Source organism: Spirillospora sp. NPDC000708, from assembly GCF_040299565.1.
In the GTDB taxonomy this organism is placed as follows: domain Bacteria; phylum Actinomycetota; class Actinomycetes; order Streptosporangiales; family Streptosporangiaceae; genus Spirillospora.
In genome coordinates, this window is record NZ_JBEPCJ010000063.1 from 1 (window position 1) to 53,878 (window position 53,878).

General features: G+C 73.2%; 58 protein-coding genes. 31 read left to right on the forward strand and 27 right to left on the reverse strand.

All coding sequences use genetic code 11. The features are described 5' to 3' along the window. The first annotated feature begins 108 nt into the window (after positions 1–108). Both ABT299_RS34715 and ABT299_RS34720 read left to right on the forward strand, forming a co-directional pair. Positions 109–351 (forward strand): hypothetical protein, encoded by a 243-nt coding sequence (locus tag ABT299_RS34715; RefSeq protein ID WP_500253307.1) that lies wholly within the window; start codon positions 109–111, stop codon positions 349–351. Positions 352–1,613: 1,262 nt separating this feature from the next. Beyond that, positions 1,614–2,669, forward strand: coding sequence for a TIGR03118 family protein (locus tag ABT299_RS34720; protein ID WP_500253308.1), 1,056 nt, complete (start codon positions 1,614–1,616; stop codon positions 2,667–2,669). Positions 2,670–3,320: 651 nt separating this feature from the next. Here ABT299_RS34720 and ABT299_RS34725 read toward each other — a convergent pair. Continuing rightward, on the reverse strand, positions 3,321–3,665 hold the full coding sequence (locus tag ABT299_RS34725) for a hypothetical protein (RefSeq protein ID WP_387029368.1): 345 nt from the start codon (positions 3,663–3,665) through the stop codon (positions 3,321–3,323). A gap of 162 nt (positions 3,666–3,827) precedes the next feature. Between ABT299_RS34725 and ABT299_RS34730 the strand changes: the two genes are divergently transcribed. Further along, positions 3,828–4,091: a CPCC family cysteine-rich protein gene (locus ABT299_RS34730; RefSeq protein ID WP_500253346.1), complete on the forward strand. Its 264-nt coding sequence runs from the start codon at positions 3,828–3,830 to the stop codon at positions 4,089–4,091. 234 nt (positions 4,092–4,325) lie between these two features. Here ABT299_RS34730 and ABT299_RS34735 read toward each other — a convergent pair whose 3' ends face one another. Beyond that, positions 4,326–4,559: a hypothetical protein gene (locus ABT299_RS34735; RefSeq protein ID WP_387029369.1), complete on the reverse strand. Its 234-nt coding sequence runs from the start codon at positions 4,557–4,559 to the stop codon at positions 4,326–4,328. A gap of 194 nt (positions 4,560–4,753) precedes the next feature. Between ABT299_RS34735 and ABT299_RS34740 the strand changes: the two genes are divergently transcribed. The 5 genes from ABT299_RS34740 (at position 4,754) to ABT299_RS34760 (ending at position 8,156) form a co-directional block, all read left to right on the forward strand. Further along, positions 4,754–5,254 (forward strand): protein-tyrosine phosphatase family protein, encoded by a 501-nt coding sequence (locus ABT299_RS34740; protein ID WP_206700109.1) that lies wholly within the window; start codon positions 4,754–4,756, stop codon positions 5,252–5,254. A gap of 69 nt (positions 5,255–5,323) precedes the next feature. Next, positions 5,324–6,439, forward strand: a complete 1,116-nt coding sequence (locus tag ABT299_RS34745) for a WD40/YVTN/BNR-like repeat-containing protein (protein WP_387029372.1) — start codon at positions 5,324–5,326, stop codon at positions 6,437–6,439. Beyond that, positions 6,436–6,723, forward strand: coding sequence for a ubiquitin family protein (locus ABT299_RS34750; RefSeq protein WP_190860883.1), 288 nt, complete (start codon positions 6,436–6,438; stop codon positions 6,721–6,723). The genes ABT299_RS34745 and ABT299_RS34750 overlap by 4 nt, the downstream gene beginning before the upstream one ends. Before the next feature lie 147 nt (positions 6,724–6,870). After that, positions 6,871–7,251 (forward strand): BlaI/MecI/CopY family transcriptional regulator, encoded by a 381-nt coding sequence (locus tag ABT299_RS34755; RefSeq protein WP_190860882.1) that lies wholly within the window; start codon positions 6,871–6,873, stop codon positions 7,249–7,251. Next, on the forward strand, positions 7,248–8,156 hold the full coding sequence (locus ABT299_RS34760; protein WP_190860880.1) for a M56 family metallopeptidase: 909 nt from the start codon (positions 7,248–7,250) through the stop codon (positions 8,154–8,156). Before ABT299_RS34755 ends, ABT299_RS34760 begins: the two co-directional genes overlap by 4 nt. Before the next feature lie 31 nt (positions 8,157–8,187). On the opposite strand, the gene ABT299_RS34765 is transcribed toward ABT299_RS34760, so the two are convergent. From ABT299_RS34765 to ABT299_RS34775, 3 genes are all read right to left on the reverse strand, one after another. Further along, a complete protein-coding gene (locus ABT299_RS34765) occupies positions 8,188–8,655 on the reverse strand; it encodes a TIGR03618 family F420-dependent PPOX class oxidoreductase (RefSeq protein ID WP_500253309.1) in 468 nt (155 codons plus the stop codon). A gap of 11 nt (positions 8,656–8,666) precedes the next feature. After that, positions 8,667–10,112 carry an MFS transporter gene (locus ABT299_RS34770; protein WP_387029378.1) on the reverse strand — a complete coding sequence of 482 codons (1,446 nt, stop codon included), beginning with the start codon at positions 10,110–10,112 and terminating at the stop codon, positions 8,667–8,669. Positions 10,113–10,186: 74 nt separating this feature from the next. After that, a complete protein-coding gene (locus tag ABT299_RS34775) occupies positions 10,187–10,675 on the reverse strand; it encodes a MarR family winged helix-turn-helix transcriptional regulator (protein WP_433147069.1) in 489 nt (162 codons plus the stop codon). Between the two features lie 217 nt (positions 10,676–10,892). On the opposite strand from ABT299_RS34775, the gene trpS reads away from it, so the two are divergent. Next, complete coding sequence (gene trpS / locus ABT299_RS34780) at positions 10,893–11,996, forward strand: tryptophan--tRNA ligase (protein ID WP_500253310.1); 1,104 nt, start codon at positions 10,893–10,895, stop codon at positions 11,994–11,996. A 19-nt stretch (positions 11,997–12,015) separates the two neighbouring features. Here trpS and ABT299_RS34785 read toward each other — a convergent pair whose 3' ends face one another. The 4 genes from ABT299_RS34785 to ABT299_RS34800 all read right to left on the reverse strand — a co-directional run bounded on the left by ABT299_RS34785 (position 12,016) and on the right by ABT299_RS34800 (position 14,541). Next, positions 12,016–12,645 carry a TetR/AcrR family transcriptional regulator gene (locus ABT299_RS34785; RefSeq protein WP_500253311.1) on the reverse strand — a complete coding sequence of 210 codons (630 nt, stop codon included), beginning with the start codon at positions 12,643–12,645 and terminating at the stop codon, positions 12,016–12,018. After that, on the reverse strand, positions 12,645–12,770 hold the full coding sequence (locus ABT299_RS34790; RefSeq protein WP_500253312.1) for a hypothetical protein: 126 nt from the start codon (positions 12,768–12,770) through the stop codon (positions 12,645–12,647). Before ABT299_RS34790 ends, ABT299_RS34785 begins: the two co-directional genes overlap by 1 nt. Next, complete coding sequence (locus tag ABT299_RS34795) at positions 12,767–13,576, reverse strand: class I SAM-dependent methyltransferase (protein ID WP_500253313.1); 810 nt, start codon at positions 13,574–13,576, stop codon at positions 12,767–12,769. The genes ABT299_RS34790 and ABT299_RS34795 overlap by 4 nt, the downstream gene beginning before the upstream one ends. A gap of 89 nt (positions 13,577–13,665) precedes the next feature. Beyond that, positions 13,666–14,541, reverse strand: a complete 876-nt coding sequence (locus ABT299_RS34800) for a LysR family transcriptional regulator (RefSeq protein WP_500253314.1) — start codon at positions 14,539–14,541, stop codon at positions 13,666–13,668. 75 nt (positions 14,542–14,616) lie between these two features. Here ABT299_RS34800 and ABT299_RS34805 point away from each other — a divergent pair, with 75 nt between their 5' ends. Continuing rightward, positions 14,617–15,345, forward strand: a complete 729-nt coding sequence (locus ABT299_RS34805) for a CTP synthase C-terminal region-related (seleno)protein (protein WP_500253315.1) — start codon at positions 14,617–14,619, stop codon at positions 15,343–15,345. Positions 15,346–15,403: 58 nt separating this feature from the next. Here ABT299_RS34805 and ABT299_RS34810 read toward each other — a convergent pair whose 3' ends face one another. Next, complete coding sequence (locus tag ABT299_RS34810; RefSeq protein ID WP_500253316.1) at positions 15,404–16,864, reverse strand: MFS transporter; 1,461 nt, start codon at positions 16,862–16,864, stop codon at positions 15,404–15,406. A 103-nt stretch (positions 16,865–16,967) separates the two neighbouring features. On the opposite strand from ABT299_RS34810, the gene ABT299_RS34815 reads away from it, so the two are divergent. After that, positions 16,968–19,883, forward strand: a complete 2,916-nt coding sequence (locus ABT299_RS34815) for a helix-turn-helix transcriptional regulator (RefSeq protein ID WP_500253317.1) — start codon at positions 16,968–16,970, stop codon at positions 19,881–19,883. 67 nt (positions 19,884–19,950) lie between these two features. Here the strand turns inward: ABT299_RS34815 and ABT299_RS34820 are convergent, their stop codons facing one another. Beyond that, a complete protein-coding gene (locus ABT299_RS34820) occupies positions 19,951–21,150 on the reverse strand; it encodes an FAD-dependent monooxygenase (RefSeq protein ID WP_500253318.1) in 1,200 nt (399 codons plus the stop codon). Positions 21,151–21,234: 84 nt separating this feature from the next. Here ABT299_RS34820 and ABT299_RS34825 point away from each other — a divergent pair, with 84 nt between their 5' ends. Genes ABT299_RS34825 through ABT299_RS34835 form a run of 3 tightly spaced genes read left to right on the forward strand, consistent with a single transcriptional unit; the run spans position 21,235 to position 23,587 of the window. Next, a complete protein-coding gene (locus ABT299_RS34825) occupies positions 21,235–21,810 on the forward strand; it encodes a TetR/AcrR family transcriptional regulator (protein WP_387029397.1) in 576 nt (191 codons plus the stop codon). Positions 21,811–21,843: 33 nt separating this feature from the next. Further along, entirely contained in the window at positions 21,844–22,482 is a 639-nt protein-coding gene (locus tag ABT299_RS34830) for a TetR/AcrR family transcriptional regulator (protein WP_387029399.1), read from the forward strand. Next, positions 22,472–23,587 (forward strand): winged helix DNA-binding domain-containing protein, encoded by a 1,116-nt coding sequence (locus tag ABT299_RS34835; protein WP_500253319.1) that lies wholly within the window; start codon positions 22,472–22,474, stop codon positions 23,585–23,587. Before ABT299_RS34830 ends, ABT299_RS34835 begins: the two co-directional genes overlap by 11 nt. A 63-nt stretch (positions 23,588–23,650) precedes the next feature. Here ABT299_RS34835 and ABT299_RS34840 read toward each other — a convergent pair whose 3' ends face one another. Then, a complete protein-coding gene (locus ABT299_RS34840; RefSeq protein ID WP_190860853.1) occupies positions 23,651–24,139 on the reverse strand; it encodes a MarR family winged helix-turn-helix transcriptional regulator in 489 nt (162 codons plus the stop codon). Positions 24,140–24,237: 98 nt separating this feature from the next. Here ABT299_RS34840 and ABT299_RS34845 point away from each other — a divergent pair, with 98 nt between their 5' ends. After that, positions 24,238–24,999 (forward strand): dioxygenase family protein, encoded by a 762-nt coding sequence (locus tag ABT299_RS34845; protein WP_387029402.1) that lies wholly within the window; start codon positions 24,238–24,240, stop codon positions 24,997–24,999. Between the two features lie 124 nt (positions 25,000–25,123). On the opposite strand, the gene ABT299_RS34850 is transcribed toward ABT299_RS34845, so the two are convergent. Continuing rightward, positions 25,124–25,975 (reverse strand): NAD-dependent epimerase/dehydratase family protein, encoded by an 852-nt coding sequence (locus ABT299_RS34850; protein ID WP_500194871.1) that lies wholly within the window; start codon positions 25,973–25,975, stop codon positions 25,124–25,126. A gap of 207 nt (positions 25,976–26,182) precedes the next feature. Between ABT299_RS34850 and ABT299_RS34855 the strand changes: the two genes are divergently transcribed. Then, positions 26,183–26,695: an O-acetyl-ADP-ribose deacetylase gene (locus tag ABT299_RS34855; protein ID WP_500253320.1), complete on the forward strand. Its 513-nt coding sequence runs from the start codon at positions 26,183–26,185 to the stop codon at positions 26,693–26,695. 65 nt (positions 26,696–26,760) lie between these two features. Here the strand turns inward: ABT299_RS34855 and ABT299_RS34860 are convergent, their stop codons facing one another. The 3 genes from ABT299_RS34860 to ABT299_RS34870 form a co-directional block, all read right to left on the reverse strand. Then, entirely contained in the window at positions 26,761–27,228 is a 468-nt protein-coding gene (locus tag ABT299_RS34860) for a universal stress protein (RefSeq protein ID WP_190860845.1), read from the reverse strand. 61 nt (positions 27,229–27,289) lie between these two features. After that, a complete protein-coding gene (locus tag ABT299_RS34865; protein ID WP_500253321.1) occupies positions 27,290–28,078 on the reverse strand; it encodes a TIGR03084 family metal-binding protein in 789 nt (262 codons plus the stop codon). 115 nt (positions 28,079–28,193) lie between these two features. Further along, positions 28,194–29,810 (reverse strand): AMP-binding protein, encoded by a 1,617-nt coding sequence (locus tag ABT299_RS34870; protein ID WP_500253322.1) that lies wholly within the window; start codon positions 29,808–29,810, stop codon positions 28,194–28,196. Between the two features lie 141 nt (positions 29,811–29,951). Between ABT299_RS34870 and ABT299_RS34875 the strand changes: the two genes are divergently transcribed. Beyond that, positions 29,952–30,776 (forward strand): class I SAM-dependent methyltransferase, encoded by an 825-nt coding sequence (locus tag ABT299_RS34875; RefSeq protein ID WP_190860839.1) that lies wholly within the window; start codon positions 29,952–29,954, stop codon positions 30,774–30,776. A gap of 105 nt (positions 30,777–30,881) precedes the next feature. On the opposite strand, the gene ABT299_RS34880 is transcribed toward ABT299_RS34875, so the two are convergent. Continuing rightward, the gene (locus ABT299_RS34880) at positions 30,882–31,643 is read right to left on the reverse strand and encodes an SDR family NAD(P)-dependent oxidoreductase (protein ID WP_190860837.1); all 762 of its coding nucleotides are present in this window, start codon (positions 31,641–31,643) and stop codon (positions 30,882–30,884) included. Positions 31,644–31,777: 134 nt separating this feature from the next. Here ABT299_RS34880 and mshA point away from each other — a divergent pair, with 134 nt between their 5' ends. From mshA to ABT299_RS34895, 3 genes are read left to right on the forward strand one after another with little or no spacing between them, the layout of a single operon-like run. Further along, complete coding sequence (mshA, locus tag ABT299_RS34885; protein WP_500253323.1) at positions 31,778–33,121, forward strand: D-inositol-3-phosphate glycosyltransferase; 1,344 nt, start codon at positions 31,778–31,780, stop codon at positions 33,119–33,121. Between the two features lie 38 nt (positions 33,122–33,159). Next, on the forward strand, positions 33,160–33,654 hold the full coding sequence (locus ABT299_RS34890) for a type III secretion system chaperone family protein (protein ID WP_190860833.1): 495 nt from the start codon (positions 33,160–33,162) through the stop codon (positions 33,652–33,654). A gap of 28 nt (positions 33,655–33,682) precedes the next feature. Beyond that, positions 33,683–34,501 carry a phosphoglyceromutase gene (locus ABT299_RS34895; protein ID WP_500253324.1) on the forward strand — a complete coding sequence of 273 codons (819 nt, stop codon included), beginning with the start codon at positions 33,683–33,685 and terminating at the stop codon, positions 34,499–34,501. Between the two features lie 34 nt (positions 34,502–34,535). On the opposite strand, the gene ABT299_RS34900 is transcribed toward ABT299_RS34895, so the two are convergent. Beyond that, positions 34,536–34,982 (reverse strand): hypothetical protein, encoded by a 447-nt coding sequence (locus ABT299_RS34900; protein WP_500253325.1) that lies wholly within the window; start codon positions 34,980–34,982, stop codon positions 34,536–34,538. A 152-nt stretch (positions 34,983–35,134) separates the two neighbouring features. On the opposite strand from ABT299_RS34900, the gene ABT299_RS34905 reads away from it, so the two are divergent. Then, positions 35,135–35,524: a VOC family protein gene (locus tag ABT299_RS34905; protein WP_387029413.1), complete on the forward strand. Its 390-nt coding sequence runs from the start codon at positions 35,135–35,137 to the stop codon at positions 35,522–35,524. Positions 35,525–35,557: 33 nt separating this feature from the next. Here the strand turns inward: ABT299_RS34905 and ABT299_RS34910 are convergent, their stop codons facing one another. Beyond that, entirely contained in the window at positions 35,558–36,793 is a 1,236-nt protein-coding gene (locus ABT299_RS34910) for an MFS transporter (RefSeq protein WP_500253326.1), read from the reverse strand. A gap of 195 nt (positions 36,794–36,988) precedes the next feature. After that, on the reverse strand, positions 36,989–38,170 hold the full coding sequence (locus tag ABT299_RS34915) for an MFS transporter (protein WP_347256870.1): 1,182 nt from the start codon (positions 38,168–38,170) through the stop codon (positions 36,989–36,991). Positions 38,171–38,250: 80 nt separating this feature from the next. Between ABT299_RS34915 and ABT299_RS34920 the strand changes: the two genes are divergently transcribed. Then, complete coding sequence (locus ABT299_RS34920; protein WP_500253327.1) at positions 38,251–38,682, forward strand: MarR family winged helix-turn-helix transcriptional regulator; 432 nt, start codon at positions 38,251–38,253, stop codon at positions 38,680–38,682. A 74-nt stretch (positions 38,683–38,756) separates the two neighbouring features. Here the strand turns inward: ABT299_RS34920 and ABT299_RS34925 are convergent, their stop codons facing one another. After that, complete coding sequence (locus tag ABT299_RS34925) at positions 38,757–39,635, reverse strand: LysR family transcriptional regulator (protein ID WP_500253328.1); 879 nt, start codon at positions 39,633–39,635, stop codon at positions 38,757–38,759. A gap of 106 nt (positions 39,636–39,741) precedes the next feature. Here ABT299_RS34925 and ABT299_RS34930 point away from each other — a divergent pair, with 106 nt between their 5' ends. Next, positions 39,742–40,143 carry a carboxymuconolactone decarboxylase family protein gene (locus ABT299_RS34930; RefSeq protein WP_387029422.1) on the forward strand — a complete coding sequence of 134 codons (402 nt, stop codon included), beginning with the start codon at positions 39,742–39,744 and terminating at the stop codon, positions 40,141–40,143. Positions 40,144–40,188: 45 nt separating this feature from the next. Here ABT299_RS34930 and ABT299_RS34935 read toward each other — a convergent pair whose 3' ends face one another. Then, complete coding sequence (locus ABT299_RS34935) at positions 40,189–41,184, reverse strand: hypothetical protein (RefSeq protein WP_387029424.1); 996 nt, start codon at positions 41,182–41,184, stop codon at positions 40,189–40,191. A gap of 107 nt (positions 41,185–41,291) precedes the next feature. Between ABT299_RS34935 and ABT299_RS34940 the strand changes: the two genes are divergently transcribed. Continuing rightward, positions 41,292–41,906, forward strand: coding sequence for a TetR/AcrR family transcriptional regulator (locus ABT299_RS34940; protein WP_190860813.1), 615 nt, complete (start codon positions 41,292–41,294; stop codon positions 41,904–41,906). 42 nt (positions 41,907–41,948) lie between these two features. On the opposite strand, the gene phoU is transcribed toward ABT299_RS34940, so the two are convergent. Further along, entirely contained in the window at positions 41,949–42,611 is a 663-nt protein-coding gene (phoU, locus tag ABT299_RS34945) for a phosphate signaling complex protein PhoU (RefSeq protein WP_190860811.1), read from the reverse strand. Positions 42,612–42,791: 180 nt separating this feature from the next. Here phoU and ABT299_RS34950 point away from each other — a divergent pair, with 180 nt between their 5' ends. Further along, on the forward strand, positions 42,792–43,994 hold the full coding sequence (locus ABT299_RS34950) for an ATP-binding protein (RefSeq protein ID WP_190860809.1): 1,203 nt from the start codon (positions 42,792–42,794) through the stop codon (positions 43,992–43,994). A 5-nt stretch (positions 43,995–43,999) separates the two neighbouring features. Then, a complete protein-coding gene (locus ABT299_RS34955; RefSeq protein WP_486303378.1) occupies positions 44,000–44,671 on the forward strand; it encodes a winged helix-turn-helix domain-containing protein in 672 nt (223 codons plus the stop codon). Positions 44,672–44,749: 78 nt separating this feature from the next. On the opposite strand, the gene ABT299_RS34960 is transcribed toward ABT299_RS34955, so the two are convergent. Both ABT299_RS34960 and ABT299_RS34965 read right to left on the reverse strand, forming a co-directional pair. After that, complete coding sequence (locus ABT299_RS34960) at positions 44,750–45,673, reverse strand: copper chaperone PCu(A)C (protein WP_500253329.1); 924 nt, start codon at positions 45,671–45,673, stop codon at positions 44,750–44,752. Positions 45,674–45,798: 125 nt separating this feature from the next. Further along, on the reverse strand, positions 45,799–46,557 hold the full coding sequence (locus ABT299_RS34965) for a hypothetical protein (RefSeq protein ID WP_500253330.1): 759 nt from the start codon (positions 46,555–46,557) through the stop codon (positions 45,799–45,801). 362 nt (positions 46,558–46,919) lie between these two features. Here ABT299_RS34965 and ABT299_RS34970 point away from each other — a divergent pair, with 362 nt between their 5' ends. From ABT299_RS34970 to fahA, 4 genes are all read left to right on the forward strand, one after another. Continuing rightward, positions 46,920–47,402, forward strand: coding sequence for a CarD family transcriptional regulator (locus tag ABT299_RS34970; protein WP_067459337.1), 483 nt, complete (start codon positions 46,920–46,922; stop codon positions 47,400–47,402). A 22-nt stretch (positions 47,403–47,424) separates the two neighbouring features. Next, positions 47,425–47,895, forward strand: coding sequence for a 2-C-methyl-D-erythritol 2,4-cyclodiphosphate synthase (ispF, locus tag ABT299_RS34975; RefSeq protein ID WP_500253331.1), 471 nt, complete (start codon positions 47,425–47,427; stop codon positions 47,893–47,895). Between the two features lie 172 nt (positions 47,896–48,067). After that, positions 48,068–49,546, forward strand: a complete 1,479-nt coding sequence (locus ABT299_RS34980) for a hypothetical protein (protein ID WP_500253332.1) — start codon at positions 48,068–48,070, stop codon at positions 49,544–49,546. A gap of 93 nt (positions 49,547–49,639) precedes the next feature. Beyond that, entirely contained in the window at positions 49,640–50,860 is a 1,221-nt protein-coding gene (fahA, locus tag ABT299_RS34985; RefSeq protein WP_500253333.1) for a fumarylacetoacetase, read from the forward strand. Positions 50,861–51,080: 220 nt separating this feature from the next. Here fahA and ABT299_RS34990 read toward each other — a convergent pair whose 3' ends face one another. Next, positions 51,081–51,377 carry a hypothetical protein gene (locus tag ABT299_RS34990; protein WP_500253334.1) on the reverse strand — a complete coding sequence of 99 codons (297 nt, stop codon included), beginning with the start codon at positions 51,375–51,377 and terminating at the stop codon, positions 51,081–51,083. A gap of 627 nt (positions 51,378–52,004) precedes the next feature. On the opposite strand from ABT299_RS34990, the gene ABT299_RS34995 reads away from it, so the two are divergent. Next, positions 52,005–52,400 (forward strand): hypothetical protein, encoded by a 396-nt coding sequence (locus tag ABT299_RS34995; protein ID WP_500253335.1) that lies wholly within the window; start codon positions 52,005–52,007, stop codon positions 52,398–52,400. Positions 52,401–52,810: 410 nt separating this feature from the next. Here ABT299_RS34995 and ABT299_RS35000 read toward each other — a convergent pair whose 3' ends face one another. Next, positions 52,811–53,512 carry a DUF5919 domain-containing protein gene (locus tag ABT299_RS35000; protein ID WP_500253336.1) on the reverse strand — a complete coding sequence of 234 codons (702 nt, stop codon included), beginning with the start codon at positions 53,510–53,512 and terminating at the stop codon, positions 52,811–52,813. Between the last annotated feature and the right edge of the window lie 366 nt (positions 53,513–53,878).

Consider the following 53,878-nt stretch of genomic DNA (forward strand, 5'->3'; position numbering starts at 1 on the left):
AGGTTCTTCTTGGTCGATGAACCATCTACCGGAGACCTCACTGCGTCCGGCTCACAACACGCCGACACTCACCCCACTTCGAAACACGGCCTAGCGGTGTCCCTCGTCATGACCGACCTCGACGGGACGGAAGGGCTGCTCATGAACTGGGCACAGGGGATCAGCACCTACCCGGTTACGCCCGTTCCGAGTCAGATCGCTCAAGTGCACCAAGGCTGGACGGCACCGATGACGGTCTCGCCCAGAGCCCGCAGACATCTGGGCGTAGATGGTCTGCCCCTGGAGGCTGAGTCGGTGCGAGACCTTCAAGCGCTGGCCGGTGACAGTCACCACCAGTCGTCGGATGACTGACCGAGCCGTAAGCACGGGACCTGATCACGGCGAGTCGACGCCTTGTCGTTGGAGCATGGACGGAGCCGAGGCGAGCGAGCTTGTCTGGCGGGAACACGTGTGCCGGCGAGTCACTGCCGAGCAGGATCGAGACACCTTGGCCCGGCTCATCGAATACGGACCCGTTCGAGCTCGAGTTGTACGAGCCGGCGGCCAACCCGCAGACGCTGCTCATCGACCGCGCCAGCTGCGCCACGCCGGGCAGCACGAGCGACACGTCCGGCGGTTGAGAGCGCGAGGTCGAAGGGCCGACCGGTGACGGCAACGACGGCCACCAGAAGGCACCACGGGCGCATGTCAGGCATCGCCTGACCTCGGCCAGCGAGGTCGCCGCAGAGTGGTTGCTACTTCTGAAAAGCGGAAGGCCGGCGGTTCGACCCGCCCCTGCCCACCTCTAAGACCAGCAACAACGCTCCGGAGCCACACGGCCCGGGGCTTCTCATTTTGACAGCAACCGGCGCAGGCAAGAGGTCGGACGGTCCCCCGCCAACAGGCTCAGCTACGAGCGGCAGCACCGCGACGACCACACTCGTCCTGGTCGGCGGGTACGCCGACCAGGACGGGGCCGGGTTCGCGCGCCTTCTCGGCGACATTTCGGGCTGACCTTCCTGGACAAAGGACACCCTGACGGCACACCGACCTTTAGCTGAACGGCGCCGACCCCCTTAATTGCATGATGTTGATCTGTCTTGCAGAATTTCTCTTGCGAGATCTATAGGGGAGCAGATCGGTATGTCCAGCGGCGGAACAATCCAGTAAGAGTGATTACTGCAAGGGTGTGGGCATCTGACGCCGCCACCGAGGATCGGTGCGAGCGCATCAATCTCCTGGCTCGCGCCGATCCCACAGTTGAGGCCCGAGAGGATCGCCGTGCGTGGTTGGGTGCGCGCAAGGGGGGCGATCGCTACCGCGGGGCTTCTGGTCCTCTGACCGTGGACGGCCCCTCGCCCTGCCTTCCCGCGGCTCAGCCCGCGAGTTGGGTGTCCGGACGGGCCGAGTTGGTGGTTTCCAGCTCATGAGGTTGGTTCCTCGGGCTCGGGTTTACAGGGGTGGTGCGCTGATCTCCCTAAAACGTAAAGCGGCCGTCGTTGTTGGTCAGGATTCCGTCGAGTGGTGCGGCAGCCGGATTCGCCGAACCTGCCCGGGGTAATTATCGCCGCGGTCCGACCGGACCCGCTGATCGATTCAGGGAGATCTGAATGCGAAGAACTCTAGGTATGCTCATGGCCGCCCTAACCCTGCTGGCAGGAATGGCCCCGACCCGTCCCGCGTCCGCCGAAGCCCCGAACCGCGCCGACGGATTGGGCTGGCACACCCGGTTCACCGAGACCGACCTGGTCTCCGACATCCCGGGCCGGGCGCCTCTTCAGGACCCCAAACTCGTCAACCCATGGGGCCTGGCGCTTAGCCCGACCGGGCCGCTGTGGGCCGCCAACAACGGCACCGGCGTCGCCACCGTGTACGCGGGCGGCGCGAAAGGCGTGACGAAGCAGGCGCTAGAAGTCACCGTCGAGGGCGGCGCGCCCACCGGAGAGGTGTTCAACAACACCGCCGACTTCGCGGTGAAGGGCGCGCCGGCCACCTTCATCTTCAGCAGCGAGAGCGGCGCGATTACCGCATGGAACCGCAACACAGGGACCACCGCGGTCCGCGTGGCGGGAGCGCGAGGCGCTATCTACAAGGGACTGGCGCTGCTGCACACCCGCCATGGAGCGTTCCTGCTGGCGACCGACTTCCACCACGGACGCATCGACGTCTTCGACGGTAGGTTCCGGCGGCTCAGGCTGCCCAGCGGGCGCTTCAAGGACCCGTCGATCCCACGAGGCTTCGCGCCGTTCAACGTCGCCGTCCTCGGCCGCTCCGTGTTCGTCACCTACGCCAAGCAGGATGCGAACGCCGAGGACGACGTCCCCGGCCCCGGGCTCGGCTTCGTCGTGGAGTACCGGCGGTTCGGCCGCTCCCATCACCGCTTCGCCTCCCGCGGTCCGCTGAACGCGCCGTGGGGGCTGGTGATCGCGCCCCGATCATTCGGCGACTTCGCCGGAGACGTCCTCGTCGGCAACTTCGGCGATGGCCGGATCAACGCCTTCACCCGGCATGGCCGTTGGCGGGGCGCGCTGCGTCGGCCGGACGGCCGCCCGATCGAGATCGACGGCCTGTGGTCGCTCCTGCGCGGGACGTCGACGACCGGTGGCACCGATGCCGTCTGGTTCTCGGCCGGCCCGAACGACGAGAAGCACGGCCTCGTCGGCCTGCTGCGCAAGGCCCGCCTGCACTGAACACGAGCGTGACCAGCGGCCGGGCCGGCCGCTGGTCCGTCTCCGATTTCGAGGGGGCCTGTTCTGCCAACCGCCGCCCCGCCGGGCCGAGTGATGGTCAGGCCCGGGATCGCGTCCCGCATCTGCCCCCACACGCCGCGCCGGTCACCTGGCGGCCATGCCGGGGCCGTGCATCGCGCCACGTCCGCCGGCCCGCCCCGACCGGCCGCCACGGGGTCGCGCCGCCGCCTACGATCGGTTCAGCCCACTTTGAAGGTGACCGTGACCATCCCGGCGGACCTCAAGCGTTCCTTGAGGCGGCTACGCGAGGTGCGTGCCCGTCGACCGGCGGAGGCCGAGTCGCTCGTGTTTGCCGAATGGCGGGACGAGATGGCGGATGCACTCGATGAGCTGGCCCAGCGGCTCTTGTTCGAATCGGACCGGGAGCAAGCGGCCGCAGAGGCGGCGGCTGCTCGGGCACAGGCCAACGAGATCCGCGCAAACTTGGTTAAGCGAGCGCGAACCAGGAGGCTGCGCCGCCCCCTGGACCCCCGCGACCCGGAGGGCACTCTGGCGCGAACCTGTCTGTCACGGGGTAAGCGCCGTTCGCGCGGGAGCACCCCTCCGGACAGGTTCGTTCGTCCGTTGCGGTACCAGTCGGAGCGGCCCCGATCAGCGGATCGTCTCGCCGGTCTGCGGGTCGTGGGTCACCAAGCTGTGCTGGCGAGCCAGCGTCACCATGTCTTCTAGGGCACTCGCTTCCGTGCGCAAGGAGAGGGACAGCGACACGAAATAGGCGGCGAGATCCTTGCGGCCCCACGGCTGTCGCCAATCCAGGTCGGGTGCCCAAGGGGTGATTCGATCCGCGAGGTCCGGCCAGCGGCCTAGCAGGGCCGAGCGGAAGCGCTCGACATCTGAGCTTGGGGCCACGCCCTCAACATCCTCGTCGGCCGGGCGATCGCAGATGTCATCCGGTTCTCCGGCCGCGGACTTCCAGAAGTACAGCTCGTAAGACACAGGCGCATCGTCTCAGGCAACGCGGACAGGGACAGGGCCGCACGGTGTGATTAGCGACCGAGCAGGATCCGGAATGTACGCGGAATCGTCGACGAGGGGGGCGGTTGTGGGGGGTGGGTTTTGGGCGTGACAATCGGCTGCGTGTTCGTCAACGTGCATCGGGTGCCAGGAGGCGGGCCGTATGCGTGTCCGTGTTGCGGGTATCTGACGCTTGAGCGACGGGGCTACTTCGAGATCTGCCCCGTGTGCTTCTGGGAAGACGACGGGCAGGACGACCACGACGCCGACGAGAGTCGCGGCGGGCCTAACCGGGGGCTCAGCCTTACAGAGGCTAGGCAGAACTTCGTCGCGTACGGGGCGAGTGACCGCCGGAGGGTTCGGCACGTCCGGGATCCGCGTCCGTGCGAGCAGCCGCCGCAGAGTTAGGGGTAGGGGGCTGCGGTTGCCGGTCGGCGAGTTGTCGCTCGTTGTCAGGGGTGTTCGTTACCGTGCGGGTTGGGCGCGGCCGGCTCCGGAGCATCCAGCTCTGTAGGGAATGACGGTCCCCCCGGCCTGCACGAGGGCGGCACTCGTGCCCAATCTGCGACCGGGCTTAGCTGGGAGTCAGAGCGCAGCTCGGCAGAACCGGCCGCGCCCACGAGCGAGGGCCGGGACGGCTTGCTAGGCGGGCTTGCCTGCGTCGATCCACTGCTGGAGCTTCGCCAGTTGGGCCTCGGGCCAGGTGCCGTCGCAGGGCATGCGTCCGGTCAGCAGGGAACCGATGATGGCGTCGGCGTGCTTGGAGACGTCCGCGTGGTCGTGCAGGTCGAAGAAGGACAGCATCGAGTCGCGGTCCTTCGCGCGGAACAGGGGCTTGATGTCCCGCTCGAAGCTGAGCTCGCCGGGTGATGGCATGTCTTGTCTCCTTGTCGTGGAAGCGGTCCCTAGAGAAGACAAGGCAGGTCGGCGATCGGTGACAGGTCGCGGTCGGCGGCTCCGGCCACTGCTGGACTTTTTTCGGGGCGGCGAGGGCGGCGGTTCCTGGTTGTATGGGGAGGAATGATCGTTCCCGGCTCGAGGCGGCCGGGTGGCATTGGTGGGAGCAGGCCGTGCGCACGGAGGGGCGTGGGGCGCCCGATGCGGGGTCGCCCTGGGATGAGATCGTTCCGCTGCTGTGGATGGGCGGGCACCATTACCGGGATCAGGCCGGAGTGCGGGTGCCGGTCATCGTGGATCGCGAGTTCGATCTGGTGATCAGCCTGTACGAGCGCGAGGGGCATGGGCCCGGCGGGGGCGTGGAGCACCGGAGCGTTCCCGTGCCGGATGGGCCGTTGACCGCTGGGCAGCTTGAGGCGGTGTGCGGTGCGGCGGAGCTGGCGGTGGAGGCGGTCGGGCGCGGGCGGCGGGTGCTGGTCCGGTGCCACTCCGGCTACAACCGGTCCGGCCTCGTCGTTGCTCACGCCCTGACGCTTCTGGGGTACAGCACCAGTGACGCCATATTCCTGGTCCGCTACCGCCGGTCGAAGTGGGCGCTGAACAATTCCTTGTTCGTCGACTACTTGAACACGGGGCTCGACGTCGCGCGGTTGCTGACGGGGCTTGAGGCCTGACTCCGCGGCGGCGATGAGTTCCGGGGGCGGGGGTGGTCTCTCCTTCGAGTCGTCGAGAGGAGTGCGGGCATGAGCGGGGTTCGGGTTCTGGTCGGGACGCGTAAGGGGGCGTTCGTGCTGACCGCGGACGGGAAGCGGGAGCGGTGGGAGGTCAGCGGGCCTCACTTCGGCGGGTGGGAGATGTACCACGTCGCCGGGTCGCCCGCGGATCCGGACCGGCTGTACGCGTCGCAGTCGACGGGCTGGTTCGGGCAGCTGATCCAGCGGTCGGACGACGGGGGCGCGACGTGGCGGCCGGTGGGCAACGACTTCCGGTACGACGGGGAGCCGGGGACGCACCAGTGGTACGACGGGACGCCGCGTCCGTGGGAGTTCAACCGGGTCTGGCATCTGGAGCCGTCGCCGGTGGATCCGGACGTGGTGTACGCGGGCGTCGAGGACGCGGCGCTGTTCCGGACGGGTGACGGCGGAAGCACGTGGGAGGAGCTGCCGGGGCTGCGCGGGCACGGGTCGGGGCCGGACTGGCAGCCGGGGGCCGGCGGGATGTGCCTGCACACCGTGGTGCTCGATCCGGTGAACGCGGCGCGGATGTACGTGGCGATCTCGGCGGCGGGCGTGTTCCGCACGGACGACGCGGGCGCGACGTGGCGGCCGGTGAACCGGGGGCTGCGGTCGGAGGGCATCCCGGACGCGGAGGCGGAGGTCGGGCACTGCGTGCACCGGATCGCGATGCATCCGTCGCGTCCGGAGGTGCTGTTCATGCAGAAGCACTGGGACGTGATGCGCAGCGACGACGCGGGGGAGACGTGGCGGGAGATCAGCGGTGATCTGCCGAGCGACTTCGGGTTCCCGATCGCGGTGCACGCGCACGAGCCGGACACCGTCTACGTGGTGCCGATCAAGAGCGACTCGGAGCACTACCCGCCGGAGGGGAGGCTGCGGGTCTACCGGAGCCGGGCCGGGGGGAACGAGTGGGAGCCGCTGACGGACGGGCTGCCGCAGAGCCACTGCTACGTCAACGTGCTGCGGGACGCGATGGCCGTGGACTCGCTGGATCCGTGCGGGATCTACTTCGGGACGACCGGCGGGCAGGTGTACGGGTCGTCCGACGAGGGCGACACCTGGACGCCGATCGTGCGCGATCTCCCGGCGGTGCTGTCGGTGGAAGTGCAGGCGCTGCCGTGATCCGTGTGGTGCTGCCCGCGCATCTGCGGGCGCTCGCCGGGGTGGACGGGGAGGTGGAGGTCGAGGGGACGACGATCGCGACGGTCCTGGACGCGTTGGAGGACCGGTTCCCGGTGCTGTGCGGGACGATCCGTGATCGGCGGACGGGGCGGCGCCGGGCGTTCGTGCGTTTCTACGCCTGCGCCGAGGACCTGTCCCATGAGCCGGTGGACGCGCCGCTGCCGGGGCCGGTCGTCGCGGGGGCCGAGCCGTTCCTGGTGGTCGGCGCCATGGCGGGCGGTTAGAGGCAGCGGCGTGCCGGTGCGTGGTTGCCGACCGTGGCCCCGGCACGCCGCTAATACGACTGAATGTAGTACTACGAGCCGTAGTACGGAAGTCGGTAGTACTACCCGCCGTGGTGACCTCGCCCTCAGTCGGATAATCTGGACGTCGTGAAGGGTCTTGGAGAGCTTGAACGCACGGTCATGGAGGTTCTGTGGGCGCGGGAGGACGCCGGCGCCGGCGCCGCCACCGCCCGCGACGTGAGCCGTGCGCTGGCCCATGACCGCGACCTCGCCCACACCACGGTGATGACGGTGCTGGACAGGCTCGCCAAGAAGGACTTCCTCGAACGCGAGCGGGACGGCCGCGCGTGGCGGTACCGGCCGGTCGAGAGCCGGGAGAGCTACGTCACGGAACTGATGCTGGGCGCCCTGGACGAGACGGGCGACCGCGACGCCGCGCTGGCGCACTTCGTCCGGTCGGTCTCGAGCGACGAGATCGACGTGATCCGCCAGGCCCTGGCCGGCCTCACGAAGGAACCACCGGCATGACCGGCACCGCCCTGCTCGCATTGATCTCCCTGGGGACCGTCGGCGGGGCGCACCTGCTGTCCCGGGCCAGGTGGACGTGGCGCACCCCGCGCCTCGGCATCGCCCTCTGGCAGTCGCTCGGCCTGTGCTGGGGCGTCGCCACCATCGGGGCCCTCCTCGGCGTCGCGATGGCGCCGTACCGCAAGGGCGTCCTCGGCGGCATCCCCGGCCTCTACGCCGACCAGGCGGCCCGGCTCGACACGGTGCACATGGCGGCGCTGCTGTCCGCGGTGAGCCTCGCCGCCGTGCTGCTGGTCATGCTGATGTACGCGGTGGTCCGCGTCGTCCGCGCCAGGCACCGGCACCGAGTACTCCTCGCCCTCGTCTCCCGCCGCGATTCGGCCGTGCCCGGCACGCTGGTCCTCGACCACCCGGGCGCGGCCGCTTACTGCGTTCCGGGGGTCCGCTCGTCCAAGGTCGTGGTGAGCGCCGGGACCCTGGAACTGCTGGACCGCGCCGAGCTGGCCGCGGTCCTCGCGCACGAGCGCGCGCACGCGCGCGAGCGCCACGACCTGGTGCTGCTGCCGTTCGCGTCGCTGCGCCAGGTGTTCCCGCAGTTCCGGCTGGTCGGGCGGTGCCTGGACGCGGTGGAGCTGCTGATCGAGATGGCCGCGGACGACCGGGCCCGGTCGGGGCGCCCGCCGCGCGAGCTGGCGACGGCGCTGCTGCGCTTCGCCGCCGCCCGCCCGGCGGCCGCGCCGTCCGGGACGCTCGGGGTGGCGTCCTCGGACGACATCCCGGTGATGGCGCGGGTCAACCGGCTGCTGGAGCCGAAGCCGCTGCCGCGCCGCGCCCGCCTCGCCGCGACGGTCGCCGTGCCGCTGCTGGCCGGCCTGCCGCTGATCCTGATCGTGCTGCCCACCTGAACCGCCGGGGCCGGTGCGGAACCGGCCCTCCTCAGTCGGCAAGGACGGTCCCGTAGAGCCGGTCGACGTGCAGCCGGATCACGAGACGCCGGTCCTTGACCATCTGCTCCAGGAACGCCCGCTCGTCGGCCGGGTCGGGGAAGCCCGGCGTCATCGCGAGGAGCTCCCGCCCGGCGTCGTCGCCGGGCTTTTCGCTGATCCCGGACAGTTCCGCCCGTCCCTCGGCGACCACGAACGACAGGTGGTCCGGGGCGGACGCGTGGAGCGCGGCCCGCGGGTCGGCGCGGATCTGCCTGACCTTGGCGCGCCCGGCGGTGGTCGAGATCCGCGCGATCCGCTCCGCCGCGTCCCAGGTGTAGACGACGGTGGACAGGTGCGGGTGGCCGCTCTTCTTCGTGGTGGCGAGGACGGCGAACTGCTGCTCGCCGAGGAGGAGGGCGAGGTCGTCCTCGTCGACGGGCTTCGGGCCGGGTCCCTGGCCGGGGCCGTACGCGGTCATGGTGATCTCCTTCAGGCGTTGGTGGGGACGGACTCGACGGGGGCGGGGGCGTCCGCGGCGGCCTTCGGGCTGCGCAGGACGAGGACGCCGACCAGGAACGCGGCGACCAGCAGGCCCGCCGAGACGGTGAACGCGAGGTGGTATCCGCCGGTCAGCGCGGCGGCCTCGGACCGGCCGTCCGCGCGCAGGTGCTCGGTGCGGGACGCGGCGAGCGTCGACAGCACCGCGACGCCGAGCGCCATCCCGATCTGCTGGACGGTGTTGAACAGCCCGGACACCAGGCCCGCGTCGTCGGGGCGGGCGCCGGCCATCCCGAGGCCGGTCAGCGCGGGCAGGACGAGCCCGCCGCCGGCGACCAGCACCATCACGGGCAGCAGGTCGGCGGCGTAGCCCGCGTCCTCCGGGATCCGGGCCAGCCACGCCATGGCGCCCATCAGCAGGACGAGCCCGGCGAGCAGCACGGCGCGCTCGCCGAAGCGGCGGCTCAGCCGCGCCGAGACGAACAGCGAGATCGTGCCGATGGCGACGGCGGCGGGCAGCATCGCGAGGCCGGTCTCCAGCGCGTCGTAGCCGAGGACCTTCTGCATGTAGAGGGCGACAATGATCTGGAACGAGAACATCGCCGACAGCGACAGCATCTGCGCGAGGTAGGAGCCGGACGCGTTGCGCGAGCGCAGCAGGCGCAGCGGCATCAGCGGGGTGGCGGCCCTCGCCTGCCGGACGAAGAACCCGGCGAGCAGGACCAGCGAGACGGCGCCGAGGCCGAGCGTGCGGCCCGACAGCCAGCCGTCGTCCTCGGCCTTGACGACGGTGTAGATGCCGAGCATCAGCCCGGACGTGACCAGCACCGCGCCCGCGACGTCGGCGCCGGCGCGCAGCCCGGCGCCGCGGTCGCGGGGCAGCGCGACGACCGCCAGCGCGATCGTGGCCAGCCCGATCGGCACGTTGATCAGGAAGATCCAGTGCCAGCTCAGCGCGTCGGTGAGCACCCCGCCGAGCACCTGGCCGATGGACGCGCCGGCGGCGCCGGTGAAGCTGAAGACGCCGATGGCCTTGGCGCGCTCGCCGGGCTCGGTGAACAGCGTCACGAGGATGCCGAGGACGACGGCGGAGGCCATCGCGCTGCCGACGCCCTGCAGGAACCGGGCGGCGATCAGCAGGCCCGGCGCGGTGGCGGCGCCGGCGAGCACGGACGCGCCGGTGAACACCGCGTTCCCGGCGAGGAACATCGTCTTGCGGCCGATGAGGTCGCCGAGCCGCCCGGCGAGCAGGAGCAGGCCGCCGAAGGCGATCAGGTAGGCGTTGACGGTCCAGCTCAGCCCGGCGGCGGAGAAGCCGAGGTCGCGCTGGATGGACGGCATCGCGACGGTGACGATGCTGCCGTCCAGGATCGTCATCAGCGCGGCGGCGGACAGCACGCCGAGAGCGGTCCCGCGGGACCGTGCGGACAGGTTCATGGGGTCATCTCCCGTTCGAGGCGAACAGGAGAGACGTTAGCAGATAGTTTTGTTAGAGACGATCTGTTGGGGACCTATTTGTTGCGCTCGCGCTGGCGGCGCACCGGCTGCGCCTGCTCCACCGGGGTGCTGAGGTGCCCCTCGGCCAGCCGCCGCAGCGCCCGCACGAGGACGTCGCGCTCGCCGTCCGGCAGCGCCCCGAGCGCCTCCGCGTGCACCCGGTCGACGATCTCCTGACCCCGCCGGGCCGTCTCGGCGCCCTTCTCGCTGACGGCGATGATCCGCGCGCGCCGGTCCGTCGAGGACGGGCGCCGCTCGGCAAGCCCGGCCTTCTCCAGGGCGTCCACCGTCACGACCATCGTGGTCTTGTCCATGTCGCCGATCTCGGCCAGCTGGATCTGGGTGCGCTCCTCCTCGAGCGCGTGCACCAGCACGCAGTGCATGCGCGGCGTCAGCCCGATCTCGCCGAGCGCCGCCGTCATTCGCGACTTCAGCACGTGCGAGGTGTGGTCGAGCAGGTAGGACAGGTCCGTCACGGTGTTGGCTGGAGCGAGCGCGGTCATGCCTCCAGAGTACCCAGTGGTTCCGTACCGGATTATCTACTGCCATCTGCATCCCGATGGGATACCGTGAAGGCATGAAGCGCACCGCGTGCCTGTGCTGGCGGCCGTCCTAGGACGGCCGACACCCACGCACGCCTCGGGCCGTCCGCTGGACGGCCCGCTCTCTTCTCCGCACCCGGGTCCGTCCGGCGGGCCCCGGAACCAGGAGGAGAGACCCATGCAGACCACCCAGACGCCGCAGCCCGCTGAAACACCGCAGCCGGCTGAGACGCCCCGGCCCGCTGAAACACCGCGGGCCACCGGCCCGTACCGCGACCTCGAAGCGCGCGTCGCCGCCGATCCCGGCGCGTTCCGGATCCTGACCGGCGACCGGCCGACCGGCGCCCTGCACCTCGGCCACTACTTCGGCACCCTCGCCAACCGCGTCCGGCTCCAGCGCGCCGGCGTCGATCTGTTCGTGCTGGTCGCCGACTACCAGGTGCTCACCGACCGCGACGTCGCCGACCGGCTCGGCGAGCACGTCGACGGCCTCGTCGCCGACTACCTCGCCGCGGGCATCGACCCGTCCACCGCGACGATCTTCCGGCACAGCGCCGTGCCCGCGCTGAACCAGCTGATGCTGCCGTTCCTGTCCCTGGTCACGGTCGGCGAGCTGGGCCGCAACCCCACGGTGAAGGACGAGATCGCCGCGTCCAAGCAGTCCTCGGTCAGCGGGCTGATGTTCACCTACCCCGTCCACCAGGCCGCCGACATCCTGTTCTGCAAGTCCAACCTCGTCCCGGTGGGCGCCGACCAACTCCCGCACCTGGAGGTCACCCGGACGATCGCGCGCCGCTTCAACGACCGGTACGCCCCGGTCTTCCCGGTGCCGGACGCGCTGCTGTCGGCCGCGCCGACCCTGCTCGGCACCGACGGCCGCAAGATGAGCAAGAGCCGCGGGAACGCGATCGCGCTCTCGGCGTCGCCGGACGAGACGGCCCGGCTGATCAAGCGGGCGGTGACCGACGCCGACCGGCACATCGAGTACGCGCCCGACACCCGTCCCGAGGTGTCCAACCTGGTGCTGCTCGCCGCGCTCTGCCAGGAGCGCGACCCCCGCGAGGTCGCCGCGGAGATCGGCGACGGCGGCGGCGCGGCGCTCAAGCGGACGGTGACCGAGTCGGTCAACGAGTTCCTGCGCCCGATCCGCGCCCGCCGCGCCGAGATCATGGCCGACCGCGGCCACCTGCGCCGCGTCCTGGCCGAGGGCAACGCCCGCGCCGCCGCCATCGCCGACCAGACCCTCGACGAGGTCCGCGAGGCCATGTCCATGAACACCTGAAGACCCAGAGGTCCCCCGGCTACTCGGCGGGCTCGCGCGGCTCGATGCCCCTGAGGGCGGTGGCCACCAGGTCGTCCGCCGAGTGCGCGGGGGACGCCTCGGCGATGCCCCGTCCCTGGAACAGCGTCGAGAGCACCGGCTCGTGGCAGGCCCCGACGATCATGGAGGTGACGGCGTCGACGCGGGCGTCGGCGGCGATGCGGCCGAGGCCGCGCTCGGCCTCGAGGTAGCCGCGCAGGCGGTGCCGCCAGTCCCGGTCCGGGTCGCTCAGCCCGGCGAACCGGGCGAGGACCTCGGGCGTCGCGATCAGGCCGGTCAGCGCCGGGACCATCCGGCCGTGCAGGGCCAGCCCGTGGGCGACGTACGCGCGCAGGTTGCCCTCGACCGTCCCGGTGCCCGGCGCGGGCAGGGGCTCCAGGCCGTCCTCGATCGCCGTGGCGTGCGCGCGCAGCGCGAGGGCGATCAGCTCCTCCTTGTCGGCGAAGTGGTTGTAGAGCACCCCGCCCGCGACGCCCGCCTCCTGCGCGATGGCCCGGACGGTCAGCCCCGCCGTCCCGCGCTCGGCGATCATCCGCTCGGCGGTCGCGATCAGGTGCTCGCGCAGGGTCCGGTCGCCGCCGCGCAGCGCGGCCGCCTTTCGAGGTGACATCACCCCGCATCGTAGTGAGCGGGCCGGAAGCCCCGCGCGGCGAGATCGAGGAACGGCGCGAGGTACGCCGCGGCGACCTTGCGTCCCGTCGCCCCGTACTCGCCGAGGGCCGCCACCCGTCTCATCGCCGGGCCCGCACGAGCCACGCGGTGCTGCGCAGCCGGACGGCTCCGTCGCGCTCGAACGGGCGCATCGCGTCGGTGATCGCGGCGCGGAGCTCGGGGCCGTCGCCGAGGTTGTGGCGGACGGGGCCCCAGCCGGCGAGGAAGTCCGCGGCGTCGGCGGCGTCCCGCCCCCAGACCTGCTCGGCGTGCACCTTCCGGCAGGTCACGTCGCGGAAACCGGCCGCGCCGAGGATCTCGCGGACGCGGTCCGGGTCGGACAGCGACATCGGGCCGGCGTGTCCGGTCACCGCCGCGGGCCGCGGCGCGATCGCGGCGAAGACGGTGCCGAGGTCGGTGCCGGCGGGGGACGCCATGGCGAGGAAGGAGAGGCGGCCGTCCTCCCGCAGCGCGCGCCGGACGTTGCCGAACGCGGCGACCGGGTCGGCGAAGAACATGACCCCGAACCGGCTGACCGCGGCGTCGAAGGCGGCGTCCGGGAACGGGTGGACCTGCGCGTCGCCCTGCTCGAACTCGGCGTTGCGGACGCCCTCCTGCTCGGTGAGCGAGCGGGCGCGGGCGAGCATCGGCGCGGACAGGTCGACGCCGAGCGCCCGCCCGAGCCGGGCCCGCCGCGCGGCGAGCCGGGTGATGTAGCCGTTCCCGCAGCCGAGGTCGAGGACGTGGTCGCGGGGCCCGATCGCGGCGGCCTCCAGGAGGGCGCCGTCGAAGCCGTTGTTGACGGCGTCGTACCGCTCGTGGTGGTCGGCCCAGTGCTCGCCCTCGTAGCCGTTCCATGCCTCGGCCTGGTGGGTGTTGACGACGTCCATTGGAGCCTCCTCGTTGTGAACGCATGTTCATGAACGTATGTTCATAATGAGGGCGCGGTTCGCCGGAGGTCAAGCCCGGATGCGTTCTCTCAGGTCAGCGCGTCGACGAACGCGGCCGTCGCGGGATCGGCGGCGCGCGAATGCAGCAGCTCGGTCCGATGGACGACCCGGGGCGCGCGCACCGGCACCTCCGCGAGCCCGGCGCCGCTCGCCAGGCCCGGGGGGAGGACGGCCAGGCCGTGGCCCGCGGCGACGAGTGCGAGGAGGAACGGCAGGTCCCCGCCCTCGCAGGTCAGGGACGGCGGGAACCCGTCGCGTGAGCCCGTGGCCTGGCGGAGCGCGGCGAGCGGGACGGCGACGTCCGGGACGTCCAGCCAGAGCGCGTCGACCAGGTCGTTCAGGTCGACGCCGGGACGCGACGCCAGCGGATGCGCGCGCGTCAGCACCAGCACGAGGGGCCGTTCCGCGACGGCGACCGCCGCCAGCGGGACGGTGTCGGCCAGCCGGAGCGGGTCGTTGGGTGCGGCGATCCCGTCGACCAACCCGATGTCGAGGTCGCCCGCCGCGACCGCCACGTCCACCTCGGCGCGGCCCATCACCTGCACCGCGGCCTCGACGCGCGGGTGGGCGCCGCGCGCGCGGGCCAGTGGCTCCGCGATGTAGGCGGAGGCCAGCGGCGACGCGCCGACGCGCAGCCGGGCCCGCGCCGTCCCGGACATCCGGACGATCTCCGAGCGCGCCGCCTGGAGCCGCAGCAGGATCGGGCCGGCGTGTTCGAGGAGCCGCGCGCCAGCCTCGGTGGTGCCGACCGGCCGCCGGTGCAGCAGCGTGATCTTGAGGTCGTTCTCCAGCGACGCGATCTGCTGCGACACGGCGGCCTGTGTGTACCCGAGCTCGGCCGCGGCGGCGGAGAACGAGCCCGTCCGCACGACGGTGACGAACGTCCGGAGGAGGTGCGGGTCCATCGGATAAGTGTCGCTTATGTTCGCATCGGAAATCATCGTTGGTGCTTAAGCGGGGTCCGACGTCAGGATCGGGGCATGACCTTCACAGCGCGCATCGCCCTCGTCGGGGACCGGTCCCCGAACGTTCAGTCGCACGTCCGGATCCCGCGGCTGCTGGAGGCCGTCCGGGAGCGCGACGGCCTCCTCGCGGAGGCGTACTGGATCCCGACCGACGAGGTCGGCGCCGGGCTGGACGGCTTCGACGGCGTCTGGCTGCTGCCCGGCAGCCCGTACCGCAGCGAGGCGGGCGTCCTCACCGCGATCCGCTCGGCGCGGGAGGGCGGGATCCCGGTGCTCGGGACGTGCGGCGGCTTCCAGCACATGATCCTGGAGTTCGCGCGGAACGTGTGCGGGATCGCCCGCGCCAAGCACGCCGAGAACGCCGAGGACGACGACGCGGGCGACGATGCGGTGATCATGCCGCTGGCGTGCTCGCTCGCGGGGCACGAGGGCGAGGTGAACGTGGCGCCCGGCTCGTCCGCCGAGCGGATCATGGGGACGTCGCGCAGCATCGAGCGCTTCAACTGCACGTTCGGGCCGAACCCCGCGTACATCGGGACGCTGGAGGCGAGCGGCCTGCGCTTCACCGGCCACGACGACGAGGGCCAGGTGCGGATCGCCGAGCTGCCCGGCCACCCGTTCTACTTCGCGACGCTGTTCCAGCCGGAGCTGGCGGGGGACGGGAGCCGCCCGCATCCGGTGGTCGCCGCGTTCGTCGCCGCCGCGTGCGCGGCGGTGGGCGAGCGCGCCGCCGGCCGGTCCTGACGCGCGGCGGCGCCGGGCCGCCCGGCGAGGGACGGCCCGGCGGGTGAGCCGAGCCGGGTCAGACGCGCTTGTCGAGGAGCGGTTCCCGCGCCGGAGCGGCGGGCTCGGGCTCGGGTTCGGTGGCGGCCGGGCGCAGGAAGAGCACGCCGAGGACGACGGTCGCCACCGTCAGGGCGAAGTCGGCCCAGATCGCGGTCTCGGCGGCGGACGCGAACGCGGCCCGGCCCGGGTGCGCGCCGAGCGCGGCGAAGAAGATCGCGCCGAGCACCGCGACGCCCGTCGCGCCGGAGAACTGCTGCGCGGTGCTCAGCACCCCGGACGCGGCGCCGGCCTGCGCGGGGCGGATCCCCGACATCACCGCGCCGATCACCGACGGCAGCGTCAGCCCGCCGCCGAGGCCGAGCAGGCCGAGCGGCGCGAGCAGCCACGGGGCGGTGACGTCGCCGCCGAGGACGTGCAGCTCGACGGCCAGCGCCAGCACGCCGAGCGCGCTGACGACCGTCCCGCACACGAGCACCTTCAGCCCGAACCGGGCGACGAGCGGGCGGCCGAACAGCGACGCGACCATGGTCAGCAGCGCCATCGGGCCGAACTCCAGGCCCGCTTCCAGGGGCGTCAGGCGCAGGCCGCCCTGCAGCAGCATCGTCAGCACGACGTTCATGCTGCCGAACGAGGCCAGGAACGCGACGTTCAGCGCCAGGCCGAGGTCGAACGAGCGGGCGCGGAACAGGGCGAGGTCGAGCAGCGGTTCGCCGCCGGTCCGGGCGAGCCGCCGCTCCCACCACAGCGTCGCCGCGAGGACCGGGACGGACGCGGCGAGCGAGATCCACGTCCAGGCGGGCCAGCCCTGCTCGCGGCCCATCGCGAGCGGGACGAGCGCGAGCGCGAGGGCGCCCGAGATCCCGGCGGCGCCGGCCGGGTCGAGGCGGGGCCGCCGGTCCGAGCGGGTCCCGGGCAGCGACCGGACGGCGAGCGCGAGCGCGGCGGCGCCGACGGGCACGTTCACCAGGAAGATCGTCCGCCAGCCGAGCCCGAGCGGGTCGGCCTGGAGCAGCAGGCCGCCGCCGATCTGGCCGGCGACGCCCCCGCCGCCGAGGACGACGCCGTACCAGGCCATCGCGCGCGGCCGGTCCGCCGCCGGGAGCGCGGCGGTGATCAGGGCGAGCACCTGCGGGACCATCGCCGCGCCGGTCAGCCCCTGGAGCAGCCGCGCCGCGACGAGCTGCACGGGCGACTGCGCGAGCCCGCACAGCAGGGACGCGGCGGTGAAGGCGGCCATGCCGAGGAGGAACAGCCGCCGGTGGCCGAACAGGTCGCCGAGGCGCCCGCCGGTCACCATCCCGCTCGCGTAGGTGAAGGCGTAGCCGGCGATGACGAGTTCGAGGGCGACGGGCCCGGCGTGCAGGTCGCGCTGGAGCGACGGCGTCGCGACGTTCACCACCATGTAGTCGAACGACACCATGAAGGTCGCCGAGAGGATGACCGGCAGGATCAGCCGGCCGTGCTTTCCGGATGTCATGCCCTCTACGGTCGTGACACGCGGCTCGTGCCACATTGAGAGGAATACGTAGTCGGCCGTGCGGGGTTCTTCAGATTTCCGGACCGGGTGCTCAGGAGGTGCGGTGGCGTCCGTTCTCGTCGCCCGTGAGGCGGAGCTGGCCGCCCTGGCGGACGCGTACGCGCGCGCGTGCGAGGCCGGGCCGGTGACCGTGCTGGTCGGCGGCGAGGCGGGGATCGGCAAGAGCCGGCTGGTCGCGGAGTTCGCGGCCCGGCTGCCGTCCCGGACGCGGGTGGCGCGCGGCGACTGCCTGGAGGCGGGCGGCGGGTTCGCCTACGCGCCGTTCATCGCCGCGATGCGCGCGCTCGTCCGCGACCTCGGCGCCGAGCGCGCCGCCGGCCTGCTGCCGGGCGGCGGGCGGCTCGGGCTGGCGCACTGGCTGCCGGTCCTCGGCGTCGCGCCGGACGAGCCCGACCCGGTGCACGGGCGGGCCCGGCTGTACGAGGACGTCCTGACGCTGGTCGATGGCGCGGCACGGGAACGCCCGCTCGCCGTCGTCCTGGAGGATCTGCACTGGGCGGACCCGTCGAGCCGCGAGCTGCTGGCGTTCCTCGTGCACAACCTGTCCGGGCCGGGGGTGCTGCTGGTCGGCACGTACCGGTCGACGGACCTGGACGAGCGGCACCCGCTGCGTCCGGTGCTGGCCGGGCTGGCGCGGTCGCCGCGCGTCCGCCTGCTGGAGCCCGCTCCGCTGACCTGCGAGGAGGTCGGCGGGCTGGTCGCCGCCCGGCTCGGCTACCTGCCGGACCGCGGCGTCGTCGAGGAGATCGCGCGGCGCAGCGAGGGGAACCCGCTGTTCGTGGAGGCGCTGGCGGACGCGGGCGCGCAGGGCGGGACGCCGCGCCGGCTGCGGGACCTGCTGCTCGCCGGGTTCCGCTCGCTGCCGGACGGGTCGCGTGGCGTGCTGCACGCCGCGTCCGTGGCGTCGGCATGGGGCGGAGGTCTGGCGCACCGGTTCCTGGCGTCCGTGGCGGGGCTGGACGACCTGTCCCTAGAGGACGCGATACGCCCTGCCGTGGACCGTGGTCTCCTCTTGGCGGAGGGCGACGGATACACGTTCCGCCATGCGCTCCTACGCCAGGCCGTGTATGAGGACGCCCTGCCGAGCGCGCGCGCCCGCCTGCACAAACGCTCCGGAGCCGCCTTGCAGGCCGACCCCGATCTCGTCCCGGACGGGCGCGCCGCGGCGGAGGAGGCCGCGCACTGGTGCGCGGCGGGCGAGAAGGAGCAGGCGTTCGACGCCCTGTGGCGCGCCGCCGCTTCCGCGCGCGCCCTCCACGCCCACCCCGAGCAGCTGCGCATCCTCGAACGCGTGCTCCGGCAGTGGGACGGCATCGCCGAGCCCGAGCGCGTCCTCGGCGCCGACCGGGTCGACGTCCTGCACCGCGCGGCGGAGGCGTGCCTGTCGGCGGGGGAGGCGGCACGGGGCGTCGACCTGGCGTCCGAGGCCCTTGCGGCGCTCGACCGGGACCGCGATCCGCGCCGCGCCGCGCTGCTCCTCGAACTGCGCAGCATGCTCCGGCACCGGCTCGGCGACCCGGCGCTCGACGACCTGCGCGCGGCCGTGGCGCTGCTGCCGGACGGGGCACCGGCGGCGGTCCGGGGACGTCCGCTGTCGACGCTGGCCAACCGGCTGTTCCTGATGTCCCGCCCGGAAGAGTCGCGGGCGCTGGCGGAAGAGGCGCTCGCGGCCGGACGCGAGTCCGGGGACGCGCGCGTGCGGGCGTGGGCGCTGCTGACGCTCGGCTCGCTCGACGGCGCCGCCGGGGACCTCGACGCGGCGCTGGCCCGGATCGCCGCGGCGGCGGAGATCGCCCGTGCCGCCGGGGAGTCGGCGGTCCCGCTGGTCATCGCGGTGATGGCGGAGGCGGACGCGCTGCACGGCATGGGCCTGGACGAGCGCGCCGCCGGGGCGGTGGCGGCCGGGCTGGAGACCGCGCGCCGCGCCGGCCTCGACCGGGACCAGGGCGCGGGCCTGGCCGCGAAGGGCGCCGAGCCGCTGTGGGACCTCGGCCGCTGGGACGAGGCGGCCGCGCTGCTGCAGGACGTCCTCGCGCTCGACCCGCCGCCGCTGTTCCGCGCGCTCGCGCAGGTCAACCTGGGGGTCATCGCGCTCGCGCGGGGCGACGCCGCGGCGGCCGGCGAGGCGGCGGACGCGGCGCACGCGGTCATGGGGGACCGCTACTGGGGGAAGGCGTTCCGGCTCCCGCTGCACGACCTGCGCTGCCGGGTCGCGATGGCCCGCGGCGACCTCACCGGCGCCGACGGGATCCTCGGCCGCGCCCTCGACGGACCCGGTCTGCGGGAGACGTCCCGCTTCGTATGGCCGCTGCTGCTGACCGGCGCCCGGCTGTGCGGGGAGCGGCTCGCCCGGTCGGCCGCCGAACCCGACGCGGCGCGCGGAGCCCGCGAACGGCTGGCCGAGCTGCGCGACCTGGCCGGGGAGCTGCCGGTCATCGGACCCGTCCAGCACGCGTACAGGGCCGCGTTCCGCGCGGAGGCGGGCGATCAGGACTGGGACGAAGCGGTGCGGGCGTGGCGTGATCTCGGCCGGCCGTACCCGCTGGCATGGGCGCTGTTCCGATCGGCCGAGGCGCCTGGAGTCCCGTCCGGGCGGGCGGCCGAGGCGTGCCGCGAGGCCGCGTCGATAGCGGCGGGTCTCGGCGCGAAACCGCTGCTCAAGGAGATCGAGCTGCTCGCCACGCGCGCCCGCCTCTCCATCGAGGAGCCGCCCCCGGCGCCTGATCCGCCGGCGCCGGACCCCGCGCGGCGGCTCGGCCTGACGCGCCGCGAGGCCGAGGTGCTGCGGCTGGTCGCGGACGGCCGCAGCAACCGGCAGATCGCGGAGGCGCTGTTCATCTCCGCGCGGACGGCGGGCGTCCACGTCTCCAACATCCTGGCGAAGCTGCAGGTCGCGTCCCGGACGGAGGCGGCGGCGCTCGCCCACCGGCTCCGCCTCTTCGACCCGCCCGCCGGCTGATCCGCCCGCCGGCTGATCCGTCCCCGCCCCCGGAGGCGACGCGCTCAGGGAGACCGGACCCCGTCGCCTAGTACTCCTTGAGGGCGATGGCCGTGGCGGCGGCGTGGATCGGGGCGATGACCTTCGCCATGATCCGCTCCCGGCCGGGCATCCGGTTCATCACCGCGAGCGCCGCCATCGACATCCGGACCGCGCCCGCCGTCCGCATCACCATGCGCTTGAGGTTCGCCGGCCCCAGCCTCTGGTTCCGCTCCGCGAACGGGCGCATCTCCCGCTCGTACGCGGCGAACCCGGTGCGGTGGTCGCCGCCCGCGGCGGCCAGCTCCCCGGCCAGCACGTACGCCCCGACCAGCGCCAGGCTCGTGCCCTGGCCGGACGCGGGCGACGCGCAGTACGCGGCGTCGCCGAGCAGCGCGACCCGCCCGCTCGACCAGCCGTCCATGCGGACCTGGGCGACCGCGTCGAAGTAGAAGTCCGCCGCCGCGCCCATCCCGTCGAGCAGCCGCGGGACCTCCCAGCCCTCGCCCGCGTACGCGGACGCCAGCGCACGCTCCTGCGCGGCCCGCTCGCGGGGGACGTCCGTCCCGTCCGACCGGAACAGGAACATCGCTTTGGCGTCCGCGCCGCCGTCGGTGCTGTAGGCGAGGGCCGTGCGGCCGGGCCCGACGCAGGTGACCTCCTCGCGGTCCAGGCCCAGGTGGTTCGGCACGCCGAAGATCGCGATGCGGTGGCCGAGGTCGCGGACGAACCGCTCCTCCGGCCCGAACGCCAGCGACCGGGTGACCGAGTGCAGCCCGTCCGCCCCCACCACCAGGTCGAACGTCCGGACGAGGCCGCCGGCGAAGGTGACCTCGACCCCCGCGTCGGTCTCCGCGAGCCCGGTGATCGAGTCCCCGAACAGGTACTCCGCGTCGGTGCGCTCGAAGATCAGCCGGTGCAGGTCGCCGCGCAGCACCTCCGCGTCGCCGTGGACCCGGCCGCCGAAGGTGTCGCCGTCCATGCTCGTGACCCGCCGGCCCGCCGCGTTCACGACCGTCCCGCTCCGGACGCCGGTGCGCCGCGCGCGGACCTCGTCCAGCAGGCCCATGCGCTCGACGACGGTCAGCGCCGCGCCCCGGACGTCGACCTTGTAGCCGCCGTCGCGGATGGCGGGCGCCCGCTCGACGACGGTCGGCGCGAAGCCGTGGCGGCGCAGCCAGTAGGCGAGGGTGAGGCCCGCGATGCCGGCACCGGAGATCAGGACGCTCGTGTCCGCGTTCGTGTTCATGCCCCGGACGGTACAACCGTTTAAGACATTTGTGCAAGACGCTCGTGTAAGACGTTCGTACAAGAAATCGGGTAGGGTCCCGCCATGGGCAACCGTGAAGACCTCCTGGCCGGCGCGAGGCGCTGCCTGCTGAGCAAGGGGTACGCGCGCACGACGGCGCGCGACGTCGCCACCGAGTCGGGCGTCAGCCTGGCCGCCATCGGCTACCACTTCGGCTCGAAGGACGAGCTGCTGCGCGCGGCGCTGCGACAGGCGATCGAGGAGTGGGGCGCGGAGATCGCCGCGATGCTCGCCGCCGAGACCGACCCGGGGCTGTCCGGGGCGGAGCGGTTCGAGGCCACCTGGGAGCGGATCCTGGCGTCGTTCGCGCGGACGCGCCCGCTCTGGGCGATCCAGTTCGAGGTGATCGCGCAGATCGAGCGGACGCCGGAGCTGCGCGCCGCGTTCCCGGACGCCAACCGGGAGGCGCGGCTCGGGCTGGCCGAGCTGTTCGGCGCCGGCCCGTCCGTCCTCGGCGAGCGGCGCGCCGAGATGGCCGGGGCGTGCTACCAGGCGCTGCTGGCCGGGCTGGCGGCGCAGGCGCTCGTCGACCCGGACGGCGTGCCGGCCGCGTCCGACCTGGTGGACGCGGTGCGGGCGATCGGCGCCGCGATCCAGTAGAACGGAATCATTCGTTCCCCTAGTATGGGAGGCATGGAGACCACCACGCCGGCGCCCATGAGCGGTCGCAAGGCTCAGGCGGCGCGCAACGACGAACTGATCCGGGAGGCGGCCCGCGCGGTGTTCACCGCGGACCCCGGCGCTCCCATCGCGGCCGTCGCCGAGCACGCCGGGGTCGGCATCAGCGCCCTCTACCGCCGCTACAAGAGCAAGGAGGACCTGCTCCAGAAGCTCGCCGACGACGGCATGGACCGCTACCTCGCCGAGGTCGAGGCGGCGCTCGCCGACGACGGCGACCCGTGGGAGGCGTTCGCCGCGTTCATGCGCCGCTGCCTGGACATCGGCGCGGGGTCCCTGACGATGCGGCTCGCGGGCAGCTTCCCCGTCACCGACGCGATGAGCGCCAAGGGCCGCGAGATCCACATCGCCACGAAGCGGCTGCTGGACCGGCTGAAGGAGGCCGGCGCGCTCCGCCGCGACATCGAGGTCGGCGACGTCTCGGTGATGCTGGAGTACCTGCACGGCATCCGGATCGGCGGCGACGAGCGGATGAACCGGCTGCAGCACCGCTACCTGGCGCTGATGCTCGACTCCCTGCACCTCGCCGGCGCCGAGGAGCTGCCCGGCCCGCCCCCTACCTGGCAGGAACTGCGCGGACGCTATGACGACTAGAACGTCCCCCACGCTCGACCGGCGCGCTCTCAACCGGGCGCTGCTGGCGCGCCAGATGCTGCTGCGGCGGCACGAGATGACCGCCGTCGAGGCGATCGAGCATCTCGTCGGGATGCAGGCGCAGGCGCCGAACCCCCCGCACATCGGGCTCTGGAGCAGGCTCGACGGGTTCGCCTTCGACGAGCTCGCCGGGCCCATGACCGACCGGCGCGTCCTGCGGATCGTGCTGATGCGCGGCACGCTGCACCTGGTCAGCGCGCGCGACGCGCTGATGCTGCGGCCGCTGACGCAGCCGATCCTCGACAACCACCTGAGGAGCCCGCGCGGCGTGGGCCTCACCGGCGTCGCCGACGCCGCCGCCCACGCGCGGAAGATCCTGGAGGAGGCGCCGCGCTCCGACAAGGAGCTGCGCGCGATCCTCGCCGAGCACCGGCCGGACGCGGACGCCGCGCTGCTCGCCTGGGCCGTCCGCCTCTCGCTGCCGCTGGTGCAGGTGCCGCCGCGCGGCATCTGGGGCAGGTCCGGCGTCGCCAAGCACACCACCCTGGAGTCGTGGCTCGACGGCCACCCCGTTCCGGAGCCGTCCGTGGACGAGATGGTGCTGCGCTACCTCGGCGCGTTCGGGCCCGCGACCGTCCAGGACGTCCAGCAGTGGTCGGGGCTGACCCGGCTGGGCGAGGTCGTCGAACGGCACCGGGCCGGCCTGCGGGTCTTCCGGAACGCGGACGGCCGCACGCTCTACGACCTGCCGGACGCGCCGCGCCCCGATCCGGACACGCCCGCGCCCGTCCGGTTCGTCCCGGACTTCGACAACCTGCTGCTCTCGCACGCCGATCGCGCGCGGATCATCACCGAGGAGCACCGCAAGCGGGTCTTCACCGTCAACGGCATCATCCGCGCGACGTACCTGGTGGACGGGTTCGTGCACGGCATGTGGAAGATCGAGAAGGAGCGCGGCGGCGTGACGCTGCGGATCTCCCCGTTCGCGCCGGTCCCGGCGGGCGAGCGGGAGGCGCTCGCCGAGGAGGGCGCGCGCCTGCTGGCCGCCGCGCACCCGGACGCGAAGGCGCACGCCGTCGAGTTCGAGCCGCCGGACCCTCGCTGAGCCGTGGCGTGACGCGCTGACCTGCGGTCGTTCAAGGGCGGCGTGCCGCGAGCCGGCGCATGGTCAGCCGCGCTTGTTCGCGCAGGGCGCTTCGCGGTGCGGGTCGAGCGAGGTCAGCAGCGCGTGCAGGGTCCGCCGGAACTCCAGCATCTGCTCGCGGGTCAGCGGGTCGAACAGGTTCCGGCGGACCTCGGCGACGTGCCCCGGGGCCGCCTTCTCCAGCGCGGCGAACCCCTCGTCGGTCAGCTCGGCGATGGTCGTCCGGCGGTCCTCGGCGTCCTTGGACCGGCGCACCCAGCCGGCCTCCTCCAGCCGGTTGACCGCGTGCGAGAGCCGGCTCGGCGACGAGTGGACCACCGCGGCGAGCTCGGTCATGGTCAGGGCGCGGCCGGGCGACTCCGACAGCATCGCCAGGATCATGTAGTAGGCGTGCGGCATCCCGGAGTCGCGCTGGAGCTGGCGGTCGAGGGCCTCGTTCAGCAGCCGGGAGGTCCAGAGGAACGCGCGCCAGGTCTCCTGCTCGTCGGCGTCGAGCCACCGGGTGTCGGTCATGTCCGTATTTTACGCAAGTATTTGAACCCTCAAGACTTGAACGTTCAACTAACTGGGAGATATGGTTCAGATCTGAACTTTTACCGTTGGGGGATGCCATGAGCCGGATGCCGGTGCTCTACCTCAGCCACGGCGCGCCGCCGCTGGCCGACGACGCCGTCTGGACCGCCGAACTCGCCCGCTGGTCGGCCGACCTGCCGAAGCCGGAGGCGGTCCTCATGGTCTCCGCGCACTGGGAGGAGGCGCCGCTGTCGATCGGCGCGACCCGTCCCGTGCCGCTCGTGTACGACTTCTGGGGCTTCCCCGAGCACTACTACAGCGTCCGCTACGACGCGCCCGGCGCCCCGGAACTGGCCGATGACGTGCGCAAGCTCATTCCCGGCGTGCACCAGGACGAGGAGCGCGGCCTCGACCACGGCGCCTACGTCCCGCTCGTGGAGATGTACCCGGACGCCGACGTTCCGGTGCTCCAGATGTCCATGCCGACCCTGGACCCCGAGCGGCTCTTCGAGATCGGCCGGACGCTCGCGCCGCTGCGCGACCAGGGCGTCCTGATCGTCGGCAGCGGGTTCACCACCCACAACCTGCGCGCGATGAGCCCCGCCCCGGACGCCCCGCCGCCCGCCTGGTCCGCCGAGTTCGACGAGTGGGCGGACCGCGCCGTCGAGGGTGGCGACGTCGACGCGCTGCTCGACTTCCGCGCCAAGGCGCCCGCCGCGCGCCTCGCCCACCCGCGCACCGAGCACTTCGCGCCGCTGTTCGTGGCGCTCGGCGCGGACGCGGACGCGCCGTCCGGGCGCCGGTCCGTCATCGACGGCTACTGGTTCGGGATGGCGAAGCGCTCGTTCCAGTTCGGCTGACCGCGGACATGCCATCGAGCCCGCGGGGCCGGAGGCCCGGGCGGGTCATCGAGGGCACGGTGACGGACCGCGGCGGTGTGCGTGCCGCCGCGGCCCGTCCCGCCAGGTCAGTTCGGGCGGGGCGTCACTTCATGTCGGCGAAGCCGGTGCGCCACGACGGGGTCTGCGGCTTCCAGCCCAGGCCGAGCGCCTTGGCGTTCGACACCGGACGGCCCGTCGTGGCCGCGTGCTTGCCGGCGCTGCCCGGCGTCGGGGCGCCGAGCGCCGCGCTGTACACCGGCAGCCACTCCGCGGTCGTCGCCGGCTCGTCGTCGACGATGTTGACCGGCCCGGCCGGCCAGTCCAGCGCCGCCAGCGCCGCCGCGGCCGCGTCGTCGGCGTGCACGAACGACGTCCACGCCGGCGCCAGCCGCAGGCTGCCCGCCTTCACCCGCTGCGCGATCGCGCCGTCCGGCGCGTACCAGGTGCCGGGCCCGTACAGCGCCCCGTACCGCAGCACGACGCCGCGCGGCATCTCGGCCACCGCGTGCTCCAGCGCCGCGATGCCCGCGTAGGGCGGCAGCGAGGAGTCCAGCGCGTCGGTCTCGGACGCGGGCGTCTCGCCCGCCAGGTACAGCCACGCGATGCTCTGCGCGATCATCGTCTCGACGCCGGCCGCCTTCGCCGCGTCGACCAGGTTGCGCGTACCCTCGACGCGCAGCCGCGAGTTCGCCTCGAAGTCCTCACCGCTGAGATCGGTGAGCTGGTGCACGACCACGTCCGGCCGCGCCTCCGCGACGGCCGCGCGGACGGCGCCGGCGTCGAAGGCGTCCAGGACGACCGGCGCGGCGCCGAGCGCGGAGATGGAGCCGGTGCGCTCCTCGCGGCGTGTCGTCCCTGCGACCTCGTGGCCCGCCTGGACGAGCAGCGGGATCAGCCGGCGGCCGATGACTCCGGTCGCTCCGGCGAGGAAGATCTTCAAGGGGGTAACCTCCACGACTGTCACGCCTTTGTGGTCGTCTGACGGCAGGATAGGCAGAGTCCTGATCCAGGTCACGCGCGGCCCCGGCGCGGGCCGCCCCCCGTGGCCGCCGGACGACGGGCGGACGAGCCGCACCGCCCCGTGGAAGCTCGTCCGACACGAGGGTACCGCCGGAGACCGTCCGTGTGCGTTTCGTGCCCGGCGCGGGGGACAATTCTGTGCATGAACATCACTCTCGTCCGAGGTGACATCACCGAACAGGACGTCGACGCCGTGGTGAACGCGGCGAACTCGTCGTTGCTGGGCGGCGGCGGGGTCGACGGGGCGATCCACCGCAGGGGCGGCCCGGAGATCCTGGACGAGTGCCGCAAGCTGCGCGCCGCGCAGTACGGCGGCGGGCTGCCGACCGGGCAGGCGGTCGCGACGACGGCGGGGCGGCTGCTGGCCCGCTGGGTGATCCACACGGTCGGGCCGGTCTACTCCCGGTCCGAGGACCGCTCGGGCCTGCTGGCCTCCTGCTACCGCGAGTCGCTGCGGGTCGCCGACGAGCTGGGCGTCGCGTCGATCGCGTTCCCGGCCGTGTCGGCGGGCATCTACGGCTGGCCGATGGACGACGCCGCCCGGATCGCGGTCGGTACGGTGCGGGCGGCGCAGACCAAGGTGTCGGACGCGCGGTTCGTGCTGTTCAGCGAGGACGCGTACGCGGCGTTCGAACGCGCCGTCGGGATGCCCTGAGGGGCTTCACCGCCGATCGGCCTTCTGCCGAAGGCTTCGCCGGCATGCCCCGGCGGGCGCCGCCGTCAGTCGTCCTCCTTCGGCGGCGGCACGACCAGCACGGGACGTCCCGCGTGGTGCAGGACCCGCGTCGACACGCTGCCGAGGATCACCGACCGGGCGCCCGCGAGGCCGCGCGAACCCGTCACGACCAGCGAGGCGTCCAGTTCATCGGCCACGTCGACGATCGCGGCCCACACCGGCCCGCCGCCGCGCTCGGCGCGCGGGGTCACCTGGGTCGCGCCGGCGGCCTCGGCGAGCTCCACGCCCTTGGCGGCGAGCGCCTCGGCCTGCTTCTCCTCCTCGAACTTGCCGTCGTCGCCCTGCTCGGCGGCGACCGGCACGGCGGCGGCGAGCGGCGCCCAGGTGATCTGGGTGAGCAGCGGCTCCCACACGCTGAGGATCACGATCGGTTCCGGCCGGAGGTGCCGCGCCGCGTATTCGATCGCGGTCTTCGAGTCTTCAGAACCGTCGAATGCAATCAGTACTGTCATACCGGAGATATCTCCAGATCAGCCTGCGGAATTCCCTCCGGGGCCGCTCGTGATCAAGCTCTCACCCGGCCGCGGGCGCGCGCCCGGGACCGGGGGGACCGGCGAACGCCTGCGCCACGTCCAGCCACCGGTCGGCGTCCGCGCCCGTCGCGACGACGGCGAGATCGGCCCGGTTGCGCCGCTGCGTGACCAGGTGGCAGAAGTCGAGCGCGGGCCCGGTGACCGCCTGCGCCGCGCCGTCCGGGCCCCACGTCCACTTCTCGCCGCCCGGGCCGGTCAGCTCGACGCGGAACTCCTCCGCGGGCGGCTCCAGGCCCCGGTTGCGGAACGCGAAGTCGCGAGTCCGGACGCCGATGTGCGCCACGTGCCGGAGCCGGGCCGACGGCTCGCGCCGGACGCCGAGCGCGTCCGCGACGTCCTCGCCGTGCGCCCACGTCTCCATCAGCCGCGCCGTCGCCATGGACGGCACGCTCATCGGCGGCCCGAACCACGGCAGCCGGGTCCCCGGCGGGACGGCGGCGAGCGCCTCGACCATGCGGCGGCGGCCGTCCCGCCACCGGGCGAGCAGGTCGGCGGGGTCCGCGGCCGCGCCCTCGCGGGCGCCCCGCTCGACGTAGCCGGCGGGATCCGCGACGGCCTGTTCGAGGTGGTGCGCGAACGCGTCGGCGTCGGTCGCGGCGTCGACCGCCTGCCCGTCCGTCCAGGCCAGGTGGGCGATCTGGTGCGCGATCGTCCAGCCCTCGGCGGGCGTCGGGCCGGCCCAGCGCGCGGCGGGCAGCGGCGCCACCAGGGCGTCGAGGGAGTCGCCTTCGGCGGCGAGGTCGGCGAGCAGGCTGTGCAGGTCCGGCATCCGACCAGGATTCCGTGCCGGACGCCGTCCCGTACAGCCCTGCACCGCCCCGAACAGAACGCGATTCAGTGCAGGACCGCGCCGGTCGGTCCGTGAGCGCGCGCGGGCGGGCGGGTCAGTCCACGAGCGCGCGGGCGGCGGCGTAGTCGGCCTTGCCGTTCGGCAGCCGCAGCGAGCCGTCGGTCCGCACGAACGCCTTCGGGATCTTGTAGCGGGCCAGGCGGGCGGCGCAGCCCGCGCGCAGCGCGCCGTCCTCGGGAGCGGCCGCCGGGCGGAGCACCGCGACGATCTCGGTGCCCCAGCGCTCGCTCGGCCGGCCCACGACCAGCGCGTCCTCGACGCCGGGCAGCTCGCGCAGCACGCCCTCGACCTCCTCGGCGAACACCTTCTCGCCGCCGGTGTTGATCGTCGTCGCCTCGCGCCCGTGCACCTCGACGGTGCCGTCCGCCAGGTGGCGGGCCCGGTCGCCGGGCACGACGAGGCGGTCGCCGCCGATCGTCAGGAACGTGGCGGCGGTCTTGTCCGGGTCGCCGAGGTAGCCGAGCGGGATCGCGTCGCCGCCCTTGGCCAGCCAGCCCAGCTCGTCCTCGCCCGGTTCCAGCCTGCGTGTGCGGTCGGCGCTCAGCACCGCGCCTCCCGGCGCCATCGCGAACGTGCGGGCCTCCGCGCCGGCGCGGGTCACCGCGAAGCCGCTCTCCGACGAGCCGAGGACGTCGACGATCCGCGCGCCCGGCAGCAGGTCCAGCAGCCGCCGCTTCACCTCGGGGCTGATCGCCGCCGCCGAGTTGATCAGCGTGCGGAGCGTGCGCAGGTCGTGCGGGCGGCGCTCCAGCGCGTCCGCGACCGGCCGCGCGAACGCGTCGCCGACCAGCGGCATCCGGGTCGCCCGCTCGCGCTCGGCGGTCGCCATGAGGTCGGCCGCGTCCAGGCCGTCCACCCGGTCCGGGAAGATCACGCAGCCGCCGGCGCACCACGCGCCGAGGGCCGACCAGGTGCCGGCGCCGTGCATCAGCGGCGGGCCGACGACCACCCGCTGGTCGGTGCGCAGCGCCCGCGCGACCGCCTCGTCCAGGTCGTCGAGGGGCGACCCGTCGCGGCGGCGCATGCCGAGCGGTCCGAGCATCAGGTCGCCGATCCGCCACAGCACCCCCTTGGGCAGCCCGGTCGTCCCGCCGGTGTAGAGGATGTGCAGGTCGCCGGCCTCGGGCCGGACGCCGGGCAGGGGATCGGCGGACGCCGCCGCGAGCGCCGCCTCGTAGTCGAGGGCGCCGGGCAGCAGGTCGGCGCCGGACTCGTCCGCCACCTGGAGGAGCAGCGGCGGGACGCCGAGGCGCTTCACGACCCGCTCGATCGCCTCGGCGAACCGCGCGTGGTACATGATCGCGGCCGGGCGCGCGTCGGCGAACAGCTGCGCCAGCTCGTCGTCCACGTACCGGTAGTTGACGTTGAACGGGGCGACGCGGGCCTTGTGCGCGCCGACCAGGCCCTCGACGTACTCGGGGCCGTTGTGCAGGTAGAGCGCGAGGTGGTCGTGCGGCGACTCCCACGGCTCGGCCGCCCGCCGGTCGCCGCGGACGCCGAGCCCGTGCTCGTGCAGGACGTGCGCGAGCCGGCGCGTCCGCCCGGCGACCTCGCTCCAGCTCAGCCGCCGGTCGCGCCAGACCATCGCCTCGCGGTCGGGAACGGCGGCGGCGACGGCCTCGTGCAGGGTCGCCAGGTCGAGCTGGGGCATGCGGCTCTCCTCAAGGGGACGCGGGCGGGACGGGTGCGGGTCGGGGACGCGCGTCGGAGGTCAGCGTAAACGACCACTTACCGTCGTGACCGAATCGGGTTCGATTACCGGCATGTCACGCCAAAGACCGACAATCTGCAGGTGGTCGGATCGCAAAAGCCCGTCGGGGAGGTGACCCGCGGCACCACCAACCCCAACCGCCTGCGCCGGATCGACCGCTGGATCGCCGCCACGCAGGCCGCCGCGCTGCGCGCGGGCGACCGGCCCCTCGCCGTCGACCTCGGCTACGGCGCGTCCCCCGTCACCACCTACGAGCTCTACACCCGGCTGCGCGCGGTCTCGCCCCGGCTGGAGGTCGTCGGCATCGAGATCGAACCCGACCGCGTCGCCGCGGGCCACGCCTTCCTCGGCAGGACCGGACCGCACGACGGGCTCTCGTTCCGGCGCGGCGGCTTCGAGGTGCCCGTGCCGCGCAGGCCCGTCCTGATCCGCGCGTTCAACGTGCTCCGCCAGTACGACGAGGCCGCGGCGTGGCGCGCCTGGGAGCGGCTGTGCGCGCGGCTCGCCCCCGGCGGCGTCCTCGTCGAGGGCACCTGCGACGAGATCGGGCGCCGCGCCGTCTGGGTCGCGCTCGGCCCCGAGGGGCCGCGGACGATCACCTTCGCGGCCCGTCTCCCGGCCCTCGGCCGCCCGTCCGACCTGGCCGAACGCCTCCCGAAGACGCTGATCCACCGCAACGTGCCCGGCGAACCCGTGCACGACCTCCTCGCGGCGTTCGACCGCTGCTGGGCGACGGCCGCGCCGCACTCGGCGTTCGGCCCCCGCGCCCGCTGGATCGAGGCGGTCCGGCTGCTCGCCCGGACCCATCCCGTCCTCTGCCGCCCGCCCTACGGCGGCCGCCGACGCTGGCGCCTCGGCGAACTGACCCTCCCTTGGACGGCCGTCGCCCCCCGCACCTCTCGTTGAGCCGCGGCGGGTCGCCGTCATGGACGGACTCATGGCGCCGACCCGCCGCACGCCGACCCGCCGCACGCCGACCCGCCGCACGCCGACCTGCCGCACGCCGACGCGTCAGCCTTCGCGGTGCAGCCTGTGCGGGGCCGCCTGGACGCGCGGCTGGACGTCGATCCGGTCGATGTTGACGTGCGGAGGGCGCGTCACCGCCCACGCGACGCAGTCCGCGACGTCCTCCGCCACCAGGGGCTCCGGGACGCCCTCGTACGGCTTCGCCGCCCGCGCCTCGTCGCCGCGGAACCGGACCAGCGAGAACTCCTCCGTCTTCACCAGCCCCGGCGCGACCTCGGTGATCCGGACCGGCTTCGCCACCAGTTCCAGCCGCATGACCTCGTTCACCGCGTACGCGGCGTGCTTGGCCGCGTTGTACCCGCCGCCGCCCTCGTACGGGACGTGCGCCGCGAGCGAGGTGATGTTCACCACGTGCCCCGCGCCGCTCTCGATCAGCTTCGGCAGCAGCGCCTTCGTCACCCGGACGAGCCCGAGCACGTTCGTCTCGTACATGGCCCGGTAGTCGTCGAGGTCGGCGGTCTCGACGGTGTCGAGGCCGAGCGCGCCGCCCGCGTTGTTGACGAGCACGTGGCAGGCCCCGACCGCCGCGACCAGCGCGTCCACCGACTCCTGCGAGGTCACGTCCAGGGTGAACGGCACGATCTTGGCCGCGCCCGGGACCTCCTCGGAGATCTCCTTGGCGAGCCCGTCGAGGCGCTCGCGGCGCCGCGCCGCCAGGACGACGTTGAAGCCCTCCGCCGCCAGCCGCCTGGCCGTGGCGGCCCCGATTCCGCTGCTTGCTCCGGTCACTACCGCGGTCTTACGCATGCGTCCAGCCTCCCAGGTGCGGGCCTGGCGCCGGCCGGTGAGGTCGATCACTGTGGCGAGAAGTGACGATTGTCCACCTTCCTGAGGGAACAGGTAACCCGCTCGATAGGTTGCACTACCGGAGGTGGTGTCCGGTGTCGCGTCGTATCAACCGAGTTGCGACGGTCAGTGTTCATACTTCCCCCCTCGACCAACCCGGTACCGGCGACGCGGGCGGCATGAACGTCTACATCGTCGAGGTGGCCAGACGGCTGGCCGCCCGCGGCGTCGAGGTGGACATCTTCACCCGCGCGACCTGCCGCGCCCTGCCCCCCGTCGCCGAGCTCGCCCCCGGCGTCCTCGTCCGGCACGTCGTCGCCGGCCCGTTCGAGGAGCTCGACAAGAGCGAGTTGCCCCGCCAGCTGTGCGGCTTCACCTCCGGCCTGCTGCGCGCCGAGGCGTCCTACGACCCCGGCCACTACGACCTTCTGCACACCCACTACTGGCTTTCCGGCCAGGCCGGATGGGCGGCCAAGCAGCGCTGGGGCGTCCCGCTGGTGCACTCGATGCACACCATGGCCAAGGTCAAGAACGCCGCGCTCGCCGACGGCGACAAGCCCGAACCGGACGAGCGCGTCCTCGGCGAGGAGCAGGTCGTCGCCTCCTCCGACCAGCTCGTCGCCAACACCCGCGAGGAGGCCGACGAGCTGATCGGCCTGTACGGCGCCGACCCGCGCCGCGTCGCCGTCGTCAGCCCCGGCGTCGACCTGTCGGTGTTCCGCCCCGAGTCCCCGATCCTCGCCCGCAGCACCGGGCTCCTCCCGCACCGCACCGGCCCCGCCCGCCGCCGCCTCGGCCTGCCCCGCGAGGCGTACGTCCTGCTGTTCGTCGGCCGCATCCAGCCCCTCAAGGCCCCCGACGTGCTGCTGCGCGCCGCCGCCCGCATGCTCGCCGACGACCCGTCGCTGCGCTCCCGGCTCGTCGTCGCCGTCGTCGGCGGCCCGAGCGGCTCCGGCCGGTGCCGCCCCGAGGGACTGCAGTCCCTCGCCGCCGAACTCGGCATCGCCGACGTCGTCCGGTTCGAGCCGCCGGCCCCGCAGGCCGACCTCGCCGACTGGTACCGCGCCGCGGACGTCACCGTCGTCCCGTCGCACAGCGAGTCGTTCGGCCTCGTCGCCGTCGAGTCCCAGGCGTGCGGGACGCCCGTCGTCGCGGCCGGCGTCGGCGGGCTCCGCACCGCGGTCGCGGACGGCGAGTCCGGCGTCCTCGTCACCGGGCACGACCCGGCGGACTACGCCGCCGTCCTGCGCCGCCTGCACGCCGAGCCCGGCCGCCACAACCGCCTCGCGCGCGGCGCCGTCCGCCGCGCCCAGGACTTCGGGTGGGACGCCACCGTCGACCGCCTCCTGGACGTGTATACCGGTGCCATGTCGCTACCGGCCGTCCGCCTCGCACCGCCCGCCCTCTCCCCGCAGCTCACCGCGGAGGTCACGGCATGAGCGGCAGCGAACCGGGGGGTCCCTCGAAGGGAGAACGCATGAGCGGCACCGTCGAGACGATCCGGGACGCGCTGCGGGCCGCCGAGCTGGAGTTCGACGAACCGCGCGAGAACGCGTTCTTCGTCAAGCTGCCCGGCCAGCACAAGCTCGCCACCATGACCTGGCTGATCGTCGGCGACCACAGCCTGCACGTCGAGGCGTTCTTCTGCCGCCGCCCCGACGAGAACCACGCCGAGTTCTACCGGTTCCTGCTGGAGAAGAACGGCCGCATGTACGGGGTTGCGTTCGCCCTCGACGACGTCGGCGACGTCCACCTCGTCGGGAAGGTCCCGCTGGAGTCCGTCAGCGCCGACGAGATCGACCGGCTGCTCGGCTGCGTCCTGACCTACTCCGACGAGAACTTCGACAAGGCCCTCGAACGCGGGTTCAAGTCGTCGATCCAGCGGGAGTGGGATTGGCGGGTCAAGCGCGGCGAGAGCCTCGCCAACCTGCGGGCCTTCGCGTCCTTCGCGGACCCGGCCAATCGCGAGTAGATCCGCGCGTCCCGATAGGCTCTGCACCATGGCGACCCTGGTATTGCTCCGGCATGGCGAAAGCGTCTGGAACGCGGAAGACCTGTTCACCGGCTGGGTGGACGTCGACCTGTCCACGAAGGGCGAGAGCGAGGCGACCCGCGGCGGCGACCTGCTGCTCGACGCCGACATCACGCCCGACGTGGTGCACACCTCCCTGCTGAAGCGGGCCATCCGCACCGCCAACATCGCGCTGGACGTCGCGGACCTGCTGTGGATCCCGGTCAAGCGCTCCTGGCGGCTCAACGAGCGCCACTACGGCGCCCTCCAGGGCAAGAACAAGGCGCAGACGCGCGAGGAGTTCGGCGAAGAGCAGTTCATGACCTGGCGCCGGTCCTACGACACCCCGCCGCCGCCCATCAAGGACGACGACCCGCTGTCCCAGGTGAACGACCTGCGCTACGCGGAGCTGCCGTCCGAGCTGATCCCGCGGTCGGAGTGCCTCGCCGACGTCGTGGACCGGCTGCTGCCGTACTGGTACGACTCGATCGTCCCGGACCTCGCCGCCGGCAAGACCGTCCTGGTCGCCGCGCACGGCAACTCGCTGCGCGCCCTGGTCAAGCACCTGGACGACGTCTCCGACGACCAGATCGTCGGCCTGAACATCCCGACCGGGATCCCGCTCGTCTACGAGCTGGACGACGACTTCGCCCCGCTCAAGCGCGGCGGCGAGTACCTCGACCCGGCCGCCGCGAAGGCCGCCATCGAGGCCGTCAAGAACCAGGGCGGCGGCAAGAAGCCCGCCGCGCCGAAGAAGGCTGAGCCGAAGAAGGACGCGCCGAAGGCCCGGCGGGGCCGCAAGAAGTAGACCGCCGCGAGGGGCCGCCGGCGACGGCGGCCCCTCACGACCCGAACTCGACGAAGAGCGGTCCGAGCACGGCGCCGAGCCCGAGGAACGACAGGGGCCCGGTCACCCAGGCGGACGCCCGCGCCTGCGGGAAGGTCGCTCCGGCCTTCTCCAGTTCGCGGCGCAGGTCCCCGAAGGGCTCCCAGTCCCGGTCGGGCAGCGGCACCAGCGCCACCGGTGTGTACGCGAAGGTCCCCACCAGGGTCAACGTGGTCGCGAGCCATCCGCCGAAGGCCGCGTGCACGGCGTATTGCACGAGGCCGTGGATCGCCATGCACGCGAGGTAGAGCAGGAGCGACAGCAGGGCGGCGGACGCGGTGCCGTGCGCGATGCGGAAGACCGGTCCCCAGAGCCGGCCGATGACCCGGGAGCGCGTCACGAAGGCCAACAGGGTGGCGGCCATCAGGACGCCGACGATGCTCCACGTCGCACCAGCGCTCACCCTTTGATGATCGCAGAACGGGCCTTTCGTGATAAGCCTCCCGTAACGACCGCCCCTGGCCGCGTCCCCGCCGCCGTCCCCGGCCGCGCCGCCGTCCCGGCGGCGCCTTCCCCGCTCCCCGCTCATGATCGTTAACGGGGTACTGTGGCGCGATGGCATGCCGCATCACCGAGCTGGTCATCGACTGCCGGGACCCCGAGACCCTCGCCGAGTTCTGGTGCGCGGTGCTCGACTACGCCGTCCTGGAGCGCGATGACAACGGCGACATCGAGATCGGGCCCGCCGGAACCGGGCTGGGCGAGGGCGACCTCAGGCTGGTCCTCAGCCGCAGCGACGAACCGAAGCGCGGCAAGCTGCCCCTTCATCTCGACGTGAACGCGACCGACCGCGACCAGGACGAGGAGCTCCAGCGGCTGTTCGACCTCGGCGCGCGGACCGCCGACGTGGGGCAGACGGGCGAGGAGTCCTGGCACGTCCTCGCCGACCCGGAGGGCAACGAGTTCTGCCTGCTCCGCCGAAGGGTGGAGCCCGCGCCGCGTTGAGCGTGGCCGTGCTGAGCGCGGCCGTGCCGACCGTTACCGCGCCGGGGACGCGGAGCGCCGGCGGAGGGGCGGCGTGGCGGCCGCCACGGCGGCGACGGCGCCGAGGCAGAGCAGTCCGCCGCTGACGGCGGCCGCGGTGCCGGACGTGGCGTCCGCGACCAGCCCGGCGCGCAGGTTGCCGAGGTCGGGACCGGCCTGCCCGACGATCTGCTCGGCGGCGCCGACCCGGCCGAGGAGCTCGGCCGGGGTGCCGAGCTGGACGACGGTGCCCCGCGACACCACGGAGACGGTGTCGGCGGCGCCCGCCAGGACCAGGCAGGCGAGGCCCGTCCACGGGTCCGGGGCCAGGCCGAACAGCACGAGCGCGGCGCCCCAGCCGGCGGAGCCGGCGAGCATGACCCGGCCCGGATGGGGGAGCCGGGTGAAGGTGCCGGAGAGCAGCGACGCGGCGACGCCGCCCGCCGCGATCGCGGTGAGGAACAGCCCGAGCGTGCGCGGGTCGTCGCCGAACCGCTCCGCGTTGATCAGCGGGAACAGGCTGACCGGCATCGACAGCACGGTGACGGCCAGGTCGGTGAGCAGGGCCCCGCGGATCACCGGGGTCCGGACGAGGAACGCCAGGCCGTCCAGCACCCCGCGCAGCCCGGGACGCGCGGGCTCGCCGCCCGGAGGCATCGGCGGCAGGCCGAACGCGCCGTAGAGCGCGGCGGCGAAGGTGAGCGCGTCGATCAGGTAGCAGCCGCCGACGCCGAGGCCGCCCACGATCAGCCCGCCCAGCGCGGGCCCGACCAGCATGGCGCCCTGGAAGGCGATCCGCCGCAGCGCCAGTCCGGCGGCCACCTGCCCCTTCGGCAGCAGCCGCGGGATGAAGGCGCGCGAGGCGGGCCCGCCGCCCGCGGCGAAGCAGGACTGCGCCGCGACCACCCCGAGGACCCCGGCCGGCGGGAGGTGCCCGAGGAGGCCCTGGAGTGCGAGGGCGAGCGAGCACGCCGTCTGCCCGGCCGTCGTGAGCAGGTAGAACCTCCGGCGGTCCACGCGGTCGACGAGCGATCCCGCGAAGAGCCCGAGCGCGACGAGCGGAACCGCCTGCGCCAGGCCGACCGCGCCGGTCCAGGTGGTGCTCCGCGTCGCCTGCCAGACCTGGAACATCACGGCGACGAGCGTCATCTGCCCGCCGAAACCGGAGAGCGTCTGCCCTGCCCACAGCCGCCGGAAGGCGGGCGACGCGCGCAGCGGCGCGACGTCGAGCAGCATGTTCCTCAGTGCCATGCGCGATCGCCCTCCCGGGCGTGGGGGATCGCGGGGCGGATCCTGCGGACGGGGCCGAGGCGGACCCTACAGGGCGAGGGCCGGGGTCTCCAGGGCGGCTTCGGGGGCCACAGGGCGAGGCCGGGTTCGAGGCGGGGGATGGCCTGGTCGACGATGGCGGCGATCAGGCCGACCGCCCTGGAGTGACCCTCGGACTCAGGAGCCGACCTGCTCCAGGGGGCGTTCGGGGTCGGCGGACATGCGGCGGTCACGGCGCAGGATGGCGAGCGCGATGCCCAGGCCCGCGACGGTGAGGGCCGCGCCGACCAGGTACAGCGAGCGGGCGCCGGGACCGTGGTCGATGACGGCGCCGCCGAGCCAGCCCGCGAACGCGGCGGCGACCTGGAAGCCCGAGGCGTTGACCGCGACGGCCAGCGTAGGCGCGGCGCCCGCGGCGCTCAGCACGCGGGTCTGCATGCCCGGGATGATCGCGAAGGCGAGCACCCCAAGGACGAAGACCAGCGGGACGGCGAGGAGCCGCACGCCCCCGGCGGCCCAGAACAGCACGAGCACGGCCGCCAGCGCGGCGAGCAGGCCGGCCAGCGACGGCATCAGGGCCCTGTCCGCGAGCCGGCCGCCGAGGAAGTTCCCCGCGACCGCGCCCGCCCCGTACACCAGCAGCAAGGCGGGCACGGCGCCTTCGCCGAAGCCGCTGACTCCGGTGAGCAGCGGTGCGATGTAGGAGAAGACGGTCACGACGCCCACGTTGCCGACGGCCGTGAGCGCGATGGCGAGCCGGACGTCGCGGCCCGCGAAGACGCGCAGCTCGCCGCGGACCGAGCCGGCGGGGGCCGGGATCGCGGGGACGAACCGCAGCACCATCAGCAGGCCGGCGAGGGTGACGGCGGCGACGGCCACGAACGCGGCGCGCCAGCCGAGGTGCTGGCCGACGAGCGTGCCGAGCGGGGTGCCGAGGACGATGCCGAGGTTCATCCCGAGGGCGACCTTCGCGACGGCCGAGGCCTGCCTCCCCTCGGCGGCCGTGGAGACGGCGGTGGCGATGGCGACGGCGAAGAACGTCGCGACGACGAGCCCGGCGGCGAACCGGGCGGCCAGCAGCAGCCCGTAGCCGGGCGCCGCCGCGGAGCCGAGGTTGGCGAGCACGGACACGGTCACGAGCCCGGCGACGAGGGGGCGGCGGGGCAGCCGCGCCGTCAGCGCGGTGACGACCGGACCGCCGACGATCATGCCGAGCGCGTAGGCGGTGACCAGCCGGCCGGCGGCGGGCACCGGCACCGCGAGCCCGGCGGCCACGTCGGGCAGGATGCCCGCGATCACGAACTCGCCGGTGGTGAGGCCGAAGACCACCAGCATCAGGGACAGCAGGGGGAGGGGCACGCGCAGCTCCATGTAGTTCGAACTCGTATAGTTCGAACTATCATTATCATGACTCGAATCAGGTCGGGTAGACTTCCGGCATGGCCCAGCAGCCCGCGCCGGCGGCGGACGACATCGACCGGGACGTGTGCAAGCTCGTCCACCGGTTCGTGCAGCGGCTCGACGTCCACGTGCGGCGCGTCGCCGAGGACGTCGGCATGACCGCGTCCCAGGTCGTCGCGCTCCGCGAGCTGTCGGAGCCGATCACGGCGCGCGAGCTGGCCGTCCGGATGGCGTGCGAGGCGTCCAACGCGACGTTCGTCCTCGACCGGCTCGAAGCGCAGGACCTGATCGAGCGCCGCCCCCACCCCACCGACCGGCGCGCCAAGGAGATCGTCCTCACCCCGGCGGGCGAGCGGGCCCGCGCCGGCGTCCTCGACCGCCTCGGCGCGCACTCCCCGCTGGCCGCGCTGGCCGACGACAAGCAGGAGGCCCTGCGCGACCTGCTCCGCGACCTGCTGGCCGACGACTGAGCACCCGCGGCCCGCGCCCGGCGTGAACCCGCGCCGCTCGCCGAACGGTGCGGGTCAGGGGAGGTCGGTGCGGGTCAGGCGAGGTCGGCGAGGGTGTCCCGGAAGCGGTGGACGAGCGGGTCGGTCTCGTCGGCGCGCCAGACGAGATAGAGGGTCGTGTTCGTGCCGGCGAGCAGGCGGGGCGTCACGCCGACGCGGCGCAGCGCGCGGTGCGAGTCCGGCATCACCGCGCCGCCGAAACCGGCCGCGACCAGGGCGAGGACGGTCTGCACGCTGCGGGCGCTCGCGCCGATGCGGGGGACGACGCCCGCCTGGTCGCACAGCGCGAGGATCTCGTCGTGGGAGTGCGGTGACGCCTCGCGCGGCCACACCACGAGCGGGATGCGGCCGAGCGCGCTCAGCGGCGCGGGGCCCGGCGCGTGCGCGAGCGGGTGCGCGGACGGCAGGAACAGGGTGAGCGGCTGGTTCCACCACGGCCGGGTGGCGAGCCGCGCGTCGCGGGACGGGAGCCGCTGGACGGCGAGGTCGAACCGCCCGTCGAGCACGCCGTCGGACATCTCGGCGTCGTTGAAGCTCTCCTCCAGCCGCAGGTCGACGCGGGGGAGCTCGCGGCGGAGCCGGCCGAGCGCGCCGCCGAGCGGCCCGTTGATCCCGGACCCGGCGAACGTCACCGTCACGCGCCCGGCGAGGCCCTGCGCGGCGAGCCGGACGTCCTCCAGTGCCGCCTCCGCCTCCGCCAGCACCACCGAAGCGCGCTTCACCAGCGCTTTTCCGGCGGCGGTCGGAGTGAGGCCGCGCCCTTCGCGGACGAACAGCTCGGTGCCGAGGCGGCGTTCCAGCTCGCGCAGCTGCCGGCTGAGGGTCGGCTGGGTCAGCCGCAGGCGGCGGGCGGCGCCGCTGATCGAGCCCTCCTCCGCAATCGCGACGATGTAACCGAGCATCCGCAAGTCCATCCATGCCTCCTGAGCATGGGAAGTATATCTCCACATGCCTCATAGGCACCCGAAGCGGTTTCCTGGGCCACGATCTAGTCATCGCAACCGCTTCAAGGAGGACGAGATGAACCGCGAAGAGCGCTACCGGTACGGAATGAAGGTCCTGGAGCAGGTCGACGGGGAGGCCGGGCAGCGGGTCGTCGACTCGCTCGCCGACGTCTCGCCCGAGCTGGGCCACCAGGTCGTCGCGTGGGCGTTCGGCGACATGTACGCCCGGCCGGAGCTGCCCGCCCGCGACCGCCAGCTCGTCACGCTCGGCGTGCTGGCGGCGCTGGGCGGCTGCGAGATCGAGCTGGAGGTGCACATCAACGCCGCGCTGAACGTCGGCCTGACCGCCATGGAGGTCGCCGAGGCGCTGCTGCACACGTCCGTCTACGCGGGGATACCCCGGTCCCTCAACGCGACGCTCGTCGCCAAGAAGGTGTTCGGCGAGCGCGGCCTGCTGCCGATCAGCAACCTGTCGTGAACGCGGCGGGCCCTTCCGGGGAGCGCCTCCCGGAAGGGCAGGGGGTCAGGTGAGCGCCGGCTCCGGGGCGCGGTCGGCGGTGGCGGCCCGCCCGGCGCGGCCGCGCCGGGCGCCGAGCGCGAGGAGGGCCGCCCCGAGGACCGTCCAGCCGGCGAGCACCGCGATCGGGCGGGCGGCGCCGGCGCCGTCGAAGAAGGCGGCCGAGCGCAGCAGGGTCGCGCTCGCGCCGGGCGGGAGGTACTGGCCGATCTCGCCCCACGGCCGGGGCAGCAGCTCGGGGGCCGAGGTCGCGGCGGACAGCGGGTTGCCGACCAGCAGGAAGACGAAGGCGCCGACGCCGAGCCCGGCCCGTCCGAGGGACGCCAGCCCGGCGACGGTACCGGTGACGGCGGCGATGGTGACCGCCATGACGCCGGCGATGGCGAGGTAGGGGCCGGGCAGCAGCGACATCCAGGACTGCGCGAGCGCCGCCGAGCCGAGCCCGCCGAGCAGCGCGAACAGCAGCACGCCGGCGGACCGCCAGGACACCCGGCGGACCGCGAAGGTCAGCAGCGCGGCCGCGGCGATCGACGACATGATCAGCGGGAGCGCCATGCCGCCGAACCCGGTGCCGCGCGGGTCGTCGGGGTCGGCGGCGACGACGTCCCGGACGGCGGGCACCGCCCCCGCCGCCGCGTCCCGCTTCGGGGCGAACCGCTGGGCCAGTGCGTCGAGCTGCTGCGCGACCGCCGGGGAGGCCGCGGAGGCGGTGAGCACCTGCGTCCCGGACGGCGTGGCGATGATCGCGCCGTAGGCGTCGCGGTCGGTGAGGGCCTTGCGCGCCGACGCCTCGTCCGGGCGGGTCGAGATGGCGAAGGCGCCGGGCCGGGCGTCCGCCAGCCGCTCGGCGACCGGTCCGGCCGCGGGACCGGCGACGACGATGGGGACGCGGCGGGGCGCGAGGTGGGCGGCCGGCCACGCGAACGCGGTGATCATGACGAGCTGCAGCAGTGCGGCGCCGGCGGCGACGCCCAGGGCGCGCACGGCGGGGGAGGACTTCATGCCCGCTCCTCAAGAAAAGCGAATGTCCGTTCTTTTTAGCTCCCGGAAAGCGTCGCACCGCCCCGTCCGGCTTGTCAAGAAACGAACGTTCGTTTTAGATTGGCGCCATGCCGCGAGTCAGCGAGGAGCACCTCGAACGCCGCCGCCGCCAGATCCTGGACGCCGCGCGCCGGTGCTTCGTCCGCAAGGGCGTCCACGAGACGTCCATGCAGGACATCTTCGCCGAGTCCGGGCTGTCGGCCGGGGCCGTCTACCGGTACTTCAAGAGCAAGAACGAGATCGTCGCCGCCAACCTCATGGCCGTGGTCGGCGACCTTCAGGCGTTCCTGGTCGACCTCACCACCGGCGACCGGCTGCTCCCGCTCGACGAGATCTTCGATGCGCTCGCCGAGAAGCTCACCGGCCTGTCCGGCGAGGACGGGCCCGTCCGGCTCGCCCCGCAGGCCTGGGCCCTCGCCATGTACGACGCGGACCTCGCCGACCACCTCACCCGGTCGTTCGCCGGGCTGCGCGAGATCTGGGGGGCCTACCTGCGGCGGCTCGTCGGCGAGGGGCGGCTGCCGGCCGGGACCGACGTCGAGGCCGCGAGCAAGACCCTCTTCGCGATCATGCCCGGATACCTGCTGCAGCGGCTCCTGATCGGCGATGTCGCGCCGCAGGACCTGAAGCGGGGCATCAGGGCGCTCGCCAACGCCGCCCTCGTCGCCCGGCCCGTCGTCTGAACCGCCGCGCGCCGCGGGGCGGGCGAGCGCGCGCCGACCGGGTCAGGGGAGGTCGGTGATCTCCGCGGGGCGCTGCCCGGTGACCAGGTAGACGACGTTCTCCGCGACGTGGACGGCGTGGTCGGCGAAGCGCTCGAAGTAGCGGCCGGCGAGCGTGATGTCGACGGCGGGCTCGACGCCGTGCTTCCACTTCGGGGACAGCAGGATGTCGAACAGGCGGCGGTGCAGGCGGTCCATCTGGTCGTCGTCGGCGTCGAGCTCCAGGCCCATCTCGACGTCCTGCGACGCGATCACGCTGCCCGTCTTGGCGATCATCCGCTCGGCGATCTGGCCCATCTCCAGCACGGTGGCCTGCAGCTCGGGCGGGACCGCCGACTCGGGGTGGCGGCGGCGGGCGGTCTTGGCGATGTGCACCGCGAGGTCGCCCATCCGCTCCAGGTCGCCGCTCATCCGCAGCGCGGTGATCAGGGTGCGCAGGTCGCCGGCGACCGGCTGCTGCCGGGCCATCAGGTCGAAGACCGTCTCCTCGATCTCCGCGTCGATCTTGTTCACGTGCTCGTCCCCGCTGATGACCTCCTCCGACAGCCGCAGGTCCGCGTCCAGCAGCGCGGTGACCGCGCGCGCCATCGCGGAGCGGACGAGGCGGGTCATCTCCACCAGCTTGTCGGAGAGGGAGTCGAGCTCCTCGTGATACGCGTCACGCAATTGGGATTCCTTGGGGCAAAGGGGGTGAAAGACGGTCATTCTGGGCGGACTCGCCCACGCAACAGCCTGCCCGACCAGCATGAACCCTCGCGTATAAGAAGGTGAACTTTCGGGGAACGAGACGCCGTTCCGGCGGCCCGCCGGGCGGCGGGCCTCGAAACGCCGCTTACGATCCGTGGTGTGGAGGTCGAAATCGTCGCGAGCCTGACCGGGCTTGCCGGGCTCGCGATCGGGCTCGCGACTGGATTGGCGGTGCGCGTGAGCGAGCGAGCCCAGCGGACGGCGTCCCTGGCGGCGCCTGCCGGAGGCGTGCCACCGGGCGTCGCCTCGGTGCTCAGCGTCCTGCGGTCCTCGGCCGTCGTGCTGGACGCCGAAGACCGGGTGCTGCGGGCCAGCTCGGCCGCCCGCGCGTTCGGCATGGTCAGCGGCGAGCGCCTCGTCATCGACGAGCTGCTCGTGATGGCCCGGCTCGTCCGCCGCGACGGCGAGATCCGCGAGACGGAGATCCAAGTCGGCGAGACCCGCCGCCGCGGCCGCGCCGAAGGGCGCTGGTTCGCGGTCCGCGTCGCGCCGCTCGGCTCCCACGGCCTCGTCCTCGTCCTCGCCGAGGACCTCACCGAGATGCGCCGCACCGAGGCCATCCGCCGCGACTTCGTCGCCAACGTCAGCCACGAGCTGAAGACCCCCGTCGGCGCCCTCTCGCTGCTCGCCGAGACCGTCGAGGGCGCCGCCGACGACCCCGAGGCCGTCCGCCGCTTCGCCGGGCGCATGCAGTACGAGTCGGTCCGGCTGACCAACCTCGTCCAGGACCTGATGACCCTGTCCCGCATCCAGGGCGACGAGCCGCTGCCCGAGCTGCGGCCCGTCCGGCTCGACGAGATCACCGCCGAGGCCATCGACCGCTGCTCGATCAAGGCGTCCAGCAAGGACATCGAGCTGGCCGCCGGCGGGCAGGAGGGCCTGCGGGTGCGCGGCGACGAGGAACTGCTGATCACCGCGCTGCGCAACCTCATCGACAACGCCGTCGCCTACAGCCCCGAGCACACCCGGGTCGTCGTGTCCGCCCGCCGGTGCGACGACCGGTACGTCGAGATCAACGTCACGGACCAGGGCATCGGCATCCCGGAGGCGGAGATCGAGCGGATCTTCGAGCGGTTCTACCGGGTCGACCCGGCCCGCTCGCGCCAGACCGGCGGCACCGGCCTCGGCCTGGCCATCGTCAAGCACGTCACCACCAAGCACGGCGGCGAGGTGACGGTATGGAGCAAGGAGGGGTCCGGATCGACGTTCACGCTCCGGCTCCCGCTCCTCGACCCGCCCATCCCCGCAGTCAGGCCCGTCGAGAGGGCAGCAATGGAAAACGCCCGGGAGGCAACACCGTGACCCGCGTGCTCGTCGTTGAAGACGAGGAGTCGTTCAGCGACGCACTGTCGTACAACCTGCGCAAGGAGGGCTTCGAGGTCGCGGTCGCGGCCACCGGGCCCGACGCGCTGGACATCTTCGAGCGCAACGGTGCCGACCTCGTGCTGCTCGACCTGATGCTGCCCGGCCTCCCGGGCACCGAGGTCTGCCGGGAGCTGCGCACCAGGTCCAGCGTGCCGGTGATCATGCTCACCGCCAAGGACAGCGAGGTCGACAAGGTCGTCGGCCTGGAGCTCGGCGCCGACGACTACGTCACCAAGCCGTTCTCCACCCGCGAGCTGATCGCCCGCATGCGCGCGGTGCTGCGCCGCCAGGGCGAGGTCGAGGAGCTGGCCCCGGCCACCCTGGAGGCCGGGCCGGTCCGGATGGACGTGGAACGGCACGTGGTCAGCGTCGGCGGCGCCCCGGTCCAGCTCCCTCTGAAGGAGTTCGAGCTGCTGGAGGTGCTGCTCCGCAACGCGGGCCGCGTCCTGACCCGCATGCAGCTGATCGACCGCGTCTGGGGCGCCGACTACGTCGGCGACACCAAGACCCTGGACGTCCACATCAAGCGCCTGCGCGCCAAGATCGAGGCGACCCCGTCCTCGCCGCGCTACATCGTCACCGTCCGCGGCCTCGGCTATAAGTTCGAGCCCTGATCGGAACGAGAACGGCCCGTACGGCGCGAGTGCCGTACGGGCCGTTCCGTCGTTCGAGATGGGGCCGGGTCCGGGGCCTTACGGGGTGGGCGAGCCGGCGGGCGTCGGAGTGGCCGAGCCGGTGGGGGTCGGCGTCGTGCCGCCCGTGCCGGAACCGCCGGACACGGTCGGGGACGGGGACGCGCCGCCGGTCGGCGTCGCCTCGGTCCCCGGCGCGGCCGGGTAGGTCTCGTACTCGCCCTGCTGCGGGATCACCGGCACCTGGACCTGCACGGAGCCGGCCTGCTCGAACCGCAGCGTCACCATGATCTGCTCGCCGCCGAGCAGCTGCTGCGCCGCGCCGGTCAGCACGACCAGCGGGCCCGTGCCGGTGGCCGGCGACGGCACGGTGGCGCCCTGCGGGGGCGCCGACGGCGTGGTGCTGGACGTGCGCGACGGGTTCCCGCTCGGCACCTGGCCCGGGCCCGTCGGGCTCGGCTTGACAGGGGTGCCGGTCGCGCCCGGCGTCTCGGTGGCGCCCGGGGTCTCGGTGGCGCCCGGCGACTTCTTGCCCTTCTTCGGCGACGGACTCTCGCTCGCGGGCGCGGCCGGAGCGATCGTCTGCCCGATCAGCTTCACCGCGCCGCCCACGCCGGACGGTGCGGCGGCCGGGATCACGACGCCGCCGCCCTGCAGCTTCACCTGCGAGAAGGCCGGCGAGCTCACCGAGATCAGCTTGTCCGGACGGCCCTTCACCTGGTTGACGATCGTCGCGTACAGCGGCGCGGCGCCGCCCGCCGGCAGCGTCTGGCCCGGCTTCGGCCCCAGCACGAACAGGTTGCGCACGGCGATCTGCGCCGCCGCCGGCTGGTTCGACGGGACGGACGTGTTGACGCCTTCCGTCAGCTGGGTGGGAGCGGAGGTCTGAGGTTCCTCGCCGGCGCCGCAGCCGGAGATCACCGGTGCGATCGCGACGGCGCCCGCGACGGCGAGCGCGACCACTCGACGGCTGTTTCGGATCACGGCGTCGGTCTCCTCGCGAAAAAAAGGGGTGTTGAAGGTTCCAGGTGGCGTGAGATACGCCAGGGGAAGCGTAGCGAGGTCCCTGCCCGAACCCTGATCCGGGGTGGCGACACGGACGGAAAATGTCAGCCGTATCTCAGCGATTTGACCTTCTGCGCGAGATCCGGGCCGGGGGTCGCGCCCGCCACGACGTTCTTGACGACGCCGTCCGGCTGGACGAACACGGCGGTGAGCGCGGACCCCGCCGTCGGCGCCGGGGCGTAGGCGCCCGCCAGCAGGGCCTTCGAGTCCTCCAGGATCTCCGCCGTGCCGTCGTGGGCCGTGCCCGCGCACGCCTTGATGTCCTTGAGCGGGACCGGCTGCCGGCCCGCCGCCGGCCGCGGATCGGCGACCAGCATGAACCGGACCCCGTACTCGTGCGCGCTGCCCGCCAGCGCGGCGACGACGCCCGGGCACTCCGCGCCGGGCGGCACGATGCCGAACACCGCGGGCCGCAGGTCGCGCAGGTCCCGGGTGTTCTTGTCGCGGTTCACCACGTCCACCGCCCCGGCCGGCAGCAGCCCGCCGATCTCGCCCGGCGCGGCGGCCGGGCTCGGGGCCAGCGCGACGCCCTTCGGACGGGGCGCCGGGCGCGGCCCGAACGCCGTCATCAGCGCCCCGCTGATCAGCGCGACCAGCAGCGCCCCGGCGATGATCGGGATGGCGACGCCGAACCGGGTGACCGGGCGGGCGACCCGGCGCAGCCGCCTGCGGCGCCGGCGGCGGCGCTCCTCGCGGCGGTAGGCGAGCACGTCGCGGTCCAGCTCGCGGGCGTCATCGGGCACGACGACGTCGACGTGCGGGAGCCCGTAGTCATCGGGGTCGGGGTCGCCGTCGGGCCTCACGCCGCACCTCCCTCGCCGTCGCTCGCCGGCACCGCCTCGCCGTCCGCCACTGCCCGTTTCGGTCCCTTCCGGCCGCTTCGTACCCGCCCGGGGCGGCATGTTCACCTCCAGTATGGGGCGCGTCCGCCCGATCGGCAGCGGGGACGCTTGTATCGCGAGGGGGGTTGGCGGTAAGGGCGTTCCGGGGGGAGACTGGTGGTGCTCCGGTCACGCTGAGTGCGGGGAACAGGTGCGTGATGCACCATTAAAGAGCTTTGTCAATACCCCAATATGCGGCTTGACCTGCGGATATGTCAGGAAGGCCGGTTCAGCCACGCTGGTTTCCGTGCTACCCTGGTCGTAGCGGAAGGGGTACTTGTCACATGACTTTCCAGGTCGGCGACACCGTCGTCTACCCCCACCATGGGGCTGCTCGGATCGAGGCCATCGAGACTCGCACCATCAAAGGTGAGGAAAAGACCTATCTGGTCTTGAAGGTCGACAAGGGCGACCTGACAGTGCAGGTTCCGGTCGAGAACGTCGAGGACGTGGGCGTCCGGGACGTCGTCGGCCAGGAGGGTCTGGAGAAGGTGTTCGAGGTGCTTCGCGCACCCTACACCGAGGAGCCCACCAACTGGTCGCGCCGGTACAAGGCGAATCTCGAGAAGCTCGCCTCCGGCGATGTGAACAAGGTCGCCGAGGTCGTTCGCGACCTCTGGCGGCGCGACAAGGAGCGCGGCCTGTCGGCGGGCGAGAAGCGCATGCTCGCCAAGGCGCGCCAGATCCTGGTCAGCGAGCTCGCGCTCGCCGAGAAGACCAACGAGGACAAGGCCGAGGCCCTGCTCGACGAGGTCCTGGCCAGCTGAGTTGAACGCGCGGATTCCACGGGTGGGCGTCGGTACCGACGTCCACCCGTTCTCGTCGGAGCCGCGCCCCCTCTGGGTCGCGGGACTCGAATGGCCCGGGGAGGGCCACGGCCTGGCCGGGCACTCCGACGGCGACGTCGCCGCGCACGCCGCGTGCGACGCCCTGCTGTCGGCTTGCGGTCTCGGTGATCTCGGCGCCGTCTTCGGCACCGCCGACCCGCGCTGGGCCGGGGCGTCCGGGGTCGACCTGCTGCGCGAGGTCGCCCGCCTGGCCGCCGACGCCGGCTTCGCCATCGGGAACGTCGCCGTCCAGGTCGTCGGCAACCGGCCCAAGATCGGCAAGCGCCGCGCCGAAGCGGAGAAGGTCCTCGGCGAGGCGCTGGGCGGCGCCCCCGTGAGCGTCTCCGCCACCACCACGGACGGCCTCGGCATGACCGGCCGCGGTGAGGGGCTGGCCGCCATGGCCACCGCCCTGGTCGTTCCCACCTCCTGATCTTCCCGCCTCCCGATCTTCCCGCCGCATCGCGGCCGCAAAGCGGGCTTCTCCGGGCTTAAGGCGCGCCGTCCTGGATCATCGCGGCGAAGATGCGGGTGAGCGGCGTCCGGGCTGGCTAGGGTCGCCTTGAAGGCCCACCCCGCAAGGCGTTCACCCCGGAACGAGAGTCATGCCATCTGATCCCACGCGCCCCGGCGGCCCCCGCTACAGCCCTGCCCAGCGGCGGCTGCTCACCGCGACCGCCGGCCTCGTCGTCGTCGCGCTGGCGGCCGGCGCCTACGTGCTGACCTATCCCGTCCTGCGCGAGCTCGCGCTGGCCGGACGGGCGAGCCGCCGGTGGGCGCCGGTCTATCCGGTGATGGCCGACGCGCTCACCGCCATGACGATCCTCGCGCTGGTGGTCGCGCGGAACGCCCGCTGGTGGAGCAGGCTCCTGCGGTGGGCGCTGCTGCTGCTCCTGGTGGCCGGGGCCGCCGCTGCCGCCGTCCAGCACGCCGTGTGGGGATTCGACTCGCTGCCGCGCGACTCCGTCCGCGCGGGCGTGGCCGTGGCGCCGCACGTGATGCTGGTGATCGCGGTCTGGCTGTGGCTGACGATGATCAAGCAGATCCGGGTGTCCCGCCCCGCCGCGGACGAGCCCGGGCCCGTCGAGGCGCAGCGCGGCCACGTCAAGGTGCTCCCCGCCCTGGAGCCGCCCGCCGCGCTGGAGGCGCCGGCGGCCGAGGAGCACTCCTACGAGGAGGAGCGCGAGTACGAGCCGCGCCTCCGTCCGCTGGACCTGCTGCCCGTCGCCTCGTCCGAACCCGAGCACGAGTTCGACCACGCCACCGTCCACGAGTACGAGGTGGCACGCGACCACGGTTACGAGGTGCCGCACGGTCACCGGCCCGACCTCGACCACGATGACGAGCCGGTGTCCCGGCACGACGTGACCCGCGAGGACGACTACGCGGGCGCGCGCGGGCACGATGACGATGACGAGTACGCGCACGGCCGTGAGGTGACCCGCGAGGACGACTACGCGGGGGCGCGCGCCGTCGCGCGTGAAGGCTACGGCGTGGCGCCCGAGGGCTACGGCGTGGCGTCCGAGGGCTACGGCGTGGCGTCCGAGGGCTACGGCGTGGCGCGCGAGGGCTACGGCGAAGCCGACGACGAGCAGGACTACGACGTCGACTACGCGGAGGAGTATGAGCGCGAGCCGTCCCCTCCGCTCGACCCGCTGCCCGAGCCCCGGCCGGCGCCCGCGCTGCTGCCCACCGACGTCGAACTGGTCAGGGGCCGCGACGCCGATGGCCCCGAGCCCGGCGAGAAGGCGCGGACGACCCGTCCCGACATCGTCGTTCCCGGTGCGGAGGGCGCCGCCCACGACGACGGCGCCGACGCCGAGGCCGGCGGTGCAGCGCCCGCCACCGACGGCGCCGAGCCCGCCGCCCACGACGACGGCGCGGAGGAGCAGGACGGCCCGCCCGCCGACCGGGCCGAGGACCCGGACGCGGGCGACGGCGGCGACGCCCCGCCGGTCCCGCGTGTCCCGCACCCGTCGCCCAGCCCGGAGGACGAGCGGGAGCCCGGGGAGGGTCGCATCTGGGACTGGAACCCGCCGCCGTCCGGCAACTTCCGCAGCGGTCCCACGCCTCCCGTGGAGTGAGCCGCGGCCCCGGGCGCGTCCCGTGCGGGCGGGGCCGGATGAGGGGCGCTCGAAGCCGGTCAGAACGCGGGACACCGGGGAAGATATGTCTCCATGACAACGGTTTCGTGGGTGGAGCTGGACGAGGACGACGGCTTCGGCATCGAGAACCTCCCGTACGGCGTGTTCTCGCGTCCCGGGGAGATGCCGCGCGTGGGCGTGGCGATCGGCGCGTACGTTCTCGACCTCGCGGGGCTGTCGGCCGCCGGGCTGGTGGAGGACCGGCACTACTTCGCGTCCGGTTCGCTCAACGCGTTCATGGTGGCGGGGCGCGCCGCCTGGCAGGCCAACCGCGCCCGCCTCACCGACCTGCTGACGGACGCGGCGCACCGTCCGCGGGTGGAACCGCACCTGATCCCGCTGGCGGACGTGGAGGTGCTGCGCCCGATCGAGGTCGCCGACTACGTGGACTTCTACTCGTCCGAGCACCACGCGGCCAACGTCGGGAGGATCTTCCGGCCGCAGGGCGAGCCGCTCAAGCCGAACTGGAAGCGGCTGCCGGTCGGCTACCACGGCCGCGCCGGGACGGTGTACCCGTCGGGCACGCCGATCGTCCGGCCGTCCGGGCAGCGCATGACCGGGGTCAGCGAGCCGGAGCCGTCGTACGGGCCGTCGCTGCGGCTGGACTTCGAGGCGGAGGTCGGGTTCGTCGCGGGCGTCCCGTCGATGCCGGGACGGGGCGTGCCGACCGGTGCCTTCCGCGATCACGTGTTCGGGTTCCTGCTGGTCAACGACTGGAGCGCGCGCGACCTCCAGGCGTGGGAGTCGCAGCCGCTCGGGCCGTTCCTCAGCAAGTCGTTCGCGACGTCGATCTCCCCGTGGGTGGTGCCGGTGGCCGCGCTGGAGCACGCGCGGGTGGACCCGCCCGTCCAGGACCCGGCGCCGCTCGGCTACCTGCGCTGCGCCGAGCCGTGGGGGCTGGACCTGCGGCTCGAGGTCCTGATCAACGGGCAGGTCGTGTCCGAGCCGCCGTTCGCCGGGATGTACTGGACGGCGCCGCAGCAGCTCGCGCACGCCACGGTGAACGGCGCGCCGCTGCGCACGGGCGACCTGTTCGCGTCCGGGACGGTGTCGGGGCCGGAGCGCGGCCAGCGCGGCTGCCTGCTGGAGCTCGGCTGGAACGGCCGCGAGCCGGTGGACCTCGGCGACGGGACGAAGCGGACGTTCCTGGAGGACGGCGACACGGTGACGATCCGGGCGACGGCCCCGGGCGCGTCGGGGTCGGTCATCTCGCTGGGGGAGGTCGTTGGCACGGTGCATCCGGCACTGACCTGACGGCCCGGTTATCCACAGAAAAACCGGCGCCTAGGCGGGGCGGTATCCGAGAGATCGGGTGCCGCCCCGTTCACGTGGGGGGATGCGCGTTGACCTGGGGGTTTGGTGGCACCGTGGTGGCGGGCGTGTTGATCTTGTCTCACTGGGGCGTGCTGGTTGCCGCTGGTGCTCGCTGTTCACGGGCCATGTGCGGGCCATGGCCCGTGCCGGTTCGCGCTGGTCACTCGCTGAGTGCGCGGTCTATGGCCTTGTTGGCGCGGGTCTGGGTGAGCTGGCGCTCTAGTGGGTTGGTGCCCCAATCGGTGAGGACGACCCGCACGGTTCCGCATTGGTCGGTGTCGCAGCGTGGATGCCGGGCGGCGGTGTCGAACGTGCGGACGGGCCGGTTGAGCATTCGTCCGGCTTGGCGTCCGGCGGCGCGTAGGCGGTCGCGTTCGTCGGGTGAGTGGTAGACGGTGCCGGTCTGGCCGGTTCGCTTTAGCTGGTCGGCGATGACGGCGGCCAAGTCTTCGCTCATCGGGTCGTCCCCTCCTCGCGCTGCGGCTCCAGGATGGCGCGGCGCGGGGTTGGGTGCCAAGCGGTCGCGGTGGGGAGCGTGCCGGCGGCCGCCCTTGGCGCTGGGCGGTGGGTGCGTAAGGTGGTGGCGGCTGCCGGTCCAGCGGCACGGGCGGGCGTGGCGGTGCTGGGGCCGGTGCGGCGGGCGGTCACCTTGGCGGGCGGGTGCGGGCTTGACCGGGGCGGCGGGCTGCTAGCCTCGCGCGGCTCCGGGCTGCCTCTGGGGCTGCCCGCATCAGGCCGGGGGCGGCCCGCCGGAGGGGTCCCCGGTCAAGGTCGTGCCCGTCCGCGCGCACGCCCTCAGCGTTCAACAGGTAGTAGGGGGAAGTCTCACACACACCAGTCTGCGACGAGACGGCTTAGCGCGCTGGCAGGGTCGCACATCTCTTATGGGTAGAGCCCTACGCCGGAGGCGGGTCCGTGTAAGGGGTGGGGGTCGGGGTTGGTTGGGAACCAAAAAAGCGGCACCTAGTTCGCCTGCTGGGGCGTAGAGCGGGCCTCGGGTGTGGGATGCGGCTTGCCGAGTGGTGCGAGCGGGTATCACCCGGTCTGGTCGGGGGGCTGGTTGCACGCGGGGACAGGGGTGCGCATGGCTCAGATGCGGGTGGTGTTCGACGGTCCGCAGCGGTTCGACTCGGTGACGGTCACGGAGATGACGGTGGAAGCCGATCAGATCGTGTTGCTGAACGGCGGTCAGCAGGTGCTCAACGTGCGGGCCGAATCGGTGCGGACGTTGGAAGGCGAGGAGACGGGCGGCGGTCGGCTGGCGAGGCTGCGCGCCAAGCATCCCAACCACGGCAAGCCCTGGAGCGCGGAGGAAGACGCCAGGCTCCGGGAGCTGCACGCGCGGGGCGTACCGACTGCCGATCTGGTGCGGCACTTCGGGCGTAGTCGGGGCGCGGTACGCTCGGCGCTGTTGCGGCTGGGCCTGGTCGAGCGGGCGGCGTCGGCTCCGGGGGCGGCACCGGTTCGGCATGGCCAGTGAGCTGGGCCGTTGCCCGCGCGATGGCGAGCAGCCGGCGGCCGTGCCCTGCGCGGTGGGCTGAGCCTGATCGGGACAAAGCGCGGCTGCCGGTCGCGGAACTTCGCGCGGCTCGCCGATGGGAGCGCGCCGGGGGTGCGCTGGGTGCGCGTGACGGCGGACAGGTCGGCGGGAGGGCGTCACGGCGTCTGAGGGCCGAGCCGAGTGGGGTAGGGGCCCCGCTCGGTCTCGTGCCCGTCCGGGCGCCGGTGATCGCCCGATCCGCCGGGTACTGCTCCGGCGGTCAGCGTCACCCGAGCGGCCCCGAAGCCGCGTCCATCGGCCGACCATGCGCGAAGGCGCGCGCCGCAACGGCGCGCGCCTTGACCTAGTAGGGAAAACCCTCACACAGCGGCTCGTCCCTGCGTCCTTGGTCAGTCGTTCGACTGGCGGGCAAGTTCCCAAAGCTGGCTGACGTGGTTGGCGAAGCGGTCGTACAGCCCGTCCGCCTGCTGCCGCCGGAGATGAAGCATGGGCGAGTCGTGACCGACGAGACGTGCCAGGTGAGGAGTGACGAGCATCTGATCGTCGAAGACGAAGATGCTCATGGCGATGTGCTCGTCACCATGCCGAGTCTCGATGCCGGACACGTCCTTGAGCTTGGCTAGTTCGTCCAGGGTGATCCGGATACGGGTGCTGACGGTCAGCGGGACGGCTTCCAACTCCTCCCTGCGGCGAGTGACCTCGCTGTCTGGATCACCGACGAGGAAGCGGACTGCGCATCCCTCCTCCGCCTTCTTGCGTAGAACCGTCCGAAGGTTGGGCAGTTCGAGCCACAGGAAGTAGTTGGTGTAACCCGCAAAGGTCAGTTCACTCTTCGCCTTCGTGATCAGCTCGCGCCACACTGATTTGGGGCACGCTGAGCGATATGGGTACACGGCGACGATCTCACGATCTGCGCCAGTCTTGATGTTCTTGCGTACGGTGTCGGGCCAGAGCACGGCCTCATCAACTCCCAGAGCCTCGACGACAGCCCATCGATGCCGGGGGTGAGGCACTCGCGCCTCATCGGCTACCCAGCGGGCCACCGTCTTGGCGTCCACTCGGCAGGCTTCTGCAAGGTCCTGCTCATTCATTCTCGCATCCGCCATTGCGCGGCGTAGAGACAGGTTGGTCACAGCGCCCCCTGGGACGTATCGGACGAGTTTCGAGCGTATCTCGAAAACGTCCCTGACGTCCCGCAAACGGTGTAGCTACGTCCTCACGCACGGTGTTTCATCGGCGGTCGAAAGCAACATGCCGGGCGTAAAGGAGACCGGGTCATGCGAGGAGAGCCGAGCAAGCAGGAACGGACGTCGGAGCGGTTGACGTTGGCGATGGGGCCGGGTCGGTTGCATCTGGCGGCGTTGGAGGCGGTGGTGTCGGCGCCGGGGTCGGGGTTGGCGTGTGGGGTGGTGAGTCGGGCGGGGGCGCGGCCGGTGCTGAACGTGGTCAGCGTTGGC

Excerpts from the sequence above, each read along its gene's own strand:
- ABT299_RS34715 (WP_500253307.1), top strand. The coding sequence starts at position 109 with ATGACCGACCTCGACGGGACGGAAGGGCTGCTCATGAACTGGGCACAG.
- ABT299_RS34720 (WP_500253308.1), top strand. The coding sequence starts at position 1,614 with ATGGCCGCCCTAACCCTGCTGGCAGGAATGGCCCCGACCCGTCCCGCG.
- ABT299_RS34735 (WP_387029369.1), bottom strand. The coding sequence starts at position 4,559 with ATGCCATCACCCGGCGAGCTCAGCTTCGAGCGGGACATCAAGCCCCTG.
- ABT299_RS34745 (WP_387029372.1), top strand. The coding sequence starts at position 5,324 with ATGAGCGGGGTTCGGGTTCTGGTCGGGACGCGTAAGGGGGCGTTCGTG.
- ABT299_RS34760 (WP_190860880.1), top strand. The coding sequence starts at position 7,248 with ATGACCGGCACCGCCCTGCTCGCATTGATCTCCCTGGGGACCGTCGGC.
- ABT299_RS34765 (WP_500253309.1), bottom strand. The coding sequence starts at position 8,655 with ATGACCGCGTACGGCCCCGGCCAGGGACCCGGCCCGAAGCCCGTCGAC.
- ABT299_RS34770 (WP_387029378.1), bottom strand. The coding sequence starts at position 10,112 with ATGAACCTGTCCGCACGGTCCCGCGGGACCGCTCTCGGCGTGCTGTCC.
- ABT299_RS34775 (WP_433147069.1), bottom strand. The coding sequence starts at position 10,675 with ATGACCGCGCTCGCTCCAGCCAACACCGTGACGGACCTGTCCTACCTG.
- trpS (WP_500253310.1), top strand. The coding sequence starts at position 10,893 with ATGCAGACCACCCAGACGCCGCAGCCCGCTGAAACACCGCAGCCGGCT.
- ABT299_RS34785 (WP_500253311.1), bottom strand. The coding sequence starts at position 12,645 with ATGTCACCTCGAAAGGCGGCCGCGCTGCGCGGCGGCGACCGGACCCTG.
- ABT299_RS34790 (WP_500253312.1), bottom strand. The coding sequence starts at position 12,770 with ATGAGACGGGTGGCGGCCCTCGGCGAGTACGGGGCGACGGGACGCAAG.
- ABT299_RS34795 (WP_500253313.1), bottom strand. The coding sequence starts at position 13,576 with ATGGACGTCGTCAACACCCACCAGGCCGAGGCATGGAACGGCTACGAG.
- ABT299_RS34800 (WP_500253314.1), bottom strand. The coding sequence starts at position 14,541 with ATGGACCCGCACCTCCTCCGGACGTTCGTCACCGTCGTGCGGACGGGC.
- ABT299_RS34805 (WP_500253315.1), top strand. The coding sequence starts at position 14,617 with ATGACCTTCACAGCGCGCATCGCCCTCGTCGGGGACCGGTCCCCGAAC.
- ABT299_RS34810 (WP_500253316.1), bottom strand. The coding sequence starts at position 16,864 with ATGACATCCGGAAAGCACGGCCGGCTGATCCTGCCGGTCATCCTCTCG.
- ABT299_RS34820 (WP_500253318.1), bottom strand. The coding sequence starts at position 21,150 with ATGAACACGAACGCGGACACGAGCGTCCTGATCTCCGGTGCCGGCATC.
- ABT299_RS34825 (WP_387029397.1), top strand. The coding sequence starts at position 21,235 with ATGGGCAACCGTGAAGACCTCCTGGCCGGCGCGAGGCGCTGCCTGCTG.
- ABT299_RS34830 (WP_387029399.1), top strand. The coding sequence starts at position 21,844 with ATGGAGACCACCACGCCGGCGCCCATGAGCGGTCGCAAGGCTCAGGCG.
- ABT299_RS34835 (WP_500253319.1), top strand. The coding sequence starts at position 22,472 with ATGACGACTAGAACGTCCCCCACGCTCGACCGGCGCGCTCTCAACCGG.
- ABT299_RS34840 (WP_190860853.1), bottom strand. The coding sequence starts at position 24,139 with ATGACCGACACCCGGTGGCTCGACGCCGACGAGCAGGAGACCTGGCGC.
- ABT299_RS34845 (WP_387029402.1), top strand. The coding sequence starts at position 24,238 with ATGAGCCGGATGCCGGTGCTCTACCTCAGCCACGGCGCGCCGCCGCTG.
- ABT299_RS34855 (WP_500253320.1), top strand. The coding sequence starts at position 26,183 with ATGAACATCACTCTCGTCCGAGGTGACATCACCGAACAGGACGTCGAC.
- ABT299_RS34860 (WP_190860845.1), bottom strand. The coding sequence starts at position 27,228 with ATGACAGTACTGATTGCATTCGACGGTTCTGAAGACTCGAAGACCGCG.
- ABT299_RS34865 (WP_500253321.1), bottom strand. The coding sequence starts at position 28,078 with ATGCCGGACCTGCACAGCCTGCTCGCCGACCTCGCCGCCGAAGGCGAC.
- ABT299_RS34870 (WP_500253322.1), bottom strand. The coding sequence starts at position 29,810 with ATGCCCCAGCTCGACCTGGCGACCCTGCACGAGGCCGTCGCCGCCGCC.
- ABT299_RS34880 (WP_190860837.1), bottom strand. The coding sequence starts at position 31,643 with ATGCGTAAGACCGCGGTAGTGACCGGAGCAAGCAGCGGAATCGGGGCC.
- ABT299_RS34890 (WP_190860833.1), top strand. The coding sequence starts at position 33,160 with ATGAGCGGCACCGTCGAGACGATCCGGGACGCGCTGCGGGCCGCCGAG.
- ABT299_RS34895 (WP_500253324.1), top strand. The coding sequence starts at position 33,683 with ATGGCGACCCTGGTATTGCTCCGGCATGGCGAAAGCGTCTGGAACGCG.
- ABT299_RS34905 (WP_387029413.1), top strand. The coding sequence starts at position 35,135 with ATGGCATGCCGCATCACCGAGCTGGTCATCGACTGCCGGGACCCCGAG.
- ABT299_RS34910 (WP_500253326.1), bottom strand. The coding sequence starts at position 36,793 with ATGGCACTGAGGAACATGCTGCTCGACGTCGCGCCGCTGCGCGCGTCG.
- ABT299_RS34920 (WP_500253327.1), top strand. The coding sequence starts at position 38,251 with ATGGCCCAGCAGCCCGCGCCGGCGGCGGACGACATCGACCGGGACGTG.
- ABT299_RS34925 (WP_500253328.1), bottom strand. The coding sequence starts at position 39,635 with ATGGACTTGCGGATGCTCGGTTACATCGTCGCGATTGCGGAGGAGGGC.
- ABT299_RS34930 (WP_387029422.1), top strand. The coding sequence starts at position 39,742 with ATGAACCGCGAAGAGCGCTACCGGTACGGAATGAAGGTCCTGGAGCAG.
- ABT299_RS34935 (WP_387029424.1), bottom strand. The coding sequence starts at position 41,184 with ATGAAGTCCTCCCCCGCCGTGCGCGCCCTGGGCGTCGCCGCCGGCGCC.
- ABT299_RS34940 (WP_190860813.1), top strand. The coding sequence starts at position 41,292 with ATGCCGCGAGTCAGCGAGGAGCACCTCGAACGCCGCCGCCGCCAGATC.
- ABT299_RS34970 (WP_067459337.1), top strand. The coding sequence starts at position 46,920 with ATGACTTTCCAGGTCGGCGACACCGTCGTCTACCCCCACCATGGGGCT.
- ABT299_RS34980 (WP_500253332.1), top strand. The coding sequence starts at position 48,068 with ATGCCATCTGATCCCACGCGCCCCGGCGGCCCCCGCTACAGCCCTGCC.
- fahA (WP_500253333.1), top strand. The coding sequence starts at position 49,640 with ATGACAACGGTTTCGTGGGTGGAGCTGGACGAGGACGACGGCTTCGGC.
- ABT299_RS34990 (WP_500253334.1), bottom strand. The coding sequence starts at position 51,377 with ATGAGCGAAGACTTGGCCGCCGTCATCGCCGACCAGCTAAAGCGAACC.
- ABT299_RS34995 (WP_500253335.1), top strand. The coding sequence starts at position 52,005 with ATGGCTCAGATGCGGGTGGTGTTCGACGGTCCGCAGCGGTTCGACTCG.
- ABT299_RS35000 (WP_500253336.1), bottom strand. The coding sequence starts at position 53,512 with ATGAATGAGCAGGACCTTGCAGAAGCCTGCCGAGTGGACGCCAAGACG.